Raw genomic sequence first — 56,178 nt, 5'->3', positions numbered from 1 at the left:
GTCCAGTCGCCCAAGAAGCACCGCGTCTACCACGTCCACCTAGGCTGGGTCGCGTCGATGTTCCTCTTCATCATCCATTTCTGGTGGTGGGAATATCGCCTCGGCTCGCTGGTCGCCGTCACCTTCGGCGTCTACCTCTTCCTCATCAGCTTCTGCTGCCTGTTCTATTTCCTCTGCGTCCTGCTCTTCCCGACCTCGATCGAGGAATACGGTGACTACGAGGACTATTTCATCTCCCGCCGCGCATGGTTCTTCGGCATGCTGGCGCTCGCCTATGCCGTGGACCTCGGCGATACCTGGCTGAAGGGTGAGGCCTATGTCCAGGCGCTCGGCTGGGAATATGTTGTCCGCAACCTCGCCTTCATCGTCCTCTGCCTGATCGCCGCCTGGACGCGGAACCGCCGCTTCCATATCGCCTTCGTTGGCCTCGGCCTAATCTATCAGATCAGTTGGATCTTCCGGCTTTATGACGTGCTCGGGTGAGGTGTGCTTACGGCGCTTCGTCACACCCGTAGATGAGAAGACTTCACTTTTGTGGCAGCGACTGGTTCCGTCCATCCTCGTTCCTGTGCCTGTTCCCCCAAAGCCGACATTTCGATCATTTAGGGGCGTGAAACGGCTTATCTGGACTGGAGAACGACGGTGTGCCTCTTATGTCAGGGGGAAATGGAAACGAAGAGCGAAAGGACCACGCAATGGCAAAGAACACGATCTGCCTATGGTACGACAAAGACGCCGAGGCTGCTGCCCGCTTCTACGCCGAGACTTTTCCCGACAGCACAGTGGGTGCCGTCATTCGTGCACCTGGAAACTATCCATCTGGTCAGCAGGGCGACGTGTTGGTTGTTGAATTCACTGTTGCGGGTATTCCTTGTATCGGCCTGAACGGCGGTCCGGCGTTCAAACACAACGAAGCCTTCTCATTTCAGATCGCAACTGACGATCAGGAAGAAACCGACCGTTACTGGAACGCCATTGTCGGCAACGGCGGTCAGGAAAGTGACTGTGGCTGGTGCAAGGACAAGTGGGGTGTCTCCTGGCAGATCACACCGCGCGTACTGACCGAAGCGCTCGCCGCAGGCGGCGATCAGGCAAAGCGTGCCTTCGATGCGATGATGACCATGAGGAAGATCGACGTCGGCGTGATCGAAGCGGCGCGGCGCGGCTGAGGTACCATCGCGTCGGGCGGATTTTTTGCCAGAATGTCCGCCCTCGGCGCTGGCGCCTTCGAAGATCCTTCGAGATCCTTCAAACGGTTGCCTGGAGGGCGATGAAGACGGCGAGCGTGGATGGGCGGCATGATGTTCGAGGCGCGGCTTCGCCTTCGCCCGACCTTCATCACGCCTTCAAAAACTGCGAGTCCTTGTCGAAGCTCAGCCCCGGGAAAATCTTCCCCGCCAGGTCCGTGGCCGTTACGTCGAACTGGCGGTAGAGCATCGCCGCGGCGATCTCGCGCACGTCGGCCGTCGGCATTAGGTCGCGGTCGTCGAGCAGCTTGCCGTCGCCGAGCCCCGGCCATTTGCCGAGAATGCGTCCGCCATTGATCGCCCCTCCCGCCAGCACCGCGCAGCCGCCCGTGCCATGGTCGGTGCCGCCGGAGCCGTTCTGACGCACGGTGCGGCCGAATTCCGTCATAGCCAGCACGACGGTCTTCGGCCAGACCTCCGGACCAAGCGTCGCCTTCAGCACATTGATCGCCTGCGCCAGATCCTGCGCCGGCCGCTTGAACTGCCCGGCTTGGCCCACATGCGTATCCCAGCCGGTAATCGAGAAGCTCGCGATCCGGTAGTCGCCCTTCAGCATGTTGCCGGCGAGCGTCGCAACGTCGGCGATCTTCTCGCCGCGCTTGCCGTCCGGCTCGGCGATCATTGCCGCATTGTTGGCGCGCGTCGCCTCTTCCATCGCCTTGGCGAAAGCCGGATCGCCGGCATAAAGCCGCATCAGGAACTGCATCTCGTCCTTCGCTATCCCGAGATTGGAATCTGAGGCCCAGACGTCGACATTGTTCGGGCCGGAAAGGATCAGCTCCGTCGAGGTATTCACGTCGATCGCCTTGCGGGCATCCGAGCGCGGGATCACCGAAAGCACCCGGTTCAGCCAGCCTGTCTTCTCCTCGGCCACATGCTCGCCGCCCGATTCTAACATGTCCTGCCCGTCGAAATGGCTGCGCTGGTCGCGGTAGGGCGTCGAGACCGCATGCACGAAGGCAAGCTCCCTGCTCTTCCAGAGCGGCATCAGGTCGGCGGCAGCCGGATTGAGCCCGAAATACCCGTCGAGGTCGAGAAGGCCGTTGTCCGGCGTCAGCGCCAGCGTCGGCCTGAACATCGCAAAGCCCGCGTCGCCATAGGGCTGCACGAGGTCGAGGCCGTCCATCGCACCGCGCAGCACGATGGTCACGAAGCGGTTGTCGCCGGGCATGGCGGCGAAGGTAACCGGTGTGAAGATCGGAGCAGCAGCAAGGCAACAAGCGGAAGCAAGAAAGCCGCGGCGGGAAAGCGTAATCCTAGTCATGACCAGCTCCTATCGGCGGTTGAATTCGGGGGAAGCGAGAACCAGCGTCAGGCCGCTGATCTTGTTCGGCGCCTGCGAAACCACGCGGATCGTCTCGTCGCGCGCCGCATCGCCGAGCGTCGATTTCAAAAATTCGCGCGGATCCTCGTCCTTGCCGAACTGGGCGGAAGCGCGCCGCGCCCAGGCAAGCCGCTCGGCAAGCTGGCTCGCCGTGATCCAGGCGGAGAAATTCTCCTCAAAACCTGCCGGGCTTGGCGGCAGCCAGGTCGGCTGACCCATGCGGCGAAGAGCACCCTGCCCTAGCGCACGCGCGGTCTGGAAAGCCTTGCGCCGCTTGGACTTGGCTTCGTTGGCAGGATCGGGCGCCATCGCACCCGCATCGCCGCCCATGGCATTGTCCTCACCCACCATGTCCTTCGGCGGCGCCATCCCATCATCGTCGTCATCCAGGTTGGCTTTCATGAAATCGGCCGCGGCGCCATTGCCGCCGCCGGCGTTCAGTGCCCTCAAGCCCGTCACGATATAGTCGAACGGCTGGCGTGCCTTGGCGCCCTCGTCGCGCCATGCTGCCGGATGGTCGAGCATCGCGCCATAAACGGCCATCAGGTCGCCGTCTGTCTTTTTCCAGATATCCGCCATCACCATCACCATCTCCTCCGGCGGCTGGTTGGAAACGAAATGGACGGCCAGCTTGCGGCTGATGTGCTCAGCCGTCTTCGGATGGACAGCGAGATCGTCGAGCAGCGCCAGATAGTCCTTCCAGGCCCGCCGCGCGCCGCCATAGCTGACGCCGAGAACCGTATGCCTGCCGGGCTCGGAAATGCCGGGACGGAAAACCGCGTCCATCTCCTCGCGATCGATCGTCAGCCCGGTCAGCACCATCGCCGCGGCGCGCACGTCGGCTTGCGTGTAGCCGCTACCGGCGCCCAGCGTATGCAGTTCCAGAAGTTCGCGGCCGAGATTCTCGTTCAGCCCCTTCTTCTGCTTCATGCCGCGGGCTGATTCCGGCCCCTGCGATTGCGCCTGATCGAGATAGATGAGCATCGCCGGATGCTCCGTCGCGGCGCGCAGCAGGTCGGCGAACGACCCGCCGATATTCGGCCGGATCGCCTCCGCCTCGTAAAGCGGCACGATCATCCGCATCGGCAGGCTTTTGTTCGCGCTCGTCGAGAAATGATTGGTCCAGAAGGTGGCAAGCCGCTCGTGGAATCCGTTCGGCGAAAGCACCGCCTGCATCAGCCGCGCATTGGCGTCGCGCTGGAACCCTTGCTGCACCTGCTTCTGGATCGCCTTGCGCCTCTCCCGGCGCGTTTCATCGCCGCCGCTGCTCTGGCGGAGTTCCCGGAGTTGGTCCTGCAGAATGGCAATCTGCCGATGGCGTCCATCAATGCCGCCGGCAGGAAAGGACGGCGTGCTTCGCGCAGCGTCCTTCACCTGACCAAGTAGCTGGTCCTTGCTCTGCGGCGGCGCCTCGCCCGGCCGGAATCCATAGCCGAACCGGATCGCCGCCATCGTCTGGAAAGAGAGGCTCATGGCCGATCACCTCCTGATCACTGAATGGTGACAGCCTCCCAGCCAAATGCGTCGGCAATTCGGCAATTTCCCGAGATGGACTATTTGTAATCCATTGGAAAGATTTTGTAATCTGTTGGAAAGGATGCGTTCATGCGCGGAAGATGAACGAGGCGCCGACCGCGATCAGGGCAAAACCAATCGCGTGGTTCCAGGTCAGGTTCTCGCCGAGCCAGAAGATCGAGAAGCCAGAGAAGACCATCAGCGTGATCACCTCCTGCATCGTCTTCAACTGCGCCGTCGTATAGACCGCCGAGCCGATACGGTTCGCCGGCACCGCCAGACAGTATTCGAAGAAGGCAATGCCCCAGCTCGCGACAATGGCAAGGGCGATCGCACTGCCCTTGTGCTTCAGATGCCCGTACCAGGCGAAGGTCATGAAGATATTGGAGGCGAAAAGCATGCCGACCGGCCAGATGGCGGCGGGGCTGAGGGAAAAATACATGGGCGAATCCGATGAAGAAAACTGGTGCCAGCTTGTATCGGTAAACCTGCCGAGCTCAAGGGCTTACGGGGACATGCCGCAGCTAATCCCCACCGAAAACTTCGGCATTGTTTCGGCATTATAGTGCAGATGCCACCAGTGGCAGCGCGTGGCCTAGCCCTCATCCCGGGATGTCAGCGGCGCACCAGGGAGATAAAGCGAAATCGGCCGGATTTCATAGACTGCGGACGGGTTGGCGCGGCGCAGGTCGCGCGCTGCTGCGACGGCCGTCTCAAGCGTTGGATAATCCACGACGTAGAAGCCGAGCAGTTGCTCCTTGGTTTCAGCAAAGGGGCCGTCGGTGATCATGCCGGCACCCGCCCCCCGCAAGGTCACGGCGCGCCCCGTTGGGCCAAGCCGCGCGGCCGGTCCCAAATGTTTCTCCTGGACAAGGCGATCGTTGACCTGGAGTAGTTCGGTCATCAGCGCCGCATCCTCCTCCTTGGTCCAGGATTCGACTACTCCCTCTTCGTGATAGGCCAGGATGGCGTAAAGCATGGATTGTTCCTCCTCGTGCGCCCTTCAGTTTCCGCCACTCGAACTTCATCGCGCACAACCCCGGAGTCCAGGGAATTCGACCGAAGTCATAACCTACTAAACGCGGTTGATTGCACAGGTTTGATACCTGGCGTGCAAGTTCGCCCCATCGTCAGATACCGCAAGACTCTGGCCGATCGCAAGTCGGTCCAATTATACACCATCAGGTTGCGAGCGATTTATTTCAAATCACCTTGAGATATGGATTCCTATGTCTGCTTGAGGGGGGCGGCTTCGTTCGACGACCCGGCTTAGCGCAGGGGTTCAGACGGCGTCGGTTTCGTGATCGGCTGGACCGGCCCACCTGACGCTGCTTGGAGGCAACCAGTCGCACACCGTCAAGCAACATTCGAGAGGCTCGGCCAGGATGCGAACGGCAGGAAGACCGCCGAATTCGTCGCCCATCTGATACCGGTTATCGTGTGATGCGGGTCGTCAGCTGCCTGTGGCCACGTGGAGTGCGGGCACTTCCTCGTGCGGCTCGCCTTCCAGCATCACTCTGTTGCGGCCTGCCGCCTTCGCCGCGTAAAGCGCGGCATCCGCCCGGCCGATCACCCCGTGAAGCGATTGATTGCCGACCGCCGCTGCGGCGACACCGAAGCTCGCGGTAACCTTGCCGGTCTCCGCCGTACCGTTGGCCGAGGAAAAGGCCTGCCTGAGCGCGTTGGCAAACGTGCCTGCCTCGGCAAGGCCGGCACCGGGAAGGAAAGCGACGAACTCCTCGCCACCGAAACGTGCGGCGAAGGCGCCTTTTGGCACGCGCTCCAGCAACAGCTGCGCCAGCCCGATGATCACGGTATCGCCTGCCGCATGCCCGAACACGTCGTTGATACGCTTGAAGTGGTCGATATCGCAGACGACGACGGCCCCCGAGGCGCCCTTCAATCCTGTCACCACCCGCTCGAAGCCGCGGCGGTTCAAGAGGCCGGTCAGCGGATCCCGATCCGCGACGTCGCGGTAAGCAGCAATCGTATCGACGGTCACCGCCCCCAGTGCAGAAAGCGCGAAGAACAGCGCCAAAACGGATGCGCCGGCCTGCATGAAGAACGCGTAATCCGACGCCAGGAAACCATCCGCGCCGCCGTATGACGGCAGGGCGAAAATCAGGATCGCGTTGCGGGCGATGATCTCCATCACCACGAGACCCGAAACCGCAAGCAGCAGTGCGTCGGCGCGGTGCTTCACATGGCGCGCCGTTTTGAACAGGGTAAAACTCAGCAGCGACGCACAGGCAAAATCGTTCAGCAGCAGTTCCGCCGAAACGCTCTGCGCAACAAGAACTGGGTAAAGGGTCGCAGCATAGATGATCGAGGCGAAGGCGATCCGCAATGCTGCAAAGGAAGGCCGGCTGAAGCGGCAAAGAAGCGCGCCGCCGTAGAAATAAAATGCGGCGAGGAACAGCGCATCGGCAATCAGCGAAGCCATCTGGGCCGGAACCGCAACAGGCGCCAGCGGCATGGAAAACGCAGCAGCGGCAAAGATATAGCCCGCACCCCAATGCCTCGCTTCGCGCGATCCGAACCGGGCAACGATCAGGAACGTGCAGCCGAAGGTCAGCATCATGACCGGCAGCAGAAAAGCGAAATTGTCGGTGGAAGCCATCAAACCCTCGCGGCGGGACGCAGTACATAACCTCCGCACGGGAAACATTAGCGTTCGGCAGTTAAGAAAAGCCTAGGCAAGATCGCTCGGCCGAATAGGAATGAAACAGACGGCCAAGCACGGTGGTGGCCAGCGCCTCTTGCCCTCAGCTTCGTAAAGCGCCCGGCGGCGCTTCGGCCTCCTCCGTGCCGAAACGCACGTCCTTCTTCTCGTAGCCGAACCCGGAAAGGAGCGCGACGGCCACCGTTACCAGGGTGGCGGTGATCAGCAGCGCCGTCGCATAGTCGCCGTTCCAGTGTGCAGCAAGCCCCGCCTGCATCGTCGCGTTGCCGGAAGCGAGCAGGTTGCCGAGCTGATAGGCGAAGCCCGGGAAGGTGCCGCGCACCTCGTCGGGCGACAGCTCGTTAAGGTGCACCGGCACAATGCCCCAGGCACCCTGAACGAAGAGCTGCATCAGGAAGGCGCCGATTGCGAGCAGCACCGGTCCCGGCGCATGGACCCAGAGCGGCGCGACGGGCACGGCAAGCAGCGCGGCGATGACGATCGCCCGCTTCCGTCCGATCCGCTGCGACAGCGCCCCGAAGAACAGCCCGCCGCAGATCGCGCCGATATTGTAGACGATGGCGATCGCGCCGGTCGTATAGCTGTCGTAGTTTCGTTGCATTTCCAGGAAGGTCGGATAGATGTCCTGCGTGCCATGGCTGAGGAAGTTAAACGCCGTCATCAAGAGCACCGACCAGACGAACAGCGGAATGTTCTCCCTGAGCACGGTGAGGAACGGCCGCCGTCCCTCCGCCTGCCGCTTCAGGAAGACCGGGCTTTCCTCGACATTGCGGCGGATATAGAGCACCAGCAGCGCCGGAGCCGCGCCGACGAAGAACATGCCGCGCCAGCCGATCACCGGGAAGAGCAGGAAGAAGACGATCGAGGCGATGAAATAGCCGGAGGGATAACCCGCCTGCAGGATGCCGGAGACGATACCACGGGAATTCTCCGGCACGGTCTCCATGACCAGTGAGGCGCCGACGCCCCATTCGCCGCCCATGGCGATGCCGTAGAGCGCGCGGAGCACCAGGAACATGGTTAGCCCCGTCGAGAAGCCGGTCAGGAATTCGAACAGCGAATAGAGCAGCACGTCCGCCATCAGCGTCACGCGCCGCCCGAACCTGTCGGCCGCCAACCCGAAGACGAGCGCGCCCACCGCCCGCATCGCAAGCGTGAGGAATATCGCTACCGAAACGGCCGGGACGTCGGTGTGGAATTCCTCGGCGATGTATTTAAGAACAAAAACGAGAATGAAGAAATCGAAGGCGTCGAGCGTCCAGCCGAGATAGCTGGCTATAACGGTATTGCGCTGCTGCGGCGTGAGCGCGCGCAGGCTTTCCAATGCGGACATCATGCTTCCTCCGTCCGAAAGCGGCGGCGAGGCGGGCAATGTCCGGATGCCGTCGAAGAAAGGTGGCCCGGAACCGGGGCTGCCGGATGACAGCTGCGAACAACGACAGCACCGCTGCCCTTGTTCCACGTCTGCGACAGTTTGACCGTCCAAAGGGCCGGCTCCAGCGAGGTGCCGCCCCGGGATGCCCCTGCTTCGAAGGCAAGGGAGCGCAAGATAAGCCGAATTGGGTATGCGGCCGACATTCTCAATCGGCGCGGGAAATGCTACGCATTCCAGGAGATAGGGCTCCTGCGGATCGACAAGAGATATCGCCATGGGTGGGAGTGCGCTGGCAAACACGACCGTTCATATTCGCCGTTTGCAGCGAGGCCGAGCGCCACCTGTGATTCCAGAGGTATTTTCCGGCGACACCCGGCTCGTCGGCCGATGGTGGAACGCACCGTTCGAATACAATCTTCCGCCCTTGAAGGATCATGTTCTCTCTGCGAAATATGCCGGGGAAGGCATGGCTTCGGTCAAGATGGGCCAACAGACGATTTCCGCTCCCGCAATGGCGGGGACGATAACATTCGCGCCTAGAGGGCATGATGGCTTGTGGCGAGCGGATGGCGCCGTCGAGGTCTCCAACATCTTTCTGGGCCATAGCCGCCTCCTGGCATGCGCCGATCAGGTGGGTACTGGCCGCGAGCCCGAGCTGCTCGACCGCGTGAATTTCAACGATCCCAAACTGTTCGCGATCATGAACCTGATCAACGACGAGATCAGTTCGCAAGACGCGATGTCTCAGCTGTTCATCGAGCAGCTCCTCGATCTTGTGTGCCTCCAGCTCATCAGATCACATTCAGCGGTTCCGGCGCCGATCTCGCCTCCGCCGCGGCGCGGTCTGTCGGGCTGGCAGCTCAAGCGCGTCACCAGCTACATGCGTGAAAATCTCGCGGCGGATGTCAGGCTTCAGGAGCTGGCGGATCTCGCCAATTTGAGCCGCTTCCATTTCTGCACGGCCTTCCGCATGGCGACCGGATATACGCCGCATGAATGGCTGACCCGCCAGCGGATTGCCTATGCCAAGACACTCCTGAAAGAGCAAACGCTGCGCATCACGGACATCGCACTCGTCGTCGGATACGAGACGCCGTCCTCCTTCTCCGCGAACTTTCGCAAAGTGGCGGGCATCACGCCGAGCGAGTTCCGCCGCCGGCTCTAACGGCCCGAGGCCGTTTCGGCACGATTGCGGCGTCGATCGCCGCAATATTCGAACAATTCCGAAAGATCGCGACAGCAACTTCGCGGCATCGGTCCTATCCTTCGCGCGCTCAACTGCGTTGAAGAGGATGTTCCTTCATGACAGAGAACCCGTCGGAATTGCATCCGCCATTCCCCGTCCTGTCGCGCCGGGAAGCGCTTCAGGTCACGGCCGGCGCCGTCGCGCTGGCCGCATTGCCGCTTCAGCCCGTGACGGCAGCAAGCTCCCCAGCAGCCGCCATGAACGAGACGGCCTTGACGATAACGGTGAACGGCCGCGCTCATACGCTGAGGGTCGATCCGCGTCAGTCCATCCTCGATGTCCTGCGCGAGACGCTCGATCTCACCGGCACGAAGAAGGGCTGCAACCAGGGCGCCTGCGGCGCGTGCACCATTCTCGTCGACGGTAGACGTATCGTTTCCTGTCTGACCTTGGCATCCATGCACGACGGCGCCCGGATCGAAACGATCGAAGGCCTCGAGACGGATGGCGCGCTTCACCCCCTGCAGGAAGCATTCGTCGAGCACGAGGGCTTGCAATGTGGGTTCTGCACGCCCGGCCAGATCATGTCGGGCCTCGGGTGCATCGCCGAAGGGCACGCGGGTTCGCCGGAAGAGATTCCGTTCTGGATGAGCGGCAATATCTGTCGCTGCGGCGCCTATCCGGGCATCGTCGCGGCGGTCGCCGACATAGGCGGGAGGACCTGATCCATGCTTCCTTTCATCCTGGAAAAGCCACGCAGCACCGAAGACGCTATAGCGGCCGCCGCGGCGGGCGGGCGCTATATTGCCGGGGGCACCACGCTCGTCGACCTGATGCGCGAGGAGGTCGAGCGTCCCGAACGGCTCGTTGACATAAACGCGCTTCCCCTGGGTGGCATCCGTGTGGAGGGCGAGGATCTGGTCATCGGCGCGCTTGCGCGCATGGCCGACGTCGCCGCCGATCCGAATGTCCAGCGCCTGCAGCCGCTGATCGCGGAAAGCCTGATCGAGGGCGCCTCGCCGCAACTGCGGAACATGGCCTCGATGGGCGGCAACCTTCTACAGCGGGTTCGCTGTCCCTATTTCCGCATGCTCGATGTCGGCTGCAACAAGCGCATGCCGGGATCGGGCTGCGCGGCAATCGATGGGCTGAATGCCGGTCACGCCATCCTCGGCACGAGCGACCATTGCGTGGCAACGCATCCTTCCGATGTCGCCGTCGCTCTGGTCGCGCTCGACGCCACGATGCGTGTCCGGGGTCCGCAAGGCGAACGCAGTTTTCCGGTCGAGGAACTCTTCCGACTGCCGGGCGATACGCCGCAAATCGAACACACATTGCTGCCGGACGAGCTCATCATGGAGCTGCGCGTGCCAGGCAGGCCCCGCAGCAGCCGCGCCCGCTACCTGAAGGTCCGCGACCGCGCCTCCTATGAATTCGCGCTCGTCTCAGCGGCTGTTGACCTCTTAGTCGAGGATGACGTGATCCGCGAAATCCGTCTCGCGGTCGGCGGGGTCGGCACGCGTCCCTGGCGCCTCCGCGATTGCGAGGCCGCGCTGCTGGGGAAACGACCGGGCCGCCAGGCATTCGAGGACGCTGCGCAACTGGCCACGCAAGGCGCCCGGCCGCTGCACCACAATCACTTCAAGCTCGAACTCTTGCCGCGGACGATTGTCCTGGCACTCGAAATGGCGGGAGAAATCGTATGAGCGTGAACCTCATCGGAAAGCCCCTGACCCGTGTCGACGGCCGCGCCAAAGTCACAGGCGCGGCACGCTACGCCGCCGATTTCAACCAGCCGGACCAGCTCTACGCCGTGATCGTCAGCGCGACCATCGGTCTCGGCCGAGTGACCGGGATCGAAAGCGCGGAGGTCGAGAGGACGCCCGGCGTCGCCGCCGTGATAGCGTACAGCAACGCGCAACGCCTGCCATATCTGCCCCACAAGGCCGTCATTGATCCGGCAGTGGGCGAACGCCTCCACGTCCTGCAGGACGACACCGTGCGTTTTTACGGGCAGCCCGTTGCCGTCGTCGTTGCGGACACCCTCGATCATGCCGAGCGCGCTGCCGCCGCGCTCCGCATTTCCTATGAGGCCCGGCGGCCGCTCGTCGATCCAGCCGATCCGCGCACAGAAAGAATTGCTCCGGAGGCGGCCGACAGATCACGCGGCGATGCGGAAACCGCCATAGCGGATGCTTCCGTCACGATCGACGAAATCTATGAAATCGCCCGCGAAAACCATAATCCCATGGAGCCGCACGCGACAATCGCAGCGTGGAACGGCGAGCGGCTGACCCTTTGGAGCAAGAGCCAGTACTTGGTGAATGAGCAAGCCGAGATTGCCGCGGTCTTTGGCCTGCCCGTCCAGAATGTCGAGGTCGTCTGCCCGTTCATCGGCGGCGCCTTCGGAACGAGCCTCAGGACCTGGCCGCATGTCACACTCGCGGCACTTGCAGCGCGCCATGTCGGACGGCCCGTCAAGCTCGTGCTCACCCGCAAGCAGATGTTCTTCACCACCGGCCACCGGCCGCGCACGCTTCAGAGGATTGCGCTTGGAGCGACGCCCGACGGCAAGCTTCTCGGCGTGGTTCACGAAGGCGCGGGAGAAACAAGCCGCTACGAGCAATTCACGGAAGCCCTGACCACCGTCACGGACTATCTCTATTCCTGCCCCAACGTGCGCACCCAGTACCGGCTGGTGCAGCTCGACACGGGCACGCCAAACCATATGCGCGGTCCGGGCGAAGCAAGCGGCATCTTTGCCCTCGAAAGTGCAATGGACGAGTTGTCCTATAAGCTCGGGATCGATCCGATCGAGCTGAGACGCCGCAACGAGCCGCGGGTCGATGAAGCTGAAAACAAGCCGTTTTCCAGCCGCTCGCTGATGCAATGTTACGAACTCGGCGCCGACCGCTTCGGCTGGGCTCAAAGGACGCCCGAACCGCGCTCCATGCGCGACGGGCGTCTTCTGATCGGCATGGGAGCGGCCACAGCCACCTATCCGGCGTTTCACGCGCCTGCCAACGCCAGAGTTCGGCTGCTGACGGATGGCGTTGCCGAGGTGGAGGCGGCCGCCAGCGACATGGGTCCGGGCACCTATACGTCGATGACACAAGTGGCGGCGGAATTCCTTGGACTGCCGCTCGAGCAGGTCCGCTTCAGGCTCGGCAGGTCGGATTACCCGCAGACACCCTCGCATGGCGGCTCATGGACGATGGCGTCGGTGGGATCGGCAATTCGGGCCGCCTGTCTTGAGGTGCAGGCGCAGATCGCCCGCCGTGCGGTAGAGGATGCCGGCTCGCCTGCCTTCCGAGCGTCGGTGGACGATCTTGAGTGGAGCGGCGGGCTCCTTCACCGCCGCGGGGAGCCGTCATCGGGTTTGTCCTATCAGGATATCGTCGGCAGAACCGGTGTTCCGGTCGAAGCCAACGGATTTGCGCAGCGTGATCCGGAGGTGGCGGAACGATATTCGATGCATTCCTTCGGCGCGGTTTTCGCGGAAGTTGCCATCGACCCCGACGTCGGAACGATCGGGGTGCGCCGCATCGTCGGGGCTTATGGCATCGGGCGCGTCGTCAATCCGCTGCTTGCCAGAAGCCAATGCACGGGCGGCATGATCGGGGGCATCGGCATGGCGTTGATGGAGCGTACCGTCCTCGATCCGCGCGACGGCCGGCCGGTCAATGCCCACATGGCCGACTACCTCATGCCTGTGAATCTCGATATTCCGAAGCTGGACGCACTCTTCGTCGACGAGATCGATCCGCATGTGAACCCGCTCGGCGTGAAAGGCTTGGGCGAGATTGCCCTGGTGGGAACCGCTCCAGCGATCGCGAACGCGGTATTCCACGCAACGGGCAAGCGCGTACGGACCCTGCCGATCCAAATCGAGCATGTCCTGACTGCTTGAACAGCGCTCAGCGCTCAGCGGCCAGCTTTTCGCGAATATGGTCCGGCCCACCGGTCATTCGCCGTGCGAACGGCCGGTCAGGGTCCACGACGCGCCAGAAGGGAGCGCTGGCATCCTCGCTGATGCGCACCAGGTGCCGCTGCACGGTCACCGGGCAGCACGCATCGGCTCCGTATTTTGCCGCGAGTGCACGTCTCAGCGCCGCCGGGTCCGACAGATGGCCCGGTTGGGCCGCCCGCAGTTCGTCGGCGACCATCGTCTCGCTTGGGATCAGCATGCTCTGCGTCAGGCTTTTGCCTTTGCGCCGCATTTTGATGACCGGAATGTCCTCCATGCTTCACCTCTCCAAACGGCGTCCAGAGCCTCAGCTCAGGTTCCTGCGCCGCTCCATTTCGGCCGCGCTTGGCTGGTCGGGTCCGAATGAGCCTGTGACGACGTCGCCGTTGCGAGCGTATTTGTTGATCGTCACGCCGGAGCCGGAGACCCGTGAGCTCACGAGTTTCAGCGCGCCGGGAAAGGCGCCGTCGCCGAACAATTTCTTGCCCTTGCCGAGCACGACCGGAAATAAGAAAACATTGAATTCATCGACTAGGTCGTTTCTGAACAGGGTCTGCAGAAAGTCGGTCGAGCCCTGGGTCAGCAAATCCGGGCCTTCCCCGCTTTTCAACGTCCTGAGTGCGGCGACCGCATCGGTACCGAGCAACTGGCTGTTCTGCCAGCTGAGCTTGAAGTCCGGATTGCGGGTCGCGACATATTTGGTGATGCGGTCGAACAGCGGGCCGATCGAGTCGTCGGCATCGACATATGGCCAATATGCGGCGAAGATATCATAGGTCTTGCGGCCGAGCAGAAGGTCGAACGGCTTGGCGAACATCTCGTCCACGGCCTTCCCCATTGCCTCGTCGAAATAAGGCCAGACCCAGCCGCCATACTTGAAGCCACCGACAGGGTCTTCGTGCGGGCCGCCCGGCGCCTGCATGACGCCATCAAGACTGACGAATGCACCGGTGATAACCTTTCTCATGTCTGCTCTCCTCTGTGCGAGCCCTTGTGGCCCTTACCTGCCAAGGACGTGTGGCCGCCGCCTGTCCCGACAACGGCCCCGGAAAAACTTGAAAAGATGCCGGCAGAAACAACATGCCTTCCACAAAGAGCGACCGCAACCGGTGGAAAGCCACTGTGTGGTGCCAGCGTTGAACGCGACAAATCCAGCGAAGGGTATGTTGCATGGAACTCGAGATTCGCCCGCTCACGCCTGACTTATGGCCTTTCCTTGAGGATCTCTTCGGTAAGACCGGCGCCGCCAGCCGTTGCTGGTGCATGTATGGGCGGATCGGTGCGGCCTATCGCAAGCGGCCGGGCGAGGAAAACAAGGCGGTGTTCCGCGAGATCGTCAAGCGCGGCCCGCCACCGGGCCTTCTTGCCTTCCATGGCGATGTCGCGGTCGGCTGGTGCCAGCTCACGCCACGCGACGCCGTTCCTGCGTTGGACCGGCAGTGGCGGGTGAAGCGGGTAGACGATGCTCCAGTCTGGGCGCTGTCCTGCCTTTATGTGCGCAAGGGCTATCGCCGGCAGGGCGTGACGTTCGAGCTGATCCTGGCGGCCTTGAAGACCGCCAGGATGGCAAAGGCACCGGCCCTTGAAGCCTACCCCTTCGATGCCAGGGTGTCGCCGAGCGCTTCGGGCAGCGGCTATGCGTCGACCTTCACGCGCGCCGGCTTCAAGGTCGTCGCCCGGCGGATTCGCGCGCGCCCGATCATGCGCCACGATTTGAAGGAGACCGCCGATTGACCGTTCGTCACCGGCAATGGCTCCCGATACCCCCCGGGGAGAACGTCTACAACCATCATCTCCGGCGCTGGCGAGTCCATGGAATCCCGTCACACTTGTCACTCCCATCATTTCGATGGCAAGGGCTAAAGTTGGTGCCATGTTAGGTGCTTGAGGTGCCCTTGTTGAGGGAGAGCTTCCGCCTACATGCTGCGGGGTAGCACTTTGCCATCCTCCGCCCCAGGTGCCATGACAAACACGGGAGAGAGACCGATGCAAGAGTCCCTTGTCGTTCGCCGCGAGACGCATATTCCGGCGCCGCCCTCCGCGGTGTTCGCCCTCCTGACCGATCCGGAGAAGATTCTGCGCTGGATGGGAACGGAGGCGGAGATCGAGCCGCAGCCTGGAGGAATCTATCTGGTCAACGTCACCGGTGCCCGCTTTGCCCGCGGCTCCTTTCGCGAGGTGGTGCCGGTGCACCGCCTGGCCTACAGCTTCGGCTGGGACGGCAGCGAAGTGGTGCCGCCGGGGTCGAGCCTGGTCGAGATCGACCTCGTCGAGCAGCCGGATGGAACACTGCTGCGCCTGACTCATACCGGCCTGCCGAGCACCGAACAATGCGAGGGCCATGCGGAAGGCTGGGCTCATTACCTCGACCGATTGGTCGAAGTCGCAGCCGGGCGCGATCCGGGTCCGGATTCCTTCGCCGGCAAAACGTGACAGCGTCCGCTCCCGAAATTGAATATCCCCGCACGGTGACGCAACAACTGGAGCGGCGCGGATGACAGGCGGCGATCGCGGTGGCATGATCGCGGCATGGATCTACCCCCGCCCCTCGCCTGGCTGGTGGACGAGGCCGGTGCCTCGCCTAGCCCTGAACGATTCTTGTCCGAGCTCGGCGGCCGGCTGCTGGCCGACGGCCTGCCGCTGGCCGGCGCAGCTCTGACGCTCGCGGTGCCGCATCCGATCGTCGCCCGCCGCACCTGGCTCTGGCGGGCGGAGACTGGCGTGGTGATCGAGGCGTTGGCTTTCCCCGGCGCGGCGCTCAACCAGGCCGGACGCGACTGGCTGGCCGGGCTCGGCCCGGTAGAGGAGCACATCGCAGGCTCGGCGCCGGACAGTCCGCTGCTCGGCTGGGCCGGGATACGGCCGTTCGACCAAGCCGAGGCCGGCCGGCTGCGGCAGGCCTCGCGTTTTGCCGCGGCACCGTTGGCAGCGCTCGCCGCAAGGGCGGCGCTTTCAGCACTACTCGAAGCCTATCTCGGGCGGCGCAGTGCCGCGCGGGTGCAGGCCGGCGCGCTGCATCGCGGCACCGGGGAGACGATCCGTGCCGCACTGCTCTGTGCTGATTTGCGCGATTTCACCGCCCTCTCCGAAGCGACAGAGCCTGTGGTGATGATCGCCGCGCTCGATGCGTGGTTCGACCGCGTCGCTGGCGCAGTCCACGCCTTCGGCGGCGAGGTGCTGAAGTTCATGGGCGACGGCGTGCTGGCGATTTTCCCGGCTGCCGGCGCGCCGGCCGAAGCCTGCGAGGCGGCGCTGCGGGCCGCCGCCGCCGCCCGCGCCGGCATGGCCCATCTCGACGCGGCGCGGCAGGCGCAGGGATTGCCGCCGCTGCCTTTCGGCGCGGCCCTGCATTTCGGAGAGATGCTGTGGGGCAATATCGGCGCGGCCGACCGGCTGGACTTCACCGCCATCGGCCCCGCCGTCAACCTAGTCAGCCGGCTCGAAGGGCTATGCAAACCCCTTGGCCGCAGCGTGCTGATCTCCGGCGCGCTCGCGCGAGAGACGGAGGCGGCCCTGACCCCGCTGGGCGAGCACCGGTTGCGCGGCATCGCCGAGCCCTGCGCGGTCTTCACCCTGCCGGAGGATTGAGCCCACTGTTGGCGAAATCCGAACGATTCATTCGTTTCCCTTTTGTACTCTTTGCCTCTTCCCTTTCGCCCTGACTCTCGCCATATTCCGCCCATGGCCAAATCGACGAAGAAATCCCCCGCCCCGAACGGCTTCGAGGAAGCCCCGCAGTCGTCCTTTGAAGGCGCTCCGCTGGAGGGCTCCGTCGCCGACTGGGTGAAGCAATTAGAAGCCGACGCCGAGGCGTCCAGCGTCGAGACGCAGCGCGAGATCGCCTCCAAGGCCGGCAAGCACCGCAAGAAGGTGGAGATCGCCGCCTCCAAATCCGCACGGGGAACATCGATGGGCGGCTCGACCGACCCGAAGACCCGCGCCCGTGCCGGCCTCAATCCGGTTTCCGGCATGGACACGACGCTGGAGGAGGCCGCCTCGCTGAATGCCGGCACCGCGGTTACGGCCACAGTCGAGGCGCTCTCGGCGCTCATCGAGTCCGGCAATCCGCTGCACAAGAACGGCAAAATCTGGACGCCGCACCGCCCGGCCCGGCCGGAGAAGTCCGAGGGCGGCATCAAGATCCGCATGGTCTCCGACTACGAGCCCGCCGGCGACCAGCCGACGGCGATCCGCGACCTCGTCGAGGGCCTTGAGAACGATGACCGCTCCCAGGTGCTGCTCGGCGTCACCGGCTCCGGCAAGACCTTCACCATGGCCAAGGTGATCGAGGCGACCCAGCGTCCCGCCGTGATCCTGGCGCCGAACAAGACGCTCGCCGCCCAGCTCTATTCCGAGTTCAAGAACTTCTTCCCCGACAACGCGGTGGAATATTTCGTCTCCTATTACGACTACTACCAGCCGGAGGCCTACGTCCCGCGCTCCGACACCTATATCGAAAAGGAATCGTCGATCAACGAGCAGATCGACCGCATGCGCCACTCGGCGACGCGCTCGCTGCTCGAACGCGACGATTGCATCATCGTCGCCTCAGTCTCTTGCATCTACGGTATCGGCTCGGTCGAGACCTACACCGCCATGACCTTCCAGATGTCGGTCGGCGACCGGCTCGACCAGCGCCAACTGCTCGCCGACCTCGTCGCCCAGCAGTACAAGCGCCGCGACATGGATTTCCAGCGCGGCTCATTTCGCGTCCGCGGCGACACGATCGAGCTCTTCCCCGCCCACTTGGAAGACGCGGCCTGGCGCATAAGCATGTTTGGCGACGAGATCGACGCCATCACCGAGTTCGATCCGCTGACCGGCCAGAAGACCGGCGACCTGAAATCGGTGAAGATCTACGCCAACTCGCACTATGTCACGCCGCGCCCCACGCTCAACGGCGCCATCAGGGCGATCAAGGAGGAGCTGAAGCTCCGCCTCGCCGAGCTGGAAAAGGCCGGCCGCCTGCTGGAGGCCCAGCGCCTGGAGCAGCGCACCCGCTACGACATCGAGATGCTGGAGGCGACCGGCTCCTGCGCCGGCATCGAGAACTATTCGCGCTACCTCACCGGCCGTGCCCCTGGCGAGCCGCCGCCCACCCTCTTCGAATATATCCCTGACAACGCCCTGCTGTTCATCGACGAGAGCCACGTCACCGTACCGCAGATCGGCGGCATGTACCGCGGCGACTTCCGCCGCAAGGCGACGCTTGCCGAATACGGCTTCCGCCTGCCGTCCTGCATGGACAACCGCCCGCTGCGCTTCGAGGAATGGGACGCGATGCGCCCGGACACCGTCGCCGTCTCCGCCACGCCGGGCGGCTGGGAGATGGAGCAGGCCGGCGGCGTCTTCGCCGAACAGGTCATCCGCCCGACCGGCCTCATCGACCCGCCGGTGGAGGTCCGCTCCGCCCGCTCCCAGGTTGACGACGTGCTCGGCGAAATCCGCGAGACCGCCGCCAAGGGCTATCGCACCCTCGTCACCGTACTCACCAAGCGCATGGCCGAGGACCTCACCGAATACCTGCATGAGCAGGGCGTGCGCGTCCGCTACATGCATTCCGACATCGACACGCTGGAGCGCATCGAGATCATCCGCGATCTGCGGCTCGGCGCCTTCGACGTGCTGGTCGGCATCAACCTCTTGCGCGAAGGCCTCGACATCCCCGAATGCGGCTTCGTCGCCATCCTCGACGCCGACAAGGAAGGTTTTCTGCGCTCCGAGACGTCCCTCATCCAGACGATCGGCCGCGCCGCACGCAACGTCGACGGCAAGGTCATCCTCTATGCCGACAATGTCACCGGCTCGATGAAGCGCGCCATGGAGGAAACCGGCCGCCGCCGCGAAAAGCAGGTGGCCTACAACCTCGAACACGGCATCACCCCGGAATCGGTGAAGGCCCGCATCTCCGATATCCTCGATTCCGTCTACGAGCGCGACCACGTCCGCGCCGACATCTCCGGCGTCTCCGGCAAGGGCTTCGCCGACGGCGGCAACCTCGTCGGCAACAACCTGCAGACCCATCTCAACGCGCTTGAAAAACAGATGCGCGATGCAGCCGCCGACCTCGACTTCGAAAAAGCCGCCCGCCTGCGCGACGAAATCAAACGCCTCAAAGCCGCCGAGCTTGCGGTCATGGACGACCCGATGGCGCGCGAGGAGTCCAGGGCGATGGAGGCCGGTGGAAGAAAGAAGATCGGCGCGGCAAACGCAACCGACTCCCTCCCCCTTGTGGGGAAGGTTGGAGAGGGGAAACCACGATCCGCAGCGTCAGCCGCAAATATCCCTCCCGGCCCTTCGGGTCACCCTGCCCGCAAGGGCGAGGGAAAGAGCGGCACCTACTTCGCCAAACCCACCCTTGACGACATGGGCCCAGGCACGGACGCCGTAAAACCCCTCTTCCGCAAGAACACCCTTGACGAAATGACCGTCGGCCGCACCGAAAAACCGATCACCGGCAAGCTGCCGGAAAAGCCGCAGACGCAGAGCCCCTCCTCGCTCCAACGGGGAGAGGATAGTTCGCCCCGCGCGGCGCAGCCGGGCGATTCGCCGAACTTGGTGAGGGGGAATCCCGACGACCCTCGCCCCCTTGCGCGCGGCAAGACCGGCGCCGGCTCCTACGAGGACCCGGCGGAGCAGAAGCGCAAGGGCCGGACGAAAGGCAAGACCGGACGCCCGGGGCGGTGACCCCTCTCTCCCTCATCCCGACTTGATCCGCGATCCAGCCCCCACGCGTCCGCGCGGTGAATGACTCTTTTTCTCCGCCCTCTTCAGTCAAACCTCTCGTCGATATGCTGCACCCGGTCGGAAATCACATTGTCGATCACCACATTCGACAGCAGCTTCGGACCAACGGCCCACAAGGCGCGCATATGATCCGTATCCTCATGCCTGCGATGCGCTTCCTCGCTGGTGAAGGCCTCGGCCAGCAAAATCCTGTCCGGATGGTCCGGCATCGGCACCAGCTCGATATAGAGGCAATCCGGATCGAGCCGGCTCTTCTCCAGATGCTCCCGCGCCGCCTCAAGATAGGCCGCGCGCTGTCCGGGCTTGGTGGTGAAGAATCCGACGATGCATTTCATGGCGGCCTCCGAGCCTTGGTCCGTCCCGAAGCTTCGCCTATGCGCCGGTCGAAGACAAGCGCGACACTCTCTCGTCCTCTCCGTCATCCTCGGACGCCTCCCGGCCTCTCGTCCACGACAAAGACGGGCGCCGGCTCCCACGAGAATCCGGTGAATCAGAAGCGCAAGGGAGGACGAAGGGGGAAACGGGCCGGCCGACGCGGTAATATTTTCCGAACTCGACTTTAAGCTTATTGGTAAATTCCAGAGCTATTCTGCCCTGCTCAATGATCTCGTACGAATTGAGGGTAAACCTCGTTGAGATAGCTGACCGATTGTTTCTCGGTAATAGCCATATCAAGCTGCGGTCTAACGAACTCAAGTCTTGAAATGCAATCGTGGAGCAACTGCCCATGTCTTGATCCAAATCCATTGAATCTCTAGCGTATTTGCGCGCGCCGTTGCAACCGATAGTGTAGCCCTGTGCCCATGGCACTGCCATGAACGGAACAAATATTACGGCCAAGCATTGGCGGGATGGCACTCAGCTTAGGTGAAAATCGCGAAGGACCAGGTCAGCCCCCTACTCGGCGGCTTCCCCCCGTCGCTCCGTCACGGCCACCATCGCCACCATCTCCACCTCATACGAATAGCCCTCGAGCATCGTATAGGCATGCTCGATCGCCTCGATTTGCCCTTCCGCCTTGCGGATGGCGTCGGTGATCGACTGGCTGCGGGCGCGCAGCATGGAGCCGAGCACGTCGGTTTCCGGGCGCCGGCCGAGGCGGTCGATGTGCTGGCGCACGCGGTTGCGGTGGCGCTCCAGCTCCAGGATATGGAAGCGATTCTTGACGATGTCATCGGAAAGCCTGCGGCGCATGGCGGCTACGGGATCGAAGCTGCCGGGCTCCCGCTCGTCGAGGATGACGTCGTTGACGAGCTTTTCCAGCATCAGCACGCCTTCGAGGTCCTTGGGGTCGGCAAGCTGCGGATCGTAGCCGGTGTCGTCGTAGACGCGGCGGCGCACCGGGTCCTTCAAGAGCTCGTAGGCGGTCTGCAGCCGGCCGAAATGCTCCGCATCGCCGCCCGAGTCGGGATGCGCCGTCTTGGCGGCCTTGCGCCAGGCGCTGCGGATCGCCTGCTCGCCGGCATCGCGGTCAAGTCCGAGCAATACATAGGGATCGATCAAACCGCCCACCTGTCCTTTAGCATTCACCTGTCCCCATTCCCGTGACCTACGCCCTCGGCCCGCCCGCATCAAGCCCGAAGCACCGGCGCCCGCCATATTCGGGTCCAGTCGGGACGAAATTATGGTTTGCCTGCAGGCCACGCTCCCCAACCTGCAATTTCCGGTACGAGCCTCCCGCAATCTCGCGATACGTTGCAATCGCCTCACCTGCAATTTCTAACACTTTGGCCTAAATGTTGAAATTGCTTCCTCTCCCGCAGTGGGGAGGAGCCTTGCTCAGACGTTGCATTATCCCGAACTCGTCTGCCTGACGCGCAGCTGCCGCCGTCATCATCGCTGCGGTCGCGAGGAGAAGACGACCGGCCCCCGCTGCGTTTCGGCGACGAGCGCCAGTGCTTCGATACCGCCCTGCCGCTGGCCGGGGAACTTTGCCAGCAGGTCATGGCCGGCGAGCACCCGCGCCGCTGGTGCCGGCGGCAGATGGCGGCGACGCGGTGGAGATAGCGGCCGCGGTGGCGAAGGGTCGCGCGACGGAGGCCAATGTTTCCGCAGCGTCCTTCGCGAGCTTGCATCGCCCGCACCGGCGGCGCGGTGCCGTTGTGGTACGGAATCCGCAAATGGCACAGGCCCGGCCGTGGCGTGTAACCTTTCGTCAAGTGTTTGAATCTTTGGCATTTCCGGGCTTGCGGCAGCGCATGCCACAATATTACCGCTTGCTTTTTTCCCTGAATGCTGTCACCAATTGCGGCACTCGGGCATTAGCATGCCGGTGACTGGACAGATGTGGTAAAGCCTTCCGTAGCGGAAGGCGGCGCGGGTAATCCCCGCCTGCGTAGACGTTCTTTCCCCGTACGTGACTTCTCCGACTGACCCTTCGTTCCGGTCTAACGGGACGAAAGCTAAAGCCGTCCGCTTCCTCTCGGGGGCGCGGATACCAGACAGACTAAGGGAAAAGGACTATCCCACATGGCCACCAAGGGCATCGTAAAATTCTTCAACCAGGACAAGGGTTTTGGTTTCATCACTCCGGACGGCGGCGCCAAGGACGTATTCGTCCACATCTCCGCTCTGCAGGCGTCGGGCATCCAGTCGCTGCGCGAAGGCCAGCAGGTCACCTTCGACACCGAGCCGGATCGCATGGGCAAAGGCCCGAAGGCCGTCAACATCTCGGCCAACTAATTCGATTTCTGTGTCAAGCAGGAATGAGAACGGCGCCTCCCCTGGCGCCGTTTTTCGTTTTGATCGTCAGGCGCTCAGCGCCGCCTTGGCACCGGAAAAATCCACCGCCGCAAAGGCCGCCGCGATCACCTCCGGCCCGGCGCCTGCCTTCGCCGCATCGACCGAGAGAACCTGCCGGTAGCGCCGCGCACCGGGCAAGCCGGTAAACAGCCCCACCATATGCCGCGCCACGTGCTGCAGCCGCCCGCCGCTTGCGATATGCCGCGCGGCATAGACCATCATGCGGTCGCGCAGCCCGCCCCAATCCGGCACCGCCGCCGGCGCGCCGAAGAAGCGATGATCGAGATCCGCGAGGATCCCAGCGTTCTGATAGGCCGCCCGCCCGAGCATTACGCCGTCGACATGCTTCAAATGTGCCGCTGCCTCGTCCAGCGTCTGGATGCCGCCGTTGATACCGATGAAGACGTCCGGCCAACGCTCCTTCATGCGATAGACAATGCCGTAGTCGAGCGGCGGGATCTCGCGGTTCTCCTTTGGGCTCAAGCCCTTCAGCCAGGCCTTGCGGGCGTGAATCCACACCGCATCGGCCCCGGCATCGAGCACCCGCAACAAGAGTTCCGGCAGCGCCGCCTCCGGCTCCTGGTCGTCGACTCCGATCCGGCATTTCACCGTCACCGGTACTTTGGAGACGGCCTTCATCGCCGCAACGCCATCCGCCACCACCTCCGGCGTCAGCATCAGGCAGGCACCGAAAGTTCCCGACTGTACCCGGTCTGATGGACAGCCGACATTGAGGTTGATCTCGTCGTAGCCGTAGGGGGCGGCGATCCGCACCGCCTCGGCAAGTTTTGCCGGATCCGACCCGCCAAGCTGCAGCGCCACCGGATGCTCCTCGGCGTCAAACGCCAGCAGCCTCTCCCGCGGCCCGTGGATGATCGCGTCGGCGACGACCATTTCGGTATAGAGCAAGGCATTGCGGCTGATCTGCCGGTGGAAGTACCGGCAGTGACGGTCCGTCCAATCGATCATAGGTGCAACGGCGAAGACGGGGCCATTGGAATAATGCCCCTTGCCGTCCGCCACAGACATCTTGCCTTGCGTCATGGTAACTCAATCTCGTTTCGCTGCCGCCCCGCTGCTCCGAACCGGCGCATCGTGAGCTCAGCTCACGCGGGACGAGGGCTTATACAGAAGAAACAGGTCCAAGGCCAGCTCGCGTCATCGCTGCATCGCTTAAGCCGCAATGAGCAGCAGCACGTAGGCGATGACGGTCACCATCAGCCCACGGAAAGCGAACGTCACGCAGCGGTATTTGACGCGCGCGATGGCCGACAGGATGTCGGCATTGTTGAGATATTCGTTGAAGAGATAGACCTCGTCCCGGCGCTGCGCGGCATCCCAGAAGCGATGGCGGTGCTTGCCCCAGGAACCCCAGAAAAGCGAGGTCGACTTGTTCACGTGGCGCGGCAGCACCACAAGGATGGCCGATATGATCGAAAACACCGAGGCTGCGGCAAGCAAGCCTGAGAAAAGCATACTTTGCGGGGAACCCTCAAGTCCGATGCACGTCCTCTACTGTGGGCAGCGTGCAGCAGAGCCATATTGGTGCGCATACCCCCCGGCAAATCCCGTTAGGCGAAGAACGCGTTAGCCGGGCGGGGAAGGCCCAAATGTTCGCGAAGCGTCGTTCCCTCATAATCGTTGCGGAAAAGGCCACGCCGTTGCAATTCCGGAACAAGCCGCTGCGTTACATCGTCCAGACCTTGGGGTAGATAGGGAAAGACGACTGTAAATCCGTCCGATGCTTCCTCCGAAAGCCAGGCCTCCATTTCATCGGCAATGGATTGCGGCGTCCCCACGAAGGCAAGTCCGGCATAGCCGCCGTAGCGCTGTGCGAGCTGGCGAACCGTCAGTTTCTCTTCTTGCGCCAAGCGCACGGCCTGGGCGCGTCCGGTTTTGCTGGCATTGGTTTCCGGAATTTCCGGCAAGGGCTGATCGGGATCGAAACCCGATGCATCATGCCCTAGCGCGATTGACAGTGAAGCGATCGCACTGTCGTAGTGCACAAGGCTGTCGAGCTTGGCGCGTTTGGCTTTCGCCTCCTCGACCGTGTCGCCGATCACGATGAGTGCAGCCGGCAAGATCTTCAAATGCTCGGGCTTGCGACCGAACGCTGGCATTCGCCTCTTGATGTCCGCATAAAGCATCTTTGCGGCGGCAAGATCGCGCGGTGAACAGAAGACGAGCTCCGCGGTCTCGGCGGCAAGCTGGCGACCGGGCTCCGATTGCCCCGCCTGGACGATCACCGGCCAGCCCTGGACAGGCCGGGCAATGTTAAGTGGGCCACGCACGCTGAGTTCTTTACCCTTGTGATCAAGCACGTGCATCTTCGCCGCGTCGAAGAAAATGCCGCTTTGCTGGTCGCGGATGAAGGCATCGTCCGCAAAACTGTCCCAGAGGCCGGTGACGACCTCGTAGAATTCGCGCGCCCGCGCATATCGCTCGCCATGTTCGACATGCTCGTCCAGACCGAAATTCCGGGCGGAATCGGGATTGGACGTGGTGACGATATTCCAGGCTGCGCGTCCGTTACTGATATGATCCAGCGAGGCGAAGCGGCGGGCGACATGATACGGCTCGTCGAACGTGGTCGAAGCTGTGGCGGCAAGGCCGATCTTTTCCGTGACCGAGGCAAGCGCCGAAAGCAGCGTGAAGGGCTCGAATGAGGTGACCGTATGACTGCGGACAAGCGCGTCAATCGGCATGTTCAACACGGCCAGATGGTCGGCCATGAAGAAGGCATCGAACTTCGCCTCCTCGAGCTTTTGGATGAACGACCTGATATGGCCGAAATTGAAATTCGCGTCCGGATAAGATCCGGGATAACGCCACGCTCCCGTGTGCAGGCTGACCGGACGCATGAAGGCTGTAAGATGCAGGGATTTTGCCATGAAGCGGGCTCTCGCAGATATCGTTAGCTCTAAACGTATGTATGCATCGGCTCGGCGCTAAGGAACGCCGTTGCATCAATGGCAGCGGAAATGAAAAATTTGTCTGAGGGGAGAGCTTAGCGGCATCATCGCTCCGGCGACTGCCAAGTTAAGCCGCCTGAGGCTGCAAGCTTCGTCTTCGCCGCAGCGCGTTCTCAGTCCCTTGAAGCTCCCGTGCACAAATGGTCGCGGCAAAACAGCAAATCATCAAACTATTTTCTATAAATTCAGTAGAAAAAGAACGACCAGTCTTTCTTGGTGGCGCACTGTTCCCTTAGGCTTCCTGACATGCGGCAGCGAACGGTTTTGTATCCGACCCGCCTTTTGCATGTGGCCTTTAGGAGACCAATGATTATTCCAAACCTCGTATCCAAACCATCCGTTGGGATCACTCCAGCGGTGCCGACATTTGGTTCCCCATCGGCTCGTCGAGAATATCGCCGATCAGTTGCAGGGATCGGTACGAGCGGGGCGCACCGATGGATTCAATTTCCTGACCTTCACCCTGAAATACGAACTCGGCCTTTTCCGGCAACATCTCGCGCCCGTCGAGCACAAGACGTTTCGTCGAAAGCGTGACCGAAGCTCTGGCGAAACAATCTGGCCTGCAGCATGTGGTGTTTGACGTCGAGGATCTGGGATCATCTCTGACGGCGGCGAGATCGGTAGCCGATCTGGATCCCGTTGCTCGTAGGGTGATCCGAACGATTATCGAGGCCGACGCGCTCGTCATTGGATCGCCAACCTACAAGGGAAGCTATACCGGGCTGTTCAAGCACGTCATCGATCTGCTCGATCCCTCCGATCTGCGTGGCAAACCGATCGTGCTGACGGCTACAGGGGGCGGAGACCGGCATTCGCTTGTCGTCGAGCACCAGTTGCGCCCGCTTTTCGCATTTTTCGAAGCCTTCGTCACGCCGACCGCCATCTATGCCTCGGGCCGTGATTTCACCGACGGCGCCCCCTCGCTTGCCATCCTCGGCCGCGTGAACCAGGCGCTTTGCGAGGCTTCCATGCTTATCAACGCACGCTCGACCTCTGCGGCGATAGCGGCGGAGTAGTAATCCGCCGCCGCCCGCATCGTACCGAAGAACTCCCACCCGCGAAGTCGCCTGCTTCGAGCAGAACATCCCGCGCCAAGTAGATTTTTCGACATTTCGGCTGTGCCGAGCGATTCTGCTCTCATTTCACGCGCCGGAATAGAACACCACTATATTGATAGATTTCATCGTGAACCTTAGCCTGTGAGCATAAAGCTGGTTCAGCGAAGATGCAGCTTTCCAAGAATCCACGCGGAGAAGCACGCGCTTCATCGCGTTCACTTAAATCATTTCGCCGAATAGAGGTATTTATGAAGGCACTTGGCCTTACGACATTGAGCGTCAAATTTGGTCGCCGCACGGCTCTTGGCGCGGCATTCGGCATTGCCGCCACGCTGCTCGCAGGACAGACCGCAGCCGAGGGCAGGATCAGGATCGCACAGCAGTTCGGCATTTCCTACCTGATCCTGGATGTCGTTCGCGACCAAAAACTCATCGAAAGACATGGCAACGAAGCTGGCGTCGACATTGACGTCGAGTGGGCGAGCATTTCCGGCGCGACCGCGATGAACGAGGCGCTTCTGGCCAACAATCTCGACATCGTCTCGGCAGGCGTGCCGCCTGCGTTGACGATGTGGGATCGCACCAAGGGTGACGTCAAGCTAGTGGCAGCCCTTGGCTCCTTGCCGAACTATCTCATCACCACCAATCCGGATGTCCATACGCTGAAGGATTTCAGCGACAAGGACCGGATCGCTGTGCCTGCCGCCGGTGTTGGCTTCCAGTCGCGGACGCTGCAGATCGAGGCTGCCAAACTCTTCGGCGCTGACAATTTCCAGAAGCTCGACCAGATTTCCGTTAGCCTGCCGCATCCGGATGCGACCGCGGCATTGATTTCCGGCGGCACTGAGGTGAACTCGCATTTTTCCTCTGCGCCTTTCTATTACCAGGCGTTGCAGGCAAATAAGGCAGTCCACAAGGTTATCAGTTCCTATGACATTCTGGGCGGGCCAGCGACATTCAACGTTCTTTACACCAGCACGGCCTTCCACGACGAAAATCCGAAGACCTATGCAGCCTTCTACGCAGCCCTGCGTGAGGCTGCAGATTGGATCAACGCAAACAAGCAGAAGGCTGCAGAAGCCTTCATTCGTCAGCAGGGTTCGAAGCTGTCGCCGCAGCTCGTTGTCGATATCATCAACGATCCCGAGAACGATTTCACGATCAGGCCTCAGAACACCTTCGTTTATGCGACCGAGCTGCACAAGCTTGGCGTCCTGAAAAAACAGGCAGGTTCCTGGAAGGACTATTTCTTCCCCGAGGCATACGGCGAAAACGGCAGCTGATATCGCATCACAACCTTCACGGCTCACGACTGGATGCGATGCAAGCCTGTTCTGGGCCGTCAACGATGGAATTGAGAATGGACGGCATGACTGCACCCGTTCGGGAGAACGGTGTTCCGCCTTCCCCGCCCCTTCTTTCGGTCGAGGGCGTCACCCTCGAATACCAGGCGCCCGGCCGGGTGGTGCGCGCCACGCAGAATGTCAGCTTTGACGTCTGGGAAGCAGATCGCTTCATCCTGCTCGGTGCTTCGGGCTGCGGCAAGTCCACCCTGCTGAAAGCCGTCGGCGGCTTCATTGCACCTCGCCAGGGACAGATCCTGCTGGACGGGCGGCCCGTGCACGGCCCCGGTCCGGATCGCGTCGTCGTTTTCCAGGAATTCGACCAGTTGCCGCCATGGAAGACGGTGCGGGAGAACGTGGCGTTCCCGGTGCGGGCTTCAGGCCGCCTCAGCCGCAAAGAGGCCGCCGAACGCGCCGAGCACTATATCGAGAAAGTCGGCCTAACCCGCTTCGCGGACGCTTATCCGAACACGCTGTCCGGCGGCATGAAACAACGCGTGGCCATTGCTCGCGCGCTTGCCATGGAACCGCGCGTCCTGTTGATGGATGAACCCTTCGCCGCTCTGGACGCGCTCACGCGGCGAAAAATGCAGGAGGAGCTGCTGGCGCTTTGGGAAGAGGTTCGCTTCACCCTGCTGTTCGTCACCCATTCCATCGAGGAAGCTCTGGTCGTCGGCAACCGCATCGCGCTTTTGTCGCCGCACCCGGGACGCATGCGAGCGGAGATCAACAGCCATGACTGGGATCTCAAAAGTGGCGGGAGCTCGCAATTTCAGGCAGCTGCAAACCGCATCCACCGCCTTCTTTTCGAAGAGGCCTCAGCCGTTGATGGAGCCAGGCATGACTGAAGTCTTGAGCACAGGCGCCAAGACCGGGACGCGCCGCCCTGTGCCTCCTATCCGCCCCGAATACGAGTTGCCGCTCGAGCCGCTTGCTGAATCAAAAAGCGAAGAAGCTCTGCCGCTGTACGAACGCCTCTGGCAGCGCACCTGGCTACGCAAGAGCCTGATCCTGATCTGTCTTGCCTTGCTGTGGGAAATTGCCGCCAGGCTTCAGGGAAATGAGTTGCTCCTGCCGTCGTTCACCACCTCGATAAAAGCCTTGGTGGAGGATATTTCCAGCGGCATTATTCCGAGCCGAGCGATCAACTCGCTGGATGTCCTGATCAAGGGTTATGCGGCAGGTGTCGTTTTAGCCTTCGTTCTGACCTCGCTTGCCGTTTCAACCCGGATCGGGCGCGACCTCCTTTCGACCCTGACCTCCATGCTCAATCCCCTGCCGCCGATCGCCTTGCTGCCGCTGGCGCTCCTGTGGTTTGGGCTGGGACAAGGGAGCCTTGTCTTCGTGCTGATCCATTCGGTGCTCTGGCCGCTGGCGCTCAACATGTATACCGGCTTCACGAGCGTGCCGGAAACCTTGCGGATGGCGGGCCGCAATTACGGACTGCGCGGCTTGCGGTATGTGCTTTTGATCCTTGTACCAGCCGCTCTGCCATCGATCATTGCTGGGCTCAAGATCGGCTGGGCCTTCGCCTGGCGCACCCTGATTGCGGCCGAGCTTGTCTTCGGCGCCTCCTCCGGCAAGGGCGGGCTCGGCTGGTACATCTTCCAGAACCGCAACGAGCTTTACACCGACCGGGTTTTCGCCGGGCTGATCATGGTCATCCTGTTCGGCCTTCTGGTCGAAAACGTCCTGTTCCGCCAGTTGGAGCAGCGAACGGTGGCGAAATGGGGAATGACGCGCTAGCGCCAACGCATCGGGACAAGAATGTCGGATCGTAAGAAATACGCGGTCGGGATAACCGACCACATGATCGGCGCGCCCGATCTTGAAGCGGACGTGCTCGGCGATGATGTCGAGATAGACTTCTTCGCCAGCACGGATGAGGCATCATTCGCCCCTGATCGCCTGGCAAGGCTCGATGCCCTGATGGTCTGGGGCGCACCGCTCGGGCAAAAAAGCATCGCGCACTTGACCCGCTGCAGGGGCGTGGTTGGCGTCGGCTACGAGAAGATCGATCTCGCGGCGCTCGGCAGCGCCGGCATCCCCTTCGCCAACAATCCCGATTACGGCACCGAGGAGGTCGCCGATCATGCGCTGGCGATGATCCTGTCCTTGCATCGGCGGCTCTGGGAACATGACGCCCGCGCTCGTGGATATACGTCCGGATGGCAGGTCCATAGCCTCAAACCACTTTCGCGCTCCAACAAGGCCACCGTGGGTGTGGTCGGCGTCGGCAGAATCGGAACGGCAGTCGTCAACCGGCTGAAACCCTTCGGTTTCCGCATCCTTGGTTACGATCCCGGCCAGCCGCCCGGGCATGAAAAAGCCGTCGGCTATGAACGCACGGACCGACTGGAGGAGCTTCTCGCCCAGTCGGATGTCATCTCCCTCCATTGCCCGGTGAACGGCGAGACGCGCGGCACTCTTGACGCTGACGGTCTCGCCCGGCTGAAGCCCGGAGCCATTGTCGTCAACACTGCACGCGGCGAGTTGATCGAAGATCTCGATGCGCTTGAGGCGGCGCTGCGGAGCGGACATCTCGCCGCCGCCGCGATCGATACGCTGGTCAAAGAGCCGCCCGGAGAACATCCGTTGCTGACAGCGTGGCGGAACCGCGAGGACTGGCTTGCGGGGCGGCTGGTGATCACACCGCACAATGCCTTTTATTCCGATCATGCGGCCGTCGAGATGCGCCGCAATGCGGCAAAGACGGTCAGGTTATTGCTCGACGAGGGCAAACTTCGAAATCAGGTCACGGATAGATCATGAGCAGTCATTCCGAATTCCTCTGGTACATTCCCAACGACGTCAAAGCCGGCCACCGAGGCGATGCGGCTGATCCGGATCACAACAGCCTGGACACGCTGACGGCCCACGCGAAAGCTCTGGAACAGCATGGCTGGAAAGGCGCCCTGATCGGCACAGGCTGGGGACGGCCCGACACTTTCACCATCGCAACTGCGCTCGCCGCCCGCACGACGACCTTCGAGCCACTGATCGCGGTTCGGCCCGGCTATTGGAAACCGGCAAATTTCGCTTCCTCCGCAGCAACCCTCGATCATCTGAGCGGCGGTCGTGTGCGGGTCAATGTCGTGTCCGGGCCGGATGCGCTTGCAGCCTATGGCGACCAGGAAGGTGACCAGGTGCAGCGTTATGCCCGCACGAAGGAATTCATGCGGCTGATCCGCAGGCTCTGGACCGAAGAAGACGTCACCTTCAGTGGTGAGCATTTCCAGGTGACCGGATCCACGGCGGCGCCGCGGCTCGCACCGATCGGCGATCGCCGTCATCCCAAACTCTATTTCGGAGGTGCCTCGGAAGCGGCCGAGCGGGTCGCCGTGACCGAAGCCGACGTCCAGCTCTTCTGGGGCGAACCATTGGATGGCGTGCGGGAGCGGATCGAGCGGCTGAAGGCACTCGGCAAGACACTCGATCGCGACCTGCAGCCACTGGAATTCGGCCTCAGGATCACCACTCTCGTTCGGGATACGACGGAGCAGGCCTGGGCGGATGCGGAAGCGAAGGTTGCCAAAATGGCCGAGGGAGCGGCGGGAAGCTGGCAGGACCATCGCCACGGGGTTGCCGTCGGTCAGCAACGCCTCCTGGACCTTGCCCGGCAAGGCGACGTGCTGGATGACAATCTCTACACGGCGCCGGGAAAATTCGGCGGAGGTGGAGCGGGAACCACCTGGCTGGTCGGGTCAGCCGAGGACGTTGCGCGCTCGCTGCGCAAATATGAAGAGCTTGGCATTACCCATTTTGTGCTCTCCGATACGCCATACCTTACGGAAATAAAACGGCAAGGCAGCCAGTTGCTCCCCCTTCTTGCCTAGAGAACCCGCAGGAGAGCGGCATCGGGCTGGAAGCGGCGTGACCGTGCCGGTCTTTCGTCGTGATGGTTTCGCTGCCGCCCCGCTGCTCCGAACCGGCACATCGTGAGCTCAGCTCACGCGGGACGAGGGCTTATACAGAAGAAACAGGTCCAAGGCCAGCTCGCGTCATCGCTGCATCGCTTAAGCCGCAATGAGCAGCAGCACGTAGGCGATGACGGTCACCATCAGCCCACGGAAAGCGAACGTCACGCAGCGGTATTTGCCGCGCGCGATGGCCGACAGGATGTCGGCATTGTTGAGATATTCGTTGAAGAGATAGACCTCGTCCCGGCGCTGCGCGGCATCCCAGAAGCGATGGCGGTGCTTGCCCCAGGAACCCCAGAAAAGCGAGGTCGATTTGTTCACGTGGCGCGGCAGCACCACGAGGATGGCCGATATGATCGAAAACACCGAGGCTGCGGCAAGCAAGCCTGAGAAAAGCATACTTTGCGGGGAACCTTCAACATAGCGCGTCAAGGTAAACACGCTGCGCACCTCGCTGGAGCTCACCAAGAAGGCGAGCATGAAAGTAAAGATATAGGCAGCCTTCTGGTCGGAAATCTTGATTTGGTCGTAAAAAATATCGTTGATCTTCTTGATGTGATCGAAATATTCGGTCCCGATATCCTCGGTCGAAGGCCCACTCCTCATCAGTTCGGCCGCACTTTCAAAATCCGTCACGTTCTCAACTCCAGCCCCAAAGTGTTTCTCTGATATTACACTTCACAGACAAAGCAATAGTGCGGATACGGCACGGCTTGACTTTTCAACTTCATATAGACACACGCTTTTAGACATGAGGGGTCGATTCATCAATTTAATGTCCGCCGTTGCGGCGTTGGCTGTCGCGGCGCACTGTCTTGCGCGGCCGGCAGCCGCTGAACCCGTGCGGCGCGCGGCACCGGCCGCAGGCTCCGTCATCGACCGCAAAATCGGCGAGGAGGTCCGGTTCGTCGACCTGTCGAACTGGCAGAATATCAACCTGCACCAGGACCTCTTGGGCGGCGATGTGCTGCGCACCAATGCCACCGGCCAGCTCGCAATCCTTTTCGCCGACCACACGCAGGTGCGCCTCGGCCGGAACTCCTCGCTGCAGGTCAAGCAGATGGCCCCGGCGGGCGATACGATCCTGAACCTCCAATCCGGCACGATGTGGGCCCGCGCCCAGCGCGGCGGCTCTGGCCTGACCGTTCAGACACCGGCCGCGGCAGCCGCCATCCGCGGCACCGACTGGACACTGACGGTCAAGGGCGACCAGACGTCGCTCATCGTTCTGGAAGGCCGCGTGGAGCTGAAAAACGAACACGGCAGCGTCGAGGTTGCGCAGGGTGAAGCGGCCGTCGCCACCATCGGCCAGGCGCCCCGCAAGCTTGTGATCGTGACACCCGACGACCGCGAGCAGATGCTGTTCTACCTCACGCTGCGCAGCGGCTTCACCTTCATGCCGGCCTCGCCGCTTTCCGTCCAGAAGATGCGCAGCGAACGAAGCCGCATCGAAGCCAAGGCACCTGAGGCAAGAAGTGCGGAGGATTGGCTGACGCTCGCCGAGGTGCAGCTGTCGCTCGACGGCCGGCGAAAGGTGCTGGAATCGCTGGCGAAAGCTCGTGCCTTGAAGCTTTCCACCGCGCAGCGCGCCCGGGCCGACCTGATCGAAGCCTTGATCGCCGGCGCCGAGAAGCGGTACGACGAGGCGGCAAGATTGTTCTCGCGGGCCGAGCGGTCGCTCGATCCGCAGCGCCGCAGCATCGCAGCCTATGGCGGTTATTATTCGCGTTCGCTACGCGATCCGGACCATACTGAAAAGCCGCCGGCAAACGTCACCGGTCCCTACGCTGCCGTGATGAAGGCGTATACGGCAGGCTTCCTCGAGGATATTCCCGCAGCAATCGCGACAATGAAGCAGGCGGAAGCGCGATATCCGAACGATTCCACCCTGCCCGCCTTGCGCGCGCAGCTCGCGATGCTGATCAACGACCGTATCCAGATGAAGGAGGCGATCGACCGCTCGCTCGCGATCGACCCAACCGACCCTAACGCGCTGCAGGCCCGCGCCCGCATGCGCGCCGACTACGAAGGCAATCTCGACGGTGCGCTGGAGGATCTGAACAACGCGATCAAGGTCGCGCCGGGCTCGTCCATGGCTTGGAACGATCTTGGCCTGCTCCAGGATGCCCGCGGCGCGACGCGTGAAGCGGAAGCCGCACTCAAGAAGTCCATCGAGCTCGATCCCGACGATCCGGTTGGCCACGCCAATCTCGCGATCCTCTACCTCGACCAGTCGCGGATGAAGGAGGCAAAGCGCGAGATCGATTTGGCCTTGGCTGCCGATCCGGCTTTCGACATCGCGCTGCTGGCGCGTGGACGCTATTATCTGCAAACCGGCGAGATGGACAAGGCGATCGACGACCTACTGGCCGCCTCGACCGCCAATCCCGGCTATTCGCAGGCCCAGTTGATGCTCGCCGCCGGCCACTACGAAAAGGGCGACCGCGACCCGTCAAACCAGGCGCTCGACAATGCCGATCGGCTGGACGAGAACGACCCGGTCATTTCCTCCTTCCGCACCGCCGTCGCCATCGACGATTACGATGCCGATGGCGCAATAGAATATGCACAGGAGTTCCTGCGACGTTCGAAAGCGCGCGGCGGTCACTACGGATCGCTTGGCGCGAACCAGGATGCCGGATCGACGTTGAACAATGCGTTCCGGCTGCAGGGATTGAACGCCTGGGGCCGCTACTATGGTGACGCCGTCTTCGATCCGTTCGCCGGCAGCGCCTATGTCGACCAGTCGATCCGCGGCAATATCAGGCCGTTCGCAAATACGGAAATCTTTGACGACGAAATCGATCCGTACAAGCTTAATCCGAACAGCTTTTCGGCGCTGGTTCAGGGTCTTCTGCTCGATCCTCATATGCTGTCGGGCCGATCTCGTTCGGCAAACCTCCTGAGGCGGCCATTTCTGGAAGGTTCGCTTGGCGCAGGCGTGATGAACTCCGCCGGTGAAAACAAACTGATCGGTGAAGCCGAAATCCAGGGCTTTGCCAACGAGCCGTTCCCCATCAGCGGCTTCGCGAATGTCACCTGGGATCAGATTCCGACGGAAGGCCAGGACCGATCTTTTCTCGGACGTTTGCTTGGTCCGGGCAGCTTCAGCGGTGACTTTCGCGCCCTATCAGGCAATGGATATCTGACGGCCACACCCAATCCCGATGACCGTTTTGTCCTCTATGCAAATCATTCGGACAGCAACGTCGATCAAGACATAGCATTTCCATTGGCGGCCGCTGAACAAAATGGCGACGCCGAGACGAGGGCGACGGCAGCAGGTCTTGGCTGGAGCCACACCTTTGGCTACCGCAATGTACTAAATATGGCGGCCTTCTATACGGAAGCCAACGAAGACATTACTCAGGTTTTCGGCCCGCCACCGACATCGGAGAGAATTGCTAAAGCATCACAAGAAAGCTACGTCGCGGCCATCAATCACCTCTACGGGGACGATGAGCTGACCTGGCGATATGGCCTTGAAGGTGGGTTCGTAGATGTCAAGGCCATGGACGAGTTTGCCGGTATTCCGATTAAAAGCTCGGTCGATGAAAGAATTGGTATCGGCCGGGCATACGTTGACCTGCTCCACGAAATCACGCCAGATCTCAAAGCAGAATATGCCCTCTTTGGCACTGTCATGGATGGCGAAACAACGGACGTACACCGGTTGGAGCCACGTTTCGGCCTAGCTTGGGCACCTGCTGATGGTCAGTGGCTGCGCGCAGCATTCATGCGTCAGAGCTTCGATTTCGGCACACCTACACTCTCACCTATCGGTGTCTTAGGTCTGCAGCCGAACCAGTCGTTTATCGGTATCGACGGTTACGCGGACACGATCGCGCTGCAATGGGATGCCCAATGGACGGATCGTCTGTTCACGAGCGTCGACTATCAGCATCAAGAAATTCGCGACCTCAGCTTGGCCTATCCAACAATCGCGCCATTTGTCTTTCCCCTCCCGCTTGGCGTCGATATTGAAGACGGTCGCATTGACCGGGTCAGCGCGACCGCCAACGTTGCCTTGGAGTACGGATTTGGCGTGTCTGCAACGGCAGCGTATGCAGACTCCAAGAACAACGATCCGGCAAGCGTAGGTTTCGGAAGATCCCTGCCCTACGTACCGGATCAATCAGGGCAGTTCGCCATCACCTGGGTCAACGAAGCCAATATAAAAGTCACTGTGGCTGCGAACTATATCGGTGAACGCGAGGGTAACGACCCACTGTTAGGCAGTGTCCGCCTCGATGACTACTGGACGCTCGACGCCAATCTGATCTGGGAGCCGCTCGACAAGCGCTTCGCCCTCGAGGCGGCTGCCTTCAATCTTCTCGATGAAGATTTCGAAGTGTCGCCAGGCGTTCCGGGCTGGGGCCGTGCGGTGAAGGCCACCCTCAAAGTCCGCTTCTGATGAACACAACCCAGCTCAGCCGTGCTGCGCATTCTCCCGGCCGGCCGTTCAGCAGCCGGCCGGTGCGGCTGGCGGTGCTGGTGCTTTTGACGCTGATTGCCATCTCGCTGCTTTCGCGTCTTCCCGCCTGGTCGCTGCTGGAACTGCGGAGCTTCGATTACCTCTCCACGGTCGATGATCCGCTGCCGCCTGCGGATGCGCCGGTGATCGTGGCGATCGACGAACCATCTCTGGCTGAGATCAATGAGCAATGGCCCTGGCCGCGCAGCCTGCATGCCCGGCTGGTTCGGCAGCTGCGCGCGGCGGGCGTCAGGGCAATCGGCCTTGATATCATCATGGCCGAACAGTCTTCGCGAGAGGACGACGCGGCCATCACCGCGGCCGTCGGCCCGGATGTCGTGCTGGCCGGCGACGAAACACTGATCCAGACGCCGCAGGCCGACCAGCTGATCCGCGCCACGCCGATGCCGCAACTGACTGCGGCTGGCGCGAGAACGGGCATCGCCTCGATCAACCTTGGCGGCGACGGCGTCTTTCGCAATATCCCCTCCTATCAGGACGGCTTTGCCATCACCCTTGCGCAGGCAGCCGGGAGAGCCCCGCGCCGCCTGCCCGCCGATGCACTGATTCAGTCTTTCGGACCATCGCGCAGTTATCCGACGGTCTCGTATTATCAGGCGCTGGACCCAGGAAACTTTCTGCCGCAGGATTTCTTCAAGGACCGCGTGGTGCTTGTCGGGCTCAGCCTGCAGAATGCGCCGGAAATCGACAAAGGCGGCGCCGATGCCTTTGCAACGCCTTACACGGTCCATACCGGCAGACTGGTCGCCGGCGTCGAAATACAGGCGACGATTTACGACAATATCGTGCATGGCTATTCGATCGAGCTGGCGCGCCTTCCGGTGGTTGCCCTCGCCATCCTGATTGCCGCTATGCTCGCTGCCGCGACCGTCTGGAAATCCACGGGCTGGCCGACATTTGCTGCTACGGTTGTGTTCATCGGCGTGGCTGCGGCGCTGAGCTATGCCGGCATCCGTTTCGGCAATCTGTTCGTCGCGCCGCTCGGTCCGACCGTAGCCTTCGTCTCGGTCGCCTTCGGACAAGGCGTGTTCGATTTTGCCGAGGAGCGCCGCAAGAAGAAGCAGATCACTCTCGCTTTCTCGCAATACATCTCGCCCGATCTTGTCAAGCGGCTTTCCGTGGACCCTTCGCAGCTGAAGCTCGGCGGCGAGCGGCGCACCCTTTCCGTCCTGTTTTCGGACGTGCGTGGTTTCACGACGATCGCCGAGACGCTGAAGGACGATCCGGAGCAGCTGACAAGACTCATCAATCGACTGCTGACGCCGCTTTCCGATGTCGTGATGGATCACGGCGGGACGATCGATAAATATATGGGCGACTGCATCATGGCTTTCTGGAACGCGCCGCTCGACGACCCGGAGCATGCCCTGCATGCCGTCGCCTCCGCCCTCGCGATGCAGGAGGCGATCGCGGTCCTGAACAGGCAACTCGAGAAAGAGTCCCGGATAAACGGCACGCCGCTGCATACGCTGAAAATGGGCGTCGGCATCAATACCGGCGAATGCGTCGTCGGCAACATGGGCTCGAACAGGCGTTTCGACTATTCCTGCCTCGGGGACGCGGTCAATCTCGCGTCGCGGCTGGAAGGTGCCTCGAAGAACTACGGGGTTGCTTTGCTTCTCGGCGAAGAGACGGCAAGGCTTGTAGAGGGCACCTATACTATCGCCGAGCTGGACCGTGTCTTGGTCAAGGGCAAGACCCTTTCCACCCCGGTCTTCACAGTGCTGCATCATGCGGATGCCGCGGCGCTGGCAGCACATCGGGCCTTCGTGGAAATGAAATATGCTGGCAAGCTTTCGCCGGATGATCCCGTTTTTGAGACGATGCCGCAGATGATCCCCGAACTTGCGGCCTATTATGCGATCGTTTGCAGCGATGTCTCGGGCACGGAAGGATAATCGTCCCGTTGCGCTTTCCCCGGCTGCGATTTTCCGTTTAAGATCGCGGGACTCGATAACAACAAGAGCATTTTCATGTCCACAGCAGATCCCGCCACCGTCATCCCTCTTCCGCAGCCAGTCCTGCTTCCCATCGAGGGCAGCAACGAGCTTTTTCCGGTGCGCCGGGTCTATTGCGTCGGGCGCAATTATGCCGACCATGCGATCGAGATGGGGCATGATCCGAGCCGCGAGCCGCCGTTTTTCTTCCAGAAGAACGCCGACAACCTGCTGCCGTCCGGCAAGCCGTTTCCCTATCCGCCGCTGTCGAACGACGTGCATTACGAGGCGGAATGCGTGATCGCGCTGAAATCCGGGGGCGCAAACATTCCCCTCGAAAAGGCGCTCCACTGCATCTACGGCTATGCCGTCGGCATCGATTTCACCCGCCGTGATCTGCAGGCCGAGGCAAAGAAGCTCGGCCGCCCCTGGGAAGCGGCGAAGGCGTTCGAATATTCGGCCCCCGTTTCGGCAATCGTGCCCGCAAGCCGCCTCGGCCATCCGGAGGCGGGCCGCATCTGGCTCGACCATAATGACAAGCGCGTTCAGGACGGCGACCTCAGCCAGATGATCTGGAAGACGCCGGAGATCATTGCCGAGCTTTCCAAGCTGTTCATCCTGGCGCCCGGCGATGTCATCATGACCGGCACGCCTGCAGGTGTCGGCGCCGTCAAGAGAGGCGACCGCGTCGAATGCGGCATCGACGGGATTGCAACACTGACCGTCACCGTCGCCTGAGGAGGTCGCCATGCCCGTCTACACACTTGGAGGATTGTCGCCGAAACTGCCGGCGAGCGGGCTCTACTGGATTGCGCCGGATGCGCAGGTGATCGGGCAGACGGAGCTCGGCGAAGGCGTCGGCATCTGGTTCGGCGCGGTGCTGCGCGGGGACAACGAGCCGGTCACCGTCGGCAGGAACACCAATATTCAGGAGGGCGCCATGCTGCATACCGATCCGGGCTTTCCGGTGACGATCGGCGAAGGCTGCACGATCGGCCACCATGCGATCGTCCACGGCTGCACCATCGGCAACAATTCGTTGATCGGCATGGGGGCAACCGTGCTCAACGGTGCAAGGATCGGCAGCAACTGCCTCGTCGGCGCCAATGCGCTGGTGACGGAAGGCAAGGAATTTCCGGATGGCTCGCTGATCGTCGGCGCGCCTGCCCGCGCGATCCGGACGCTCGACGAAAAGGCAATCGATGGACTGAAGCGCTCGGCCGAAAAATACGTCGCCAACTGGCAGCGTTTTGCCCGCGACCTCAAGCGGATCGACTAGCTCCCCTGGAATTGCGCTAGGCGGCGCAGCGCTCGCAGAGGCCGCGGATTTCGATCGTCGTCTTCTCGGCCTTGAACTTCTTGCCGCGCGTCCAGTCCATCAGCCGGTGATCGACCTCGTGGTCGTGGAATTCCATGACTTGGCCGCAGCTTTCGCAGATGGCGAAGGCAACGGAGCCGTGGCTGTGGCAGTTCTCGTTCGGATGGGCGCAGACGACGAAAGAATTGATGCTCTCCAGCCGGTGCACGACGCCATATTCGAGCAGCTTCTCCAGCGCCCGATAGACCTGCAGCGGCGCGCGGAAACCGTGGTCGCGCAGCTTGTCGAGGATCGTATAGGCGCTGAGCGGCCCGTCGGCCTTTTCCAGCACATCGAAGACCAGCGCCTGGTTCTTGGTCAGTTGCGGTGCGTTCATGAGCCTTGTCCTTGCGGTTCTTTGCGCCCCAGCCGCGGCAGCAGGCTGAGGATGAAGAGTATGAGTGCGGCAACAACGATCGACGGGCCTGATGGCGTGTCGTAGGTGAGCGAACCGAACAGGCCGCCGACGACGGCGACTGCGCCGATCAGCGATGCGAGAACGGCCATGATCTCGGGCGTCGGTGAGAAACGGCGGGCCGCGGCAGCCGGGATGATTAGCAGCGAGGTGATCAGCATGATGCCGACGATCTTCATGGCGATGGCGATGACGACCGCCATCAGGAGCATGAAGAAGAGCCGCGCCCGCTCCGGCTGCAGCCCCTCGGCCTCGGCGAGTTCCGGATTGACGGTCGAGGCCAGCAGCGGCCGCCACAGCCAGGCGATCGCCGCAACGACGAAGAGGCCGCCGCCCCAAATCAGCGCGATGTCGGTCTTCGAGACGGCAAGGATATCGCCGAAGAGGAAGGCGATGAGATCGATCCGCACCCAGCTCATGAAGGCGACCATCACGAGGCCGATCGCGAGCGTGGCATGCGACAGGATGCCGAGTAGAGCGTCGGCAGACAGCGCCTGACGCTTCTGCAAGAAGAGCAGCAGGACCGAGACTGTTGCCGCGACGGCGAAGACCGCCAGCGTCAGGTTGAACTCGAAGAGCAGCGACAGTGCGACGCCGAGCAGTGCCGAATGGGCGATCGTATCGCCGAAATAGGCCATGCGCCGCCAGATGATGAAGCAGCCGAGCGGCCCGGTGGTCAGCGCCAGGCCAACGCCGGCGAGGATCGCGCGGACGAAGAAATCGTCAAGCATGACGCTCTCCCGCATGATGATGGTGGCTGTGCTCCGGATCGTCGTGATCGTGGTGGTGGCCGTCCTCGGGGTAGCAATGATCGGTCACCGAACCATCCGAATGCAGCACGCGGCCGTCCGGCAGGTGCGTATGGTCATGGTGGTGGCTGTAGACGGCGAGCGTCTTTGCCGCGCGGCTGCCGAAGAGACGCACATATTCCGGGCTCTGGCTGACCGTCTCCGGCGTGCCGCGGCAGCAGACATGGCCGTTGAGGCAGATGACCGTGTCGGTCTCTGCCATGACGACGTGCAGGTCGTGCGAGATCAGAAGGATGCCGCAGCCTGTGGAGTTGCGGATCTGCTTGATGAGATCGTAAAGCGCAAGCTCGCCGGAGAAATCAACGCCCTGCACCGGTTCGTCGAGCACCAGCAGATCGGGTTTGCGAGCAAAGGCGCGCGCCATAAGCGCCCGCTGGAACTCGCCGCCGGAAAGGTGCTGCACCTCGGCATCCGGCATATGAGCCATGCCGGCGGCTTCGAGGGCTGCCATCATCTCGCGTTCGGAAAGCGGGCCAGTCAGCGTCATGAGGCGCCGGACGGTAAGCGGCAGCGTCCAGTCGATCGCAAGCTTCTGTGGCACGTAGCCGACTTTGAGGCCGCTTGGGCGCTCCACCCTGCCCTCGTCGGGCTTCAGCACGCCGATCGCCGCCTTCGCACTCGTCGATTTTCCGGATCCGTTCGGACCGATCAGCGTCACGATCTCGCCGGGTGAAATCGAAAAGTCCACACCGCGAACGAGCCAGCGGCCGTCGCGCCGGACGCCCACATTGTGAAGGGAAACCAGCGGCTTTGAGGCAGGGTTTGCGGGATATAACATCATTTTTCCGACAGTGCTGTTGCGTCCTGCTATCGCACACGTTATAGCATTACGCAATTGATGTAATAACATTACAACTGCAATTCAAGCGGAGCGTGAACATGAAACTGGCCCTTACCCTCGCGATCCCGGCAATCCTGCTGGCCGGGGCATCCAAGGCGGCGGATGCGCCGGCCGTCGTGACCTCGATCAAGCCGATCCATTCGCTGGTTTCGGCAATCATGCAGGGCGCCGGCACGCCGGAACTGATCGTCGATGGCGCGGCCTCCCCGCATACCTACAATCTCAAGCCGTCGGATGCGAGCGCGCTGCAGAATGCCAAGGTGATCTTCTGGGTCGGTCCCGGCCTCGAAGCCTTTCTCGAAAAGCCGCTGGAATCGCTGGGCTCCGGTGCCACCATCGCCGAACTGGAGGATGCACCCGGGCTCGTGAAGCTGAAGTTCCGCGAAGGCGGCGCCTTCGAACCGCATGATGACGGCGACGAGGCGGAAGCCGGACACGAGCACGAAGAGGCCGGGCACGAGGAGGCCGGGCACGAGGAGGCGGGGCACGATCACGATGCGCATGCGGAAGGCGAGCATGATGACGGTCACGGCGAATTCGATACGCATCTCTGGCTCAACCCAATGAATGCAAAGGCCCTGGCCGCTGAAATCACCACGACGCTGGTGGCGGCCGATCCCGCCAATGCGCTAACCTACCAGGCCAATGCCAAGGCGCTCGACGAGAAGATCGATGCGCTCGACAAGGAAATTACCGGCATCGTGGCGCCCGTGAAGGACAAGCCCTTCATCGTCTTCCACGACGCCTACCAGTATTTCGAGCACCGCTATGCCGTCCGTGTTGCCGGCTCGATCACGGTCAGCCCGGAAACCATGCCCGGCGCCGAGCGCATTTCGGAGATTCACAAGAAGGTCGGCGATCTCGGCGCCACCTGCGTCTTCGCCGAGCCGCAGTTCGAGCCACGCCTGGTCAATGTCGTCATCGAAGGCACCGATGCGAAAGCCGGCGTTCTCGACCCGGAAGCGGCAACGCTGGAGGCCGGTCCCGATCTCTATTTTACGCTGATGCGCGGCATCGCCAACAGCATGAAGGATTGCCTTTCGCGTGAAAGCTGAGACCAAACGGGCGGGCCTCGGCTCGCCTTTTTCAGATATCACAGCGTAATGTTATAACATTTATATGGAGAGAACGATGGATAAGAGACTTCCCGTCACAGTGCTGTCCGGCTTCCTCGGAGCGGGAAAGACGACGCTGCTCAACCATGTGCTCGGCAACCGCGAAGGCCTGCGCGTTGCGGTAATCGTCAACGACATGAGCGAGGTGAATATCGACGCAGCGCTGGTGCGGGACGGCGGAGCGAACCTCTCGCGCACCGAAGAGCAGCTTGTCGAAATGACCAACGGCTGCATCTGCTGCACCCTGCGCGACGATCTCCTGAAGGAGGTCAGGCAGCTTGCCGTCCAAGGACGGTTCGACTACCTGCTCATCGAATCGACCGGGATTGCCGAGCCCCTGCCCGTCGCGACCACCTTCGAATTCCGCGACGAGGATGGTGCAAGCCTTTCGGATGTCGCCCGGCTCGACACGATGGTGACGGTGGTCGACGCCGCCAATCTCCTGGCTGACTATGCCTCCACCGATTTCCTCGCCGACCGCGGCGAGACGGCGGGCGACGGCGACAACCGCACCATCGTCGATCTGCTTGTCGAACAGATCGAATTTGCCGATATCGTCGTGCTGAACAAGGTCGAAACGGCAACGCTTGAACAGCGCGAAGCGGCACGCAAGATCGTCGCCGGGCTCAATCCAGATGCGAAGCTGATCGAGACAGATTTCGGCCGCGTTCCGTTGAAGGATGTGCTGGGAACCGGCCGTTTCGATATCGACAAGGCCGAAACCCATCCGCTCTGGTACAAGGAGTTGCACGGCTTCAAGGACCATGTGCCGGAAACCGAGGAATATGGCATCACCTCTTTCGTCTATCGCGAAAGGCGGCCGTTCGACCCGATGAAGCTGCAGGCCTTTCTCGACCGGACATGGCCGGGCGTCATCCGCGCAAAAGGCTTCTTCTGGCTGGCGACGCGGCCGCATTATGTCGGGGAGATCAGCCAGGCGGGCGCGATCGTCAGGACCGGCAAAATGGGGCTTTGGTGGTCGGCCGTTCCGAAGGAGCAGTGGCCGCGCGAACCGGGCTTTGAGAAGGCGATCGGCCCCTATCTCGACCCCGTCTGGGGCGACCGCAGGCAGGAGCTCGTCTTCATCGGCGCCGATCCGATGGACGAGGACTGGATCCGAAGCGAACTCGATGCCTGTCTGATCAGATCGGAGAACTTCACGCCCGAGAAATGGCGAAACCTGCCGGACCCCTTCGCAAGCTGGGCGCTGCGTGCCGCATGAGAGCGCAGCAATCAAGCCGTTCCGTTGCGTTTGCGAGGAATGCGAACCGCTGCCGCCGATCGAGGGGCTGAGCGAGCCGCTTGATAACGAGGCTGCGTCCCGCGGAGGCTCGCCAAAGGAGGCTTGGCTATCTGTAGCGCAAAAAGATGCGTCGGAAACGGAAGGCCGGCTAAGCGCGTCACGGTCCCGGCTCTTAAATGCGCGGCATTCAAACGACCCGACATCGACGGTGCTCAGATCGAGTAAAGCTCAATCGGCGTCTCAAAGCCCTTCAGGTGGTATGCCCGGCCTTCGCTTTCAGCCGTTTGGCTCTGCGCCCGTTCGCAAACGGCCTTGGTGACGAGAATCCGTCCGGCGTCAGCAACCGACTGCGCGCGAGCGGCAGTATTCACAACCGTTCCAATCGCAGTGAGGTCGCGATGCGATCGGCCGAACTCTCCGAAGCTGGCCTCGCCCGAATCGATGCCGATACCGATGCCGAGTTCGCTTCCGTCCAGGCCAGCGCCTTCAGCCACGTGACGTTCACGACGCAACCGGCAGCGGCGCTGAATCTCCCGCGCGGCGCGCACGGCGCATTCGGCGTGGTCCTGGCGGCGGATCGGAAAGTTGAATATTGCCATGATGGCGTCCCCGACCGTCTTGTTGAGAAGGCCGTCGTATTCCCAAATGGCTGTGGCACATTCATCGTAGAAATCATCCAGCAGCGACGAGACGGCATCGGCCGAAAGCGACTGCGAAAGCGTCGTATAGCCTCTCAGATCTGCAAAAAGCACGGACACATCAACCGTGATCTTGCGGGCTTTCATGACGCGAGTGAACATGAGTTCGCAAATCGTGCAGGTGTTCGGATTCATCCGGCTCGGGCGGATGCCGAAGGCGCGGAAGGGAATGGAAGCCGGTCCGCGCAGAGGCACCGGCAGACGCATCTGCTCCCAGCAGCCCTTGCAAATCCTGGATTGAGAAACCGACATGTTGCCGCCCTGTTTGCGTGCCGTTCCGCGACTTTCGCACATCCGCGCCAGAAAATCTCCAGAAAAGCCTGCAGTTGCTTTGCAACTAGGACCGCATCCCATTCCACGATCTGCGACAATACAAACTGGAGAAATTCATCGGATGAAGCGACGATCGCAGACATGGAGTGTCGGAATCTCGTTTAGCCAATCGTCTTCAAGATAGACAAGCTACGGAGAACAGAAATGACGATCACGATTACCGCATTTGAACGGTCGCCCGATCGCGGCAAGGGTCTGGCGCGTGACATGCGCGTTCGCTGGGCGCTCGAAGAAGTAGGCCAGCCTTACGAGGTTCGTCTTCTTTCGTTCAAAGCGATGAAGGAACCCGCGCATCTCGCGCTTCAACCGTTCGGGCAGATTCCAACCTACGAAGAAGGCGATCTCGCCCTGTTCGAGTCGGGGGCGATCGTGCTCCATATCGCCGAGCGCCATGCGGGCCTGTTGCCAGACGATGCGAATGCCCGGGCGCGCGCGATCACATGGATGTTTGCCGCGCTCGACACGCTGGAGCCGCCGATCTTCGACCGCGCCCTCGCCAATATCCTCGAGCGCGACGAGCCTTGGTACGAGCAACGCCTCCGTTTTCTCGAGGACAGCATCCGGAAACGGCTGGGCAGCCTTTCCGGTCGCCTTGGCGATGCCGATTGGCTCGACGGCGCGTTCAGCGCCGGTGACCTGCTGATGGTGACGGTGCTGCGCAGGTTGAAAGGATCGAGTTTGCTGGAGGAATATCCAAACCTCTCCGCCTATGTCGCCCGCGGTGAAGCGCGGCCCGCCTACAAGCGTGCTTTCGACGCTCAGTTGGCGGTGTTCACCGCCGCATCCTCCGGCTGACAAAGGCCGTTCTGGGCTCGAGTGGTCGGTCGGACTTCAGATGATGCCGTGCTTCCTTAAAAGCGCCTGCTCGTCGCCTGACACCCAGCCGAATACTTTCGGCTCCCCATCCAGCTCTTGGACGAAGTAGTGAACATCAAAATCTATCGCTACATCCGGTTGATCCTTGCGGGCATAGGTTGCCGTCCAAGCAACACGGGCCACGCAATGATGCGCGTCTATGGGCGAGAGGCGGACATTACGCATCCGCATCTCCTTCGTCCCTATCGCCCGATAGCGCTGATAGCCTTGCGCCATGGCTTGCTTGAATTGATCGTCGTTCTTCCCGGTCATAACTCCGGCAGGCGCGGCACCTATGAACTCGGAAGCATAAAGCGATGCGACTTCGTCCATGTTTGTGTCGCCGCCGAGGGACCGATTGAAAAGGCTCTCGTATCGCTGGAAGAGCTTCCTTACGCTGGGCTCCATGATTTCCTCTCGGAGGACTGCGGCCATGGTCGGCAGTGGTCGCGCAACAGTCTTCTTCTGCTGCAGGTCAAGCTGCCCGCAGCGTTTTGCTGCGAGCGACTTTAGAGCCCAAAGGTGGTTCATTTAAGTTAGGGCTGGGTCAGGCAACCCGCGCCTCTCCCAAAGTCACTCGCTCATCGAGCCGCGATGATGCTCGAGACGATGCCGCTCGTGATGCCGATGAGCAGGAAGTCGTTGTCGGCCCTGACCCACCGGTAGCCGCGCGGCGGTGGCGACAGGCGGTAGCGGCGGTAGTCGCGGACCTCGGCCATGTGCCGGCGCTCTGCGGCGGTCATGCGATGACCCTTCGTCCAGCGGTATTTGTGGACAACGACCTTCTTCTCGACGATGACCGGTCGGCGGTGTTCGGCGGCACTCGCCTGCGATGCGAAAGCAATCGGCGTAAGCAGGAAGGAGGCGGAAAGCAGGGCTGCGAATATCTTTTTCATCGGGGGATCCCTTGTGCTGAATACGCCCCGAAACTAGGCCTGCGAAGGTGAACCTAATCTGAAAATTAAGTTAAACTTTCGTAATGAAAATCGAAGCTTACGAGCATATGCTTATATTTTAGCTTCACATTTTAAAGCGGCCGCGCATTCAAGCCTGACTGAAGATCAAAGCCATATTGACGACGTCGAGATAGCGGCCATCAATATGAACGGCGTCCTTGCTTACGCCCTCGCTGACGAAGCCGACCTTCTCGTAGAGGCGGATTGCGCGGGCATTGTCGGCATGGACGCTGAGCTCAACGCGTCTGATTCCGCATTCCCTCGCCTGCTTCAACGTCGTCTCCATGAGGCGCAATCCGAGGCCTTGTCCGCGGTGGGCAGGGATGATGCCCATACCGAGCGATCCCCGGTGCGCATGCGACGGAAAGAGGTGCCGGCGGATATCGCACCAGCCGATCACCTCGCCATCCTTCACCGCGACGAACTGCGGATGCTTGTTCTCGATCATGCCGAGAACGAATTTCCGCGTGTCTTCGAGCGGCGGTGCCTCCAGGAAGGTTAGATATCTGCGTTCGCGCGCGACAACGTCGACAGCCAGGCGATAGTTCTCGATGTGCCGGACGGCGATCGGCTCAATAATGATATCGGGTGCCATCTTCAAAGCTCTTCGTAATTGAACCAATCGAAATCGGCCGTCTTGGCGCGGCCCGATGTGTCGAAGGCGAAGACGCCGGTAAAGGCTCCGGTGAAGGAGCCGTGCTCGCCGCGCCCGCCCTCGTCGGAGACGACACCGGCATCGAGAACCGGGCCAATAGGTTGCCAGGCGCCCTTGCCTTCCGTCTGCCAGAAGAACCGCAGGTCGTTGTCGCGGATTTCCATGGAAAGCTGGACGCGGCCTCCCGCCGGAATGGCGACGCCGCTGCCCGCGGGGAAGCTGAGGCGGCCGTTCGGATAGTCCCCGTTGCAGGAAAGGATCGTGGCGCAGCGGCCGAGCTTTTCGTGCAGCGTCACGGCAACGGCGTGGAACTTGTGGCGATTGTAGTAATGCGTCAGCCCGGCGACCTGCTGGTAGGTGTCGGGATCGAATTCCACGACCGTCTCGGCGCGGAAGCTGTGATGCTCCTGACGGCGGGCGACGAGCGCCTGCTCGAACCATGAACCGATGCTTTCTCGGGCGATGAGGCGCAGATGGCCGGGGCGGTCGGTGAGGTTGAAGATGCGTTCCGGCCGCGGCGTGCGCAGCCACTGGAAATCTGCAGGCAGCTTGCCGCCATCGAAACTGTATTCGGTGCGAACCGGCTTTTCGATGCAGACTGCGCCCATCAGACCCGGAACCTCGACGTCTGGCACCGCCGTGCCATTTTCGAGATAGAGCCAGCCGTCTTCCTTCCAGGCGCATTTCTGCAAGGCGGCTTCGCGGCCGAGCGTGCAGCGGCGCTTCGGTGGCAGCGGGCGGCCGCAAAGATGGGTGTGATAGACCTGCCCGTCCGGCGTCTCGACATACTGGCCATGCCCTGCCCGCTGCAGAACGGCCTCCGGATTGTCCTTGGAGGTGATGAGATGCATGTTCGGGTGCATCTCATAGTGGCCGTCAATGGTGCGCGAACGCGCCATGGTGACCGCATGGTCATAGCCGGTGCCCCCTTCAGCGGTCGTGAGATAGTAGTAGCCATTGCGCTTGAAGAGATGCGGGCCTTCGACGAGGCCGAGCGGGCTACCAGCGAAGATGTTCTTGATCGGCCCCTTCAGCGCCTTCGTGACCGGGTCCCATTCCTGCAGCAGGATGCCATCAAAGGCCGGATGCTTCGGCGCGCCGCCATAGCTCTCCGTGCGGTGGTTCCATTGCATATTGAGGAACCACTTGCGGCCGTCATCGTCATGGAAGAGCGAGGGATCGAAGCCCGAGGAGTTGACGTAGACTGGCTCCGACCACTCGCCCTCGATCGTCGGCGAGGTGACGATGTAGTTATGCGCGTCCTTGAAGTTGCCGTCGAAGCGCTTGACATCGGTATAGACCAGCCAGAACTGCCCGTCGGCATAGGAGAGGCACGGCGCCCAGATGCCGCAGCTGTCGGGATTGCCGCGCATGTCGAGCTGCGATTGGCGCTCCAGTGGACGGCGCTCCAGTGTCCAGTTCACAAGGTCGCGCGAATGGTGGATCTGCACGCCCGGATACCATTCGAAGGTCGAGGTCGCGATGTAATAGTCCTCTCCCACGCGGCAGATGGATGGATCGGGATTGAAACCGGGCAGAATGGGATTGCGGATCATGAGACTTCTCCTCCGGAATGCGGCACGTGCATCATACTCAATTCGCCAGCGCCCGGTCGTTTCCTTCCGGACGCTGCCGTTTCCTTATTCGCGCTCGGCGGACTTTGCCCAGAGGTTGACGTCGGCCTCGCGGGCATAGACATCGATCTCCTTCAACTCCTCCGCCGTGAAATCAGGATTGTCGAGCGCCTTGGCGCAGTCGACGATCTGCGACGAGCGGCTGGCGCCGATCAGCGCGGAGGTGACCCGGCCGCCGCGCAGCACCCAGGCGATCGCCATCTGCGCCAGCGTCTGGCCGCGGCGTTCGGCAATGCCGTTCAGCTTGCGGATGTTGTCGATGATCGATGGTCGGATGAAGTCGCGCTTCAGGAAGTGGTTCTGCGCGGCACGGCTGTCTTCCGGGATGCCGGCGAGATATTTGGTCGTCAGCATGCCCTGGGCGAGTGGTGAAAAAACGATCGAGCCCATGCCGGCCTCGTCCAGCGTGTCGAGCAGCTTGTCATCTTCGACCCAGCGGTTGAGCATCGAATAGCTCGGCTGGTGGATGAGGCACGGCGTGCCGAGATCCTTGAGGATGGCGGCTGCTTCCCGCGTGCGCTGCGCACTGTAGGAGGAAATACCGACATAGAGCGCGCGGCCGGAGCGGACGATATAATCGAGCGCGCCGCAGGTCTCCTCGAGCGGCGTATCCGGATCGAAACGGTGCGAATAGAAGATGTCGACATAGTCGAGGCCCATGCGCTTCAGACTCTGGTCGCAGGAGGCGATCAGATACTTGCGGCTGCCCCACTCGCCGTAAGGCCCGGACCACATTTCGTAACCCGCCTTGGACGAGATGATGAGTTCGTCGCGCAGGCCTGCGAAGTCGGTGCGCAGGATTTCGCCGAAGGCGGTCTCGGCGCTGCCGGGCGGCGGGCCGTAATTATTGGCGAGGTCGAAATGGGTGATGCCGAGATCTAAGGCGGTGCGGCACATGTCGACCTTGCGCTCATGCGGCGTGTCGCCGCCGAAATTGTGCCAGAGACCGAGGGAGACGGCAGGAAGCTTCAGGCCGGAACGGCCCGTGCGGTTATACTTCATCTTCGAATAGCGGTCGGAAGCCGGTTGCCAGCTCATGGTCCTGATCCTTTGGAAAAGTGCGCGCGGGCTGGAAAAGCCCGCGCGGAAAATAGCCCTTTGGAGGTCTACTTCAAGAGCGCCTGGGCCTCTTCGATGCCGAGCGCGGCCGGCTGCGTGCAGGTCGTCGTCAGTTCAACGAACCTGCCCTCCTCGCCCGATTTCAGGATCGAGGTCATGACATCGACGCCATGCAGCGTGCGCTCAAGCGAGCAGCGAGCGTCGCGACCGTCGATGAGCGCGGCCACCATATCGGCAAGGCCTGCCGTGCGGTAGTTGGCGCGCGGGCCCTGCGGGCTTTCCTGGTTGAACTTGCCGAAGGGATGCTCCCAGGCTTCAAGCGGCTTGATCTCCTTGTCGCGCCCGCTGGCCTCGACGGCGCCGCCGAAGAAGTTCGGGTCCGGCACGAAAAGGGTGCCATCGGTGCCGTAAAGCTCCATATTGGCATGGCGATGCGACCAGACGTCCCAGCTTGCCGTCAGCGTCACCGTCGCGCCGCTGACGAATTCCAGCAGTGCCTGGACGGTCGTCGGCGTCTTGACCGGAATCGTCTCGCCGTGGCGCGGCTGGCTGGTGATCGTGCGCGTCTCCGATGCCATGGACGTAATCGCACCGACGCGCTTCACCGGGCCGATGAAATTGATGAGATTGGCGATGTAGTACGGCCCCATATCGAGGATGGGACCGCCACCCGGCAGGAAGAAGAAGTCCGGGTTCGGATGCCACATCTCCATCCCCGGCCCCATGACATAGCAGGAGCCGGAGGTGATGCGGCCGATGCCACCCTCGTCCACATATTTGCGGGCAAGCTGGTGCGCGCCGCCGAGGAAGGTATCCGGCGCGCAGCCCACGGAGAGTTTCTTTTCCTTGGCGATGCGGCGCAGATCCTCGCCCTGTTCCAGCGTCAGAACGAGCGGCTTTTCGGAAAAGACGTGCTTGCCGGCCTCAAGCGCTGCCTTCGAGACCGGATAGTGCGCATCGGGGATCGTCAGATTGACGACGACGTCGATCTCGTCATTGGCGAGAAGCTGCTCGATCGTCTGGGCGGTGACGCCGTATTCCTCGGCACGCAGTTCGGCCGCCTGCACGTTGATATCCGCGCAGGCGAGCATTTTCAGCCCCTTGAAAAGGGGCGCAAGCGAAAGGTAGGTCGTGGAGATGTTGCCGCATCCGATGATGCCGACGCCAAGTTCCTTGGTCATGGTTTGCCTCAGTAGGTCTTGAAGGATGCGATCGAGCGGGCAATCAAGCGGTCGATGTCGCTCGGATTGTCGTGTTCGACGACGTAATGCTTCGCGTTGGTGGCTTTCAGCGCCGCGATCAGCTTCGGCCAGGCAAGCGTGCCGTGACCGACATCGGCCCAGCCGTCCTCGTCCTTGTTCTCGCCGACCGGCGCGATGTCCTTGACGTGGACAGCGGTGATGCGGGAGCCAAGCTTTTCGATCCAGGCGAAGGGATCGCCGCCGCCGCGGACGACCCAGGCGATGTCCGCTTCCCAGGAAATACCGGGCGCGCCTTCGAAGATGCGCTCGATCGGCAGCGAACCGTCGGCAAGCTTCACGAATTCGAAGTCGTGGTTGTGCCAGCCGAACGCGTAGCCGGCATCCTTGTAGGGCTTGGCCATCTCCTGCAGGCGCTTGCCGAAGGCGAGCCAGCCGGCGCCGTCCGCCGGGCGCTGGTCTGCGGCAAGATGCGGTGCGTAGATCGAATCCATGCCGAGCGTTTTGGCGATCAGCAGCGACTGCTGGACATTGTTCTCGAGGAAATCCGGGCTGAAATGGCCAGTTGCCATCACGAGGCCATTCTTGTCGAGATCGGCGCGCAGGCTCTTCAAACCGGCATCATCGAGCTCGGCATAGATGCCGCCGAAACCTTCGACTTCCGAATAACCGGCCTTGCCGAGCTTTTCGAAGATTGTCGAATAGGGTTGGAAATTGCGGGCGCTGTAAAGCTGAAAACTCAGTTTCGTCATCACTTTCTCCTCGGGCCTCGTGCCCTTTCTTCAAATCAATCTGCCGACTGGCAGGAATGCAGGTCGTAGAAGCGGAAGTCCGGCAGCGTGTTGCCTTCAAGCGGTTTTGCCGGAGTAAAGAGGATGCGGCGGGTCTCGCCAGCCGCCAGATCGAAGGCGTTGTCGGAGTATTTGCCATCCGTCTCGGTCTCGATCATCACGAATAGCGCCAGTCCCTTGGCAGTGACGTTGAGGCAAATCGAGCCGTCTTCCTCGACATATTCACGGGTCACCTGGAGACCGGCAGGCTCCAATTCGAGCGCCTTGTAGGTGCCGTGGACGTAGTGCCCCTCGCCGCCCATGCCGTTCGACGCGGTGAAGCGCCAGGCAAGCAGCGTGCCTTCCGGAATGTCCGACACATCGATCGTCGATGCCGTCACGGCGGCATCCGGGGTACAGACGGCCTGGACATCCTTCAGGTGCCTGCGCTCGCCCTTCATCGTCAGAATGGAAATCGAAAGGTCGGCGCTGATTTCCGAAAGCGTGTCGTTGACCAGTGAGAAACCGATCGACTTGCCGTCCTCGGACGGGATGGCGGCGACGGCGACCGGCTGGAAGAAGCGCTTGACGAGATAGTGCATCGCCTTCCAGCGCCCGCCATAGTCGAGGCTCGACCAGGACGCCACCGGCCAGGTGTCGTTGAGCTGCCAGTAGATCGTGCCCATGCAATGGGGTTTGAGCGACCGCCAGTACTCCACCGCCGTCTTGATCGCCAGCCCCTGCTGGATCTGGCTCAGATAGACGAAGTTCGGAAAGTCCTTGGGGAAGCGAAAATAGCGGAACATCGTGCCCGCGATGCGTTCGTTGCCGCCAGCGTTCTTCTGGTGCAATTCCATGACCGGAGACGCGACGTTCATGTCCTTCTTGTCGGCATAAGTCTTGATGACAGGAAGCGACGTGTAGGACTGGAATCCGAATTCCGAGCAGAAGCGCGGGCGCACCGAACGGTAATTGTCGAACGACTTGTTCTCGTGCCAGACCGACCAGTAGTGCATGTCGCCGGAGCCATCGGCGTGCCAAGCATCGCCGAAATCCAGATAGCCGGAGGCCGGGCTGGACGGCCACCAGATGGCATCGGGTGCCGCCTTCTTCATCGCCTGCTCGATCGTGCGGTTCAGCCGGTCGTAGGAGACGAGGTAGCGGTCGCGGTTCTTCTTCGGTTCATCGAACCATGTGAGCGCGCCAACCAGCTCGTTGTCGCCGCACCAGAGCGCGATCGACGGATGGGAGGAGAGCCGCTTGACCTGGTAGTCGACTTCGAGCGCGACTCCATCGAGGAAATCCTCAGTCGACGGGTAAAGATTGCAGGCAAACATGAAATCCTGCCAGATCATGAGGCCGAGGCGATCGCACAGATCGTAGAACCAGTCGTGCTCGTAGAAGCCGCCGCCCCAGACACGGATCATGTTCATGTTGGCTGCTTTTGCCGATTGCAGCAGGTCTTCGGTCTTCTCCGGCGACGACAGTGAAAAGAGCGCATCCGCCGGAATCCAGTTGGCGCCGCGGCAAAAGATTTCGCGGCCGTTGACCTTGAAGGCGAAACGGCTGCCTGCGGCATCCGGCGTGGTGATGAGCTCGACGGTACGAAGGCCGATCTGCTTCGTCACCTCATCTGACGGCAGGTCGACAGCGAGCGCATAAAGCGCCTGCTCGCCGCTGCCGGCGGGCCACCAGAGGCGCGGCTTCTCGACAAGGAAGATATGATTGACCACCGTCTCGCCGGCGCTGACGCCGACATCGAGCCGGACACGGTCGCCATCCAGCGAAAAATGCACCGGCACGATGCCCGGATCCTTCGCAAAGAGCGTTGCCGTGACCTGCAGCTCGACGCTACCGTCAAGATTGTGCGCCTGGCGGGTCGTGACGTGATCGATGCGCGCGGTTTCGAGCTTCTTCAGCGTGATCGTACCGTAAAGCCCGAGCGGCGCGATCGCGGTGTTCCAGTCCCAGCCGAAATGGCATTGCGGCTTGCGTAGCATATTGCCGTTGGCGATCGGTGAATTGCCAGGGTGGTAAGGAATGTAAAAGGGCTGTTTGGCCTGCCGTTCAGCGCCGGCGGCGATACTCGAATGCAGCACGATGCGGATCGTGTTTTTGCCGGCCTTCAGCACGCTTGACACATCCGGCCGGTAGCGGCGGAAGCAGTTGTCGGCCGCGAGCACCAGGAAGCCGTTGACGAAGACCGAGGCGACGGTGTCGAGGTAATCGATGTCGAGATACCAGTCGCCGTCGCTCTGCGGCAGCGTGAAGCTCCGCTCGAGCGCCCAATCTCGGTGCGCGACCCACTGCACCTGTTCTTCGTTGCGGCCGAAATAGGGTTCCGGAATGAGTTCTGCTGCGTGAAGCGCCGTATGGACGTCGCCTGGAAGCGTGATCACTGTGGTGACTTCGCCGTCGGCTGACGTGAGTTGCCAGGAACCGGAAAGATCGATGCTGGACGCAGTCTGCGGCAAGGAAGTCATAGCATTATCCCGATCAGGCCGCCTTGGGAGGTGCCGGACGATACCGGACCATGGCCGAACTTGGACGGCCGGATGGCCGCATTGAAGATCGGGCGGAGCTTTCGGCCCCGCCCGTATTGCGGTTCAGATCCGGTCTTCGGTCTCTGCATCGAAGATCGATGCCAGCGACATGTCGAAGCTGAGCTTCACCGGCGTTCCCACGTTGAAGCGGCGCGCGCCGTTGATGCGCACCGACATCGTATGGCCGGCATGCTTCAGCCAGAGGAGGTTGTCGGCGCCCATCGGCTCCTCGATATCGACGGTCGCATCATGCACCTCGGGGCCAAGATTTTCGTTGACCTTGATGTGCTCCGGACGCACGCCGAGCACAACCTTGCGTCCTGCCTGTAGCGGTTGGGCCGCATCGTAGCCGTCAAGCGAGAAGCTGACGCCATTCGAGCTGAACACCATCTTGTCGCTGTTTTTGGTCAATTCGCCATGCAGGAAGTTCATAGACGGCGAGCCGATGAAACCTGCGACGAAAAGGTTGCGCGGCCTATTGTAGATCGTCGTCGGGTCGCCGAGCTGCTGGATGATGCCGTTCTTCATGATCGCGATGCGGTCTGCCAGCGTCAGCGCCTCGATCTGGTCGTGGGTGACATAGATCATCGTGTTCTTCAGAGACTGGTGCAGGCGCTTGATCTCGACGCGCAGCTCCGAACGCAGCTTGGCATCAAGGTTGGACAGCGGCTCGTCGAACAGAAACACATCGACATCGCGCACCAGGGCACGGCCGATCGCCACGCGCTGGCGCTGGCCGCCGGAAAGTTCGGCGGGCTTGCGCTTCAACAGCGGCTGGATCTGCAGGATTTCGGAGGCACGCGCCACGCGCTTGTCGATCTCGGCCTGCGGCACCTTTGCGACGCGAAGACCAAAGGAGAGGTTCTTCTCGACGCTCATCTGCGGATAGAGCGCATAGGACTGAAACACCATGCCGATGCCGCGGTCCTTGGGCTCTTCCCAAGTGACGTTCTTGTCCTTGATGAAAATCTGGCCTTCGGTGGGTTCAAGAAGCCCTGCAATGCAGTTGAGCAGCGTGGACTTGCCGCAGCCGGACGAGCCGAGCAGGACCAGGAATTCCCCATCGTGGATGTCGAGATTGAGGTTCTCCAGCACCGTTACCGATCCGAAAGAAAGGGACAGATCGCGAATGGAAACGCTGTTCTGTTTGTCGATGGAAACCGTGTTGTGCATCAGGCTTAC

53 protein-coding genes and 1 pseudogene (2 of these 54 running past the window's edge) are annotated in these 56,178 nt (G+C 61.8%); 24 read left to right on the top strand and 30 right to left on the bottom strand.

The features are described 5' to 3' along the window. Together N2599_RS07070 and N2599_RS07065 are read left to right on the top strand one after the other, a co-directional pair. Nucleotides 1-483, top strand: the 3' portion of a protein-coding gene (locus N2599_RS07070; RefSeq protein ID WP_027511910.1) for a hypothetical protein. The gene continues 105 nt to the left of window position 1, outside the view; the window shows 483 of its 588 coding nt (coding positions 106-588); its start codon lies off the left edge, out of view; it ends in the stop codon at nucleotides 481-483. A gap of 212 nt (nucleotides 484-695) precedes the next feature. Then, nucleotides 696-1,169 carry a VOC family protein gene (locus tag N2599_RS07065; RefSeq protein ID WP_027511911.1) on the top strand — a complete coding sequence of 158 codons (474 nt, stop codon included), beginning with the start codon at nucleotides 696-698 and terminating at the stop codon, nucleotides 1,167-1,169. A 169-nt stretch (nucleotides 1,170-1,338) separates the two neighbouring features. Here the strand turns inward: N2599_RS07065 and N2599_RS07060 are convergent, their stop codons facing one another. From N2599_RS07060 to N2599_RS07035, 6 genes are all read right to left on the bottom strand, one after another. Beyond that, nucleotides 1,339-2,511 carry a DUF1501 domain-containing protein gene (locus N2599_RS07060; RefSeq protein WP_027511912.1) on the bottom strand — a complete coding sequence of 391 codons (1,173 nt, stop codon included), beginning with the start codon at nucleotides 2,509-2,511 and terminating at the stop codon, nucleotides 1,339-1,341. A gap of 9 nt (nucleotides 2,512-2,520) precedes the next feature. Then, nucleotides 2,521-4,044 (bottom strand): DUF1800 domain-containing protein, encoded by a 1,524-nt coding sequence (locus N2599_RS07055; protein ID WP_027511913.1) that lies wholly within the window; start codon nucleotides 4,042-4,044, stop codon nucleotides 2,521-2,523. 130 nt (nucleotides 4,045-4,174) lie between these two features. After that, a complete protein-coding gene (locus tag N2599_RS07050; RefSeq protein ID WP_027511914.1) occupies nucleotides 4,175-4,528 on the bottom strand; it encodes a DMT family protein in 354 nt (117 codons plus the stop codon). A 153-nt stretch (nucleotides 4,529-4,681) separates the two neighbouring features. Then, nucleotides 4,682-5,065, bottom strand: coding sequence for a YciI family protein (locus tag N2599_RS07045; RefSeq protein WP_027511915.1), 384 nt, complete (start codon nucleotides 5,063-5,065; stop codon nucleotides 4,682-4,684). A 474-nt stretch (nucleotides 5,066-5,539) separates the two neighbouring features. Then, the gene (locus N2599_RS07040) at nucleotides 5,540-6,706 is read right to left on the bottom strand and encodes a GGDEF domain-containing protein (RefSeq protein ID WP_027511916.1); all 1,167 of its coding nucleotides are present in this window, start codon (nucleotides 6,704-6,706) and stop codon (nucleotides 5,540-5,542) included. Nucleotides 6,707-6,851: 145 nt separating this feature from the next. Continuing rightward, nucleotides 6,852-8,102 carry an MFS transporter gene (locus N2599_RS07035; RefSeq protein ID WP_027511917.1) on the bottom strand — a complete coding sequence of 417 codons (1,251 nt, stop codon included), beginning with the start codon at nucleotides 8,100-8,102 and terminating at the stop codon, nucleotides 6,852-6,854. Between the two features lie 385 nt (nucleotides 8,103-8,487). Here N2599_RS07035 and N2599_RS07030 point away from each other — a divergent pair, with 385 nt between their 5' ends. The 4 genes from N2599_RS07030 (at nucleotide 8,488) to N2599_RS07015 (ending at nucleotide 13,240) form a co-directional block, all read left to right on the top strand. Beyond that, a complete protein-coding gene (locus tag N2599_RS07030; RefSeq protein WP_244914964.1) occupies nucleotides 8,488-9,309 on the top strand; it encodes a helix-turn-helix domain-containing protein in 822 nt (273 codons plus the stop codon). A 137-nt stretch (nucleotides 9,310-9,446) separates the two neighbouring features. After that, a complete protein-coding gene (locus tag N2599_RS07025; RefSeq protein ID WP_027511920.1) occupies nucleotides 9,447-10,055 on the top strand; it encodes a 2Fe-2S iron-sulfur cluster-binding protein in 609 nt (202 codons plus the stop codon). A gap of 3 nt (nucleotides 10,056-10,058) precedes the next feature. After that, the gene (locus tag N2599_RS07020; RefSeq protein ID WP_027511921.1) at nucleotides 10,059-11,036 is read left to right on the top strand and encodes an FAD binding domain-containing protein; all 978 of its coding nucleotides are present in this window, start codon (nucleotides 10,059-10,061) and stop codon (nucleotides 11,034-11,036) included. After that, entirely contained in the window at nucleotides 11,033-13,240 is a 2,208-nt protein-coding gene (locus N2599_RS07015) for a xanthine dehydrogenase family protein molybdopterin-binding subunit (RefSeq protein WP_027511922.1), read from the top strand. The genes N2599_RS07020 and N2599_RS07015 overlap by 4 nt, the downstream gene beginning before the upstream one ends. A 7-nt stretch (nucleotides 13,241-13,247) precedes the next feature. Here N2599_RS07015 and N2599_RS07010 read toward each other — a convergent pair whose 3' ends face one another. Then, nucleotides 13,248-13,574: a hypothetical protein gene (locus N2599_RS07010; protein ID WP_027511923.1), complete on the bottom strand. Its 327-nt coding sequence runs from the start codon at nucleotides 13,572-13,574 to the stop codon at nucleotides 13,248-13,250. A gap of 30 nt (nucleotides 13,575-13,604) precedes the next feature. Next, nucleotides 13,605-14,264 carry a dihydrofolate reductase family protein gene (locus tag N2599_RS07005; RefSeq protein WP_027511924.1) on the bottom strand — a complete coding sequence of 220 codons (660 nt, stop codon included), beginning with the start codon at nucleotides 14,262-14,264 and terminating at the stop codon, nucleotides 13,605-13,607. 203 nt (nucleotides 14,265-14,467) lie between these two features. On the opposite strand from N2599_RS07005, the gene N2599_RS07000 reads away from it, so the two are divergent. The 4 genes from N2599_RS07000 to uvrB all read left to right on the top strand — a co-directional run bounded on the left by N2599_RS07000 (nucleotide 14,468) and on the right by uvrB (nucleotide 19,984). Then, complete coding sequence (locus N2599_RS07000) at nucleotides 14,468-15,031, top strand: GNAT family N-acetyltransferase (RefSeq protein ID WP_027511925.1); 564 nt, start codon at nucleotides 14,468-14,470, stop codon at nucleotides 15,029-15,031. 252 nt (nucleotides 15,032-15,283) lie between these two features. After that, complete coding sequence (locus tag N2599_RS06995) at nucleotides 15,284-15,730, top strand: SRPBCC family protein (protein ID WP_027511926.1); 447 nt, start codon at nucleotides 15,284-15,286, stop codon at nucleotides 15,728-15,730. Between the two features lie 96 nt (nucleotides 15,731-15,826). After that, complete coding sequence (locus N2599_RS06990) at nucleotides 15,827-16,885, top strand: adenylate/guanylate cyclase domain-containing protein (RefSeq protein ID WP_027511927.1); 1,059 nt, start codon at nucleotides 15,827-15,829, stop codon at nucleotides 16,883-16,885. Between the two features lie 93 nt (nucleotides 16,886-16,978). Beyond that, on the top strand, nucleotides 16,979-19,984 hold the full coding sequence (gene uvrB / locus N2599_RS06985; RefSeq protein WP_260308081.1) for an excinuclease ABC subunit UvrB: 3,006 nt from the start codon (nucleotides 16,979-16,981) through the stop codon (nucleotides 19,982-19,984). Between the two features lie 83 nt (nucleotides 19,985-20,067). Here the strand turns inward: uvrB and N2599_RS06980 are convergent, their stop codons facing one another. The 3 genes from N2599_RS06980 to N2599_RS06970 form a co-directional block, all read right to left on the bottom strand. Continuing rightward, entirely contained in the window at nucleotides 20,068-20,379 is a 312-nt protein-coding gene (locus N2599_RS06980) for a putative quinol monooxygenase (protein WP_027511929.1), read from the bottom strand. Between the two features lie 562 nt (nucleotides 20,380-20,941). Further along, nucleotides 20,942-21,547 carry a J domain-containing protein gene (locus N2599_RS06975; RefSeq protein ID WP_027511930.1) on the bottom strand — a complete coding sequence of 202 codons (606 nt, stop codon included), beginning with the start codon at nucleotides 21,545-21,547 and terminating at the stop codon, nucleotides 20,942-20,944. A gap of 330 nt (nucleotides 21,548-21,877) precedes the next feature. Further along, complete coding sequence (locus N2599_RS06970; RefSeq protein ID WP_156915315.1) at nucleotides 21,878-22,222, bottom strand: hypothetical protein; 345 nt, start codon at nucleotides 22,220-22,222, stop codon at nucleotides 21,878-21,880. Nucleotides 22,223-22,513: 291 nt separating this feature from the next. On the opposite strand from N2599_RS06970, the gene N2599_RS06965 reads away from it, so the two are divergent. After that, a complete protein-coding gene (locus tag N2599_RS06965; protein WP_027511931.1) occupies nucleotides 22,514-22,726 on the top strand; it encodes a cold-shock protein in 213 nt (70 codons plus the stop codon). A gap of 66 nt (nucleotides 22,727-22,792) precedes the next feature. Here the strand turns inward: N2599_RS06965 and dusA are convergent, their stop codons facing one another. The 4 genes and pseudogenes from dusA to N2599_RS06945 form a co-directional block, all read right to left on the bottom strand. Then, nucleotides 22,793-23,755 carry a tRNA dihydrouridine(20/20a) synthase DusA gene (dusA, locus tag N2599_RS06960; RefSeq protein WP_244914970.1) on the bottom strand — a complete coding sequence of 321 codons (963 nt, stop codon included), beginning with the start codon at nucleotides 23,753-23,755 and terminating at the stop codon, nucleotides 22,793-22,795. A 204-nt stretch (nucleotides 23,756-23,959) separates the two neighbouring features. Then, nucleotides 23,960-24,277: pseudogene (locus tag N2599_RS06955) on the bottom strand (Pycsar system effector family protein); the annotation flags it as partial. 80 nt (nucleotides 24,278-24,357) lie between these two features. Beyond that, nucleotides 24,358-25,677, bottom strand: coding sequence for an LLM class flavin-dependent oxidoreductase (locus N2599_RS06950; RefSeq protein ID WP_027513852.1), 1,320 nt, complete (start codon nucleotides 25,675-25,677; stop codon nucleotides 24,358-24,360). Between the two features lie 427 nt (nucleotides 25,678-26,104). Next, nucleotides 26,105-26,272 (bottom strand): hypothetical protein, encoded by a 168-nt coding sequence (locus tag N2599_RS06945; protein ID WP_156915389.1) that lies wholly within the window; start codon nucleotides 26,270-26,272, stop codon nucleotides 26,105-26,107. Between the two features lie 19 nt (nucleotides 26,273-26,291). Between N2599_RS06945 and N2599_RS06940 the strand changes: the two genes are divergently transcribed. The 6 genes from N2599_RS06940 (at nucleotide 26,292) to N2599_RS06915 (ending at nucleotide 31,998) form a co-directional block, all read left to right on the top strand. Next, nucleotides 26,292-26,777 carry an NAD(P)H-dependent oxidoreductase gene (locus N2599_RS06940; protein WP_244914965.1) on the top strand — a complete coding sequence of 162 codons (486 nt, stop codon included), beginning with the start codon at nucleotides 26,292-26,294 and terminating at the stop codon, nucleotides 26,775-26,777. A gap of 290 nt (nucleotides 26,778-27,067) precedes the next feature. Further along, nucleotides 27,068-28,102 carry an ABC transporter substrate-binding protein gene (locus N2599_RS06935; RefSeq protein ID WP_084606770.1) on the top strand — a complete coding sequence of 345 codons (1,035 nt, stop codon included), beginning with the start codon at nucleotides 27,068-27,070 and terminating at the stop codon, nucleotides 28,100-28,102. A gap of 77 nt (nucleotides 28,103-28,179) precedes the next feature. After that, nucleotides 28,180-29,010: an ABC transporter ATP-binding protein gene (locus tag N2599_RS06930; RefSeq protein WP_037144381.1), complete on the top strand. Its 831-nt coding sequence runs from the start codon at nucleotides 28,180-28,182 to the stop codon at nucleotides 29,008-29,010. Next, the gene (locus N2599_RS06925; RefSeq protein WP_051336860.1) at nucleotides 29,003-29,908 is read left to right on the top strand and encodes an ABC transporter permease; all 906 of its coding nucleotides are present in this window, start codon (nucleotides 29,003-29,005) and stop codon (nucleotides 29,906-29,908) included. The genes N2599_RS06930 and N2599_RS06925 overlap by 8 nt, the downstream gene beginning before the upstream one ends. A gap of 21 nt (nucleotides 29,909-29,929) precedes the next feature. Next, on the top strand, nucleotides 29,930-30,934 hold the full coding sequence (locus N2599_RS06920; RefSeq protein WP_027513855.1) for a C-terminal binding protein: 1,005 nt from the start codon (nucleotides 29,930-29,932) through the stop codon (nucleotides 30,932-30,934). Beyond that, nucleotides 30,931-31,998, top strand: coding sequence for an LLM class flavin-dependent oxidoreductase (locus N2599_RS06915; protein WP_027513856.1), 1,068 nt, complete (start codon nucleotides 30,931-30,933; stop codon nucleotides 31,996-31,998). Before N2599_RS06920 ends, N2599_RS06915 begins: the two co-directional genes overlap by 4 nt. Nucleotides 31,999-32,178: 180 nt before the next feature. On the opposite strand, the gene N2599_RS06910 is transcribed toward N2599_RS06915, so the two are convergent. Further along, entirely contained in the window at nucleotides 32,179-32,718 is a 540-nt protein-coding gene (locus N2599_RS06910; protein WP_027513243.1) for a Pycsar system effector family protein, read from the bottom strand. Between the two features lie 115 nt (nucleotides 32,719-32,833). On the opposite strand from N2599_RS06910, the gene N2599_RS06905 reads away from it, so the two are divergent. The 4 genes from N2599_RS06905 to N2599_RS06890 all read left to right on the top strand — a co-directional run bounded on the left by N2599_RS06905 (nucleotide 32,834) and on the right by N2599_RS06890 (nucleotide 39,793). Then, nucleotides 32,834-36,496: a FecR domain-containing protein gene (locus N2599_RS06905; RefSeq protein WP_027513244.1), complete on the top strand. Its 3,663-nt coding sequence runs from the start codon at nucleotides 32,834-32,836 to the stop codon at nucleotides 36,494-36,496. Next, a complete protein-coding gene (locus tag N2599_RS06900; RefSeq protein ID WP_027513245.1) occupies nucleotides 36,496-38,475 on the top strand; it encodes an adenylate/guanylate cyclase domain-containing protein in 1,980 nt (659 codons plus the stop codon). The genes N2599_RS06905 and N2599_RS06900 overlap by 1 nt, the downstream gene beginning before the upstream one ends. A 75-nt stretch (nucleotides 38,476-38,550) precedes the next feature. Continuing rightward, entirely contained in the window at nucleotides 38,551-39,252 is a 702-nt protein-coding gene (locus N2599_RS06895; protein WP_037143841.1) for a fumarylacetoacetate hydrolase family protein, read from the top strand. A 10-nt stretch (nucleotides 39,253-39,262) separates the two neighbouring features. Further along, complete coding sequence (locus N2599_RS06890) at nucleotides 39,263-39,793, top strand: gamma carbonic anhydrase family protein (RefSeq protein WP_027513247.1); 531 nt, start codon at nucleotides 39,263-39,265, stop codon at nucleotides 39,791-39,793. Between the two features lie 16 nt (nucleotides 39,794-39,809). On the opposite strand, the gene N2599_RS06885 is transcribed toward N2599_RS06890, so the two are convergent. From N2599_RS06885 to N2599_RS06875, 3 genes are read right to left on the bottom strand one after another with little or no spacing between them, the layout of a single operon-like run. Continuing rightward, nucleotides 39,810-40,208 carry a Fur family transcriptional regulator gene (locus N2599_RS06885; protein WP_027513248.1) on the bottom strand — a complete coding sequence of 133 codons (399 nt, stop codon included), beginning with the start codon at nucleotides 40,206-40,208 and terminating at the stop codon, nucleotides 39,810-39,812. Next, nucleotides 40,205-41,017, bottom strand: coding sequence for a zinc ABC transporter permease subunit ZnuB (gene znuB, locus N2599_RS06880; RefSeq protein ID WP_027513249.1), 813 nt, complete (start codon nucleotides 41,015-41,017; stop codon nucleotides 40,205-40,207). The genes N2599_RS06885 and znuB overlap by 4 nt, the downstream gene beginning before the upstream one ends. Further along, nucleotides 41,010-41,873 (bottom strand): ATP-binding cassette domain-containing protein, encoded by an 864-nt coding sequence (locus N2599_RS06875; RefSeq protein WP_027513250.1) that lies wholly within the window; start codon nucleotides 41,871-41,873, stop codon nucleotides 41,010-41,012. The genes znuB and N2599_RS06875 overlap by 8 nt, the downstream gene beginning before the upstream one ends. Before the next feature lie 101 nt (nucleotides 41,874-41,974). On the opposite strand from N2599_RS06875, the gene N2599_RS06870 reads away from it, so the two are divergent. Both N2599_RS06870 and zigA read left to right on the top strand, forming a co-directional pair. After that, nucleotides 41,975-42,991: a zinc ABC transporter substrate-binding protein gene (locus N2599_RS06870; RefSeq protein WP_037143845.1), complete on the top strand. Its 1,017-nt coding sequence runs from the start codon at nucleotides 41,975-41,977 to the stop codon at nucleotides 42,989-42,991. A gap of 76 nt (nucleotides 42,992-43,067) precedes the next feature. After that, nucleotides 43,068-44,273 carry a zinc metallochaperone GTPase ZigA gene (zigA, locus tag N2599_RS06865; protein ID WP_027513252.1) on the top strand — a complete coding sequence of 402 codons (1,206 nt, stop codon included), beginning with the start codon at nucleotides 43,068-43,070 and terminating at the stop codon, nucleotides 44,271-44,273. 233 nt (nucleotides 44,274-44,506) lie between these two features. Here the strand turns inward: zigA and N2599_RS06860 are convergent, their stop codons facing one another. Further along, nucleotides 44,507-45,244, bottom strand: coding sequence for an adenylate/guanylate cyclase domain-containing protein (locus tag N2599_RS06860; protein ID WP_051336822.1), 738 nt, complete (start codon nucleotides 45,242-45,244; stop codon nucleotides 44,507-44,509). Nucleotides 45,245-45,469: 225 nt separating this feature from the next. On the opposite strand from N2599_RS06860, the gene N2599_RS06855 reads away from it, so the two are divergent. After that, the gene (locus N2599_RS06855) at nucleotides 45,470-46,120 is read left to right on the top strand and encodes a glutathione S-transferase family protein (RefSeq protein WP_027513254.1); all 651 of its coding nucleotides are present in this window, start codon (nucleotides 45,470-45,472) and stop codon (nucleotides 46,118-46,120) included. Nucleotides 46,121-46,156: 36 nt separating this feature from the next. Here the strand turns inward: N2599_RS06855 and N2599_RS06850 are convergent, their stop codons facing one another. The 10 genes from N2599_RS06850 to N2599_RS06805 all read right to left on the bottom strand — a co-directional run. Beyond that, nucleotides 46,157-46,588 carry a DUF6841 family protein gene (locus N2599_RS06850; RefSeq protein WP_027513255.1) on the bottom strand — a complete coding sequence of 144 codons (432 nt, stop codon included), beginning with the start codon at nucleotides 46,586-46,588 and terminating at the stop codon, nucleotides 46,157-46,159. 173 nt (nucleotides 46,589-46,761) lie between these two features. Continuing rightward, nucleotides 46,762-47,076, bottom strand: coding sequence for an RcnB family protein (locus N2599_RS06845; protein WP_027513256.1), 315 nt, complete (start codon nucleotides 47,074-47,076; stop codon nucleotides 46,762-46,764). Between the two features lie 148 nt (nucleotides 47,077-47,224). Continuing rightward, nucleotides 47,225-47,731: a GNAT family N-acetyltransferase gene (locus tag N2599_RS06840; RefSeq protein ID WP_037143851.1), complete on the bottom strand. Its 507-nt coding sequence runs from the start codon at nucleotides 47,729-47,731 to the stop codon at nucleotides 47,225-47,227. A 2-nt stretch (nucleotides 47,732-47,733) separates the two neighbouring features. Further along, entirely contained in the window at nucleotides 47,734-49,347 is a 1,614-nt protein-coding gene (locus tag N2599_RS06835) for a glycoside hydrolase family 43 protein (protein WP_027513258.1), read from the bottom strand. A gap of 84 nt (nucleotides 49,348-49,431) precedes the next feature. Beyond that, nucleotides 49,432-50,463: an L-glyceraldehyde 3-phosphate reductase gene (mgrA, locus tag N2599_RS06830; protein ID WP_027513259.1), complete on the bottom strand. Its 1,032-nt coding sequence runs from the start codon at nucleotides 50,461-50,463 to the stop codon at nucleotides 49,432-49,434. A gap of 68 nt (nucleotides 50,464-50,531) precedes the next feature. Beyond that, a complete protein-coding gene (locus N2599_RS06825; protein ID WP_027513260.1) occupies nucleotides 50,532-51,665 on the bottom strand; it encodes a Gfo/Idh/MocA family protein in 1,134 nt (377 codons plus the stop codon). 8 nt (nucleotides 51,666-51,673) lie between these two features. Then, complete coding sequence (locus tag N2599_RS06820; protein WP_027513261.1) at nucleotides 51,674-52,435, bottom strand: sugar phosphate isomerase/epimerase family protein; 762 nt, start codon at nucleotides 52,433-52,435, stop codon at nucleotides 51,674-51,676. Nucleotides 52,436-52,470: 35 nt separating this feature from the next. Continuing rightward, entirely contained in the window at nucleotides 52,471-54,936 is a 2,466-nt protein-coding gene (locus N2599_RS06815) for a beta-mannosidase (protein ID WP_027513262.1), read from the bottom strand. A gap of 123 nt (nucleotides 54,937-55,059) precedes the next feature. Continuing rightward, nucleotides 55,060-56,169: an ABC transporter ATP-binding protein gene (locus tag N2599_RS06810; RefSeq protein ID WP_037143855.1), complete on the bottom strand. Its 1,110-nt coding sequence runs from the start codon at nucleotides 56,167-56,169 to the stop codon at nucleotides 55,060-55,062. 5 nt (nucleotides 56,170-56,174) lie between these two features. After that, nucleotides 56,175-56,178: the final stretch of a carbohydrate ABC transporter permease gene (locus N2599_RS06805; RefSeq protein ID WP_027513264.1), read on the bottom strand. The gene runs 941 nt beyond the window's last position; only the last 4 of its 945 coding nucleotides appear in the window; its start codon lies beyond the right edge, outside the window; it ends in the stop codon at nucleotides 56,175-56,177.

Source organism: Rhizobium sullae (genome assembly GCF_025200715.1).
GTDB lineage: Bacteria > Pseudomonadota > Alphaproteobacteria > Rhizobiales > Rhizobiaceae > Rhizobium > Rhizobium sullae.
Note: the sequence above shows the minus strand (reverse complement) of the source record. Positions and strands in the feature narration are given on the sequence as shown.

Bases quoted from the DNA above. Each gene is read 5' to 3' on its own strand.
- mgrA (WP_027513259.1), bottom strand. From the start codon at position 50,463: ATGAGCTGGCAACCGGCTTCCGACCGCTATTCGAAGATGAAGTATAAC.
- N2599_RS07065 (WP_027511911.1), top strand. From the start codon at position 696: ATGGCAAAGAACACGATCTGCCTATGGTACGACAAAGACGCCGAGGCT.
- N2599_RS06875 (WP_027513250.1), bottom strand. From the start codon at position 41,873: ATGTTATATCCCGCAAACCCTGCCTCAAAGCCGCTGGTTTCCCTTCAC.
- N2599_RS06915 (WP_027513856.1), top strand. From the start codon at position 30,931: ATGAGCAGTCATTCCGAATTCCTCTGGTACATTCCCAACGACGTCAAA.
- N2599_RS07040 (WP_027511916.1), bottom strand. From the start codon at position 6,706: ATGGCTTCCACCGACAATTTCGCTTTTCTGCTGCCGGTCATGATGCTG.
- N2599_RS07005 (WP_027511924.1), bottom strand. From the start codon at position 14,264: ATGAGAAAGGTTATCACCGGTGCATTCGTCAGTCTTGATGGCGTCATG.
- N2599_RS07010 (WP_027511923.1), bottom strand. From the start codon at position 13,574: ATGGAGGACATTCCGGTCATCAAAATGCGGCGCAAAGGCAAAAGCCTG.
- N2599_RS07020 (WP_027511921.1), top strand. From the start codon at position 10,059: ATGCTTCCTTTCATCCTGGAAAAGCCACGCAGCACCGAAGACGCTATA.
- N2599_RS06815 (WP_027513262.1), bottom strand. From the start codon at position 54,936: ATGACTTCCTTGCCGCAGACTGCGTCCAGCATCGATCTTTCCGGTTCC.
- N2599_RS06850 (WP_027513255.1), bottom strand. From the start codon at position 46,588: ATGGAGCCCAGCGTAAGGAAGCTCTTCCAGCGATACGAGAGCCTTTTC.
- N2599_RS06900 (WP_027513245.1), top strand. From the start codon at position 36,496: ATGAACACAACCCAGCTCAGCCGTGCTGCGCATTCTCCCGGCCGGCCG.
- N2599_RS07055 (WP_027511913.1), bottom strand. From the start codon at position 4,044: ATGAGCCTCTCTTTCCAGACGATGGCGGCGATCCGGTTCGGCTATGGA.
- N2599_RS06930 (WP_037144381.1), top strand. From the start codon at position 28,180: ATGGACGGCATGACTGCACCCGTTCGGGAGAACGGTGTTCCGCCTTCC.
- N2599_RS06965 (WP_027511931.1), top strand. From the start codon at position 22,514: ATGGCCACCAAGGGCATCGTAAAATTCTTCAACCAGGACAAGGGTTTT.
- N2599_RS06980 (WP_027511929.1), bottom strand. From the start codon at position 20,379: ATGAAATGCATCGTCGGATTCTTCACCACCAAGCCCGGACAGCGCGCG.
- N2599_RS07015 (WP_027511922.1), top strand. From the start codon at position 11,033: ATGAGCGTGAACCTCATCGGAAAGCCCCTGACCCGTGTCGACGGCCGC.
- zigA (WP_027513252.1), top strand. From the start codon at position 43,068: ATGGATAAGAGACTTCCCGTCACAGTGCTGTCCGGCTTCCTCGGAGCG.
- N2599_RS07060 (WP_027511912.1), bottom strand. From the start codon at position 2,511: ATGACTAGGATTACGCTTTCCCGCCGCGGCTTTCTTGCTTCCGCTTGT.
- N2599_RS06820 (WP_027513261.1), bottom strand. From the start codon at position 52,435: ATGACGAAACTGAGTTTTCAGCTTTACAGCGCCCGCAATTTCCAACCC.
- N2599_RS06905 (WP_027513244.1), top strand. From the start codon at position 32,834: ATGAGGGGTCGATTCATCAATTTAATGTCCGCCGTTGCGGCGTTGGCT.
- N2599_RS06835 (WP_027513258.1), bottom strand. From the start codon at position 49,347: ATGATCCGCAATCCCATTCTGCCCGGTTTCAATCCCGATCCATCCATC.
- N2599_RS06920 (WP_027513855.1), top strand. From the start codon at position 29,930: ATGTCGGATCGTAAGAAATACGCGGTCGGGATAACCGACCACATGATC.
- N2599_RS06950 (WP_027513852.1), bottom strand. From the start codon at position 25,677: ATGGCAAAATCCCTGCATCTTACAGCCTTCATGCGTCCGGTCAGCCTG.
- N2599_RS06970 (WP_156915315.1), bottom strand. From the start codon at position 22,222: ATGCCAAAGATTCAAACACTTGACGAAAGGTTACACGCCACGGCCGGG.
- N2599_RS06925 (WP_051336860.1), top strand. From the start codon at position 29,003: ATGACTGAAGTCTTGAGCACAGGCGCCAAGACCGGGACGCGCCGCCCT.
- N2599_RS07035 (WP_027511917.1), bottom strand. From the start codon at position 8,102: ATGTCCGCATTGGAAAGCCTGCGCGCGCTCACGCCGCAGCAGCGCAAT.
- N2599_RS06995 (WP_027511926.1), top strand. From the start codon at position 15,284: ATGCAAGAGTCCCTTGTCGTTCGCCGCGAGACGCATATTCCGGCGCCG.
- dusA (WP_244914970.1), bottom strand. From the start codon at position 23,755: ATGATCGATTGGACGGACCGTCACTGCCGGTACTTCCACCGGCAGATC.
- N2599_RS07025 (WP_027511920.1), top strand. From the start codon at position 9,447: ATGACAGAGAACCCGTCGGAATTGCATCCGCCATTCCCCGTCCTGTCG.
- N2599_RS07045 (WP_027511915.1), bottom strand. From the start codon at position 5,065: ATGCTTTACGCCATCCTGGCCTATCACGAAGAGGGAGTAGTCGAATCC.
- N2599_RS06860 (WP_051336822.1), bottom strand. From the start codon at position 45,244: ATGTCGGTTTCTCAATCCAGGATTTGCAAGGGCTGCTGGGAGCAGATG.
- N2599_RS06840 (WP_037143851.1), bottom strand. From the start codon at position 47,731: ATGGCACCCGATATCATTATTGAGCCGATCGCCGTCCGGCACATCGAG.
- N2599_RS06845 (WP_027513256.1), bottom strand. From the start codon at position 47,076: ATGAAAAAGATATTCGCAGCCCTGCTTTCCGCCTCCTTCCTGCTTACG.
- N2599_RS07000 (WP_027511925.1), top strand. From the start codon at position 14,468: ATGGAACTCGAGATTCGCCCGCTCACGCCTGACTTATGGCCTTTCCTT.
- N2599_RS06810 (WP_037143855.1), bottom strand. From the start codon at position 56,169: ATGCACAACACGGTTTCCATCGACAAACAGAACAGCGTTTCCATTCGC.
- N2599_RS07050 (WP_027511914.1), bottom strand. From the start codon at position 4,528: ATGTATTTTTCCCTCAGCCCCGCCGCCATCTGGCCGGTCGGCATGCTT.
- N2599_RS06935 (WP_084606770.1), top strand. From the start codon at position 27,068: ATGAAGGCACTTGGCCTTACGACATTGAGCGTCAAATTTGGTCGCCGC.
- N2599_RS06855 (WP_027513254.1), top strand. From the start codon at position 45,470: ATGACGATCACGATTACCGCATTTGAACGGTCGCCCGATCGCGGCAAG.
- N2599_RS06870 (WP_037143845.1), top strand. From the start codon at position 41,975: ATGAAACTGGCCCTTACCCTCGCGATCCCGGCAATCCTGCTGGCCGGG.
- N2599_RS06885 (WP_027513248.1), bottom strand. From the start codon at position 40,208: ATGAACGCACCGCAACTGACCAAGAACCAGGCGCTGGTCTTCGATGTG.
- uvrB (WP_260308081.1), top strand. From the start codon at position 16,979: ATGGCCAAATCGACGAAGAAATCCCCCGCCCCGAACGGCTTCGAGGAA.
- N2599_RS06825 (WP_027513260.1), bottom strand. From the start codon at position 51,665: ATGACCAAGGAACTTGGCGTCGGCATCATCGGATGCGGCAACATCTCC.
- N2599_RS06990 (WP_027511927.1), top strand. From the start codon at position 15,827: ATGGATCTACCCCCGCCCCTCGCCTGGCTGGTGGACGAGGCCGGTGCC.
- znuB (WP_027513249.1), bottom strand. From the start codon at position 41,017: ATGCTTGACGATTTCTTCGTCCGCGCGATCCTCGCCGGCGTTGGCCTG.
- N2599_RS06890 (WP_027513247.1), top strand. From the start codon at position 39,263: ATGCCCGTCTACACACTTGGAGGATTGTCGCCGAAACTGCCGGCGAGC.
- N2599_RS06895 (WP_037143841.1), top strand. From the start codon at position 38,551: ATGTCCACAGCAGATCCCGCCACCGTCATCCCTCTTCCGCAGCCAGTC.